Origin of the sequence: Bartonella sp. AP58NXGY, assembly GCF_042195785.1 — a bacterium.
Lineage (GTDB): Bacteria > Pseudomonadota > Alphaproteobacteria > Rhizobiales > Rhizobiaceae > Bartonella.
In genome coordinates this window covers 1-57,671 of sequence record NZ_JBHIOY010000010.1, presented here as the reverse complement: position 1 = coordinate 57,671, position 57,671 = coordinate 1, and the positions used below count along the sequence as shown (strand labels likewise).

Genomic DNA, 57,671 nt, shown 5'->3' with positions numbered 1-57,671 from the left:
CATCCCACACTATCTTCATATATTTTATGTACACGAAAAATAAAACCTTGTCAATAATTAAAGTGTACAATAATTCGTATATACCATTCAAAATGGAGCAACTATGACCAAGAAAGTTCGTGAGGGGATATCGCTTCGTGCGTTTGCCAAAAAGATGCGTGTTTCTCCTAATGCAGTGGTTTCTCGATTTAAGACAGGGAAATTTGATAAAGCTCTTTTTGAAGATGGTTCTGTCAATGAAGCGCTTGCAACAGCTATCTGGAATGAGAATCCAACAAAACGCCCTGCTCCATTTTTAGCACCGGATGGTCAACCGCGAACAAAGATCAAACAAGTCTCTACAGAGGGTGCCAATGAATACAAGATTAAACTGGAGCGAATGCAAGTTGCCCTTGAAAGCGAGAAGATTGCCCTTGAACGCTTACGCGAAACAACCGTTGACCGTGAAGAAGTCAAGAGAGCAGCGCGTGAGTTTGGAAGAGCACACCGTGACGCTATGTTGAATTTTCCTCATCGATTTGGTGCAAGCATTGCCGCACAGGTTGGATGTGATGCTGCAAGCCTAATCGGTGCCATTGATTATTACATACGAAAGGCTTTGCTTGAAGCTGTTCATATTCCAGTTCCTTATCATGATCCTCAACCTCCAGAATGAGAGAGTTTTTGGGGCGAGCAAAGAATGAATAATGGATGACAATGCAGTCGAAGAATTTTTCGCCCATGCCAATAATGCAAGACAACCGGACCCACCGTATACGGTTTCGCAATGGGCGGACAAGAATAGATACCTTAGCACGGTAGCCAGTGCTGAACCTGGACTGTGGAGAACAAAACGGACCCCCTATCTGCGCGAAATCATGGATAATCTTTCTTCTTACGTGCCAATTGAAACAACCATTGTCATGAAAGGGGCGCAGGTTGGCATGTCAGAGGCAGGATTAAATTTCTGCGGTTATGCTATTCATTATAGTCCAGGACCTGCCCTTTATGTCATGCCAACCGTTGAGACGGCCAAAAAGCTTTCAAAGACGCGGCTTGATCCCATGATTATGGCAAGTCCAGTTTTAAGTGAACGCATAGCCCCAGCACGAGCACGTGACAGTGGGAATACCATGTTTTCGAAAGAGTTTGATGGTGGAGCACTGATGCTTACAGGAGCAAACAGTGCGGCTGGTCTGCGTTCTATGCCCATTCGTTATCTGATTTTGGATGAAGTGGATGGTTATCCTCTCAGTGTCGATAACGAAGGTGATCCAGTGATGATTGCGGAAAAGCGCACATCAACCTTTGTACAACGAAAGATCTTTAAATTGTCCACACCCACCCATCGTGACACAAGCCGTATTGCCAAGGATTTTGTACTAGGAGACCAGCGATATTACAACGTGCCTTGTGATGCATGTGGTACACTCCAGCCGATTGTTTGGTCACAAATCAAATGGCCGAAAGGGGCTCCCGAAAAAGCTGTTTTTGTTTGTGCGCATTGTGGTCATGAACATGCCGAGCACCGAAAAACAGATCTCATGTGTGAAGAAAGAGGCGCATGCTGGGTCCCAACCAGTGAGTCAAGCAGACCCAATTTGCGTTCTTATCATATTTCGGCACTCTATTCTCCTTGGCTTACATGGGGGGAATGTGCAAGAGAGTTTTTAAATGCCAAAGATGATCCAGCTCTTCTACAGCCTTTTGTCAATACAGTGCTTGGAGAGCCATGGGAGGACAGAACAGGCGAAGTTATTGATCCAGACAGCCTCTATGCAAAACGCGAAGATTATCCCCTTGCACCAGAACAAGCCGTGTTGTTAACAGCTGGTATTGATGTGCAAAATGACCGCTTAGAACTTGAAGTGGTTGGATGGGGACGCAGTGAAGAAAGTTGGCATATTGATTATCAAGTTATCCTTGGTGATCCCTCTTCTTTTGAAGTATGGGACCAGCTAGATGAATACCTTACAAAACGCTGGCCACATACAGGCTATAAAGAGGGAATTAGGATAACAGCTGCTTGTATTGATACCGGTGGTGGACACACACAAGCGGTTTATAATTACGTGCGCCCCCGTGAGGGACGACGTATCTGGGGAATTAAGGGGCAAGCGGGATGGCGTGCGGTATGGCCACGCCGTCCAAGTAGAAACAACAAAGGACAGATTAATCTCTATATTGTTGGGGTTGATGCAGCAAAAGATATTATCACGGCACGGTTTAAAAAATCCGGTCCTGAAGCATCGGGTGCTGGTGCAACACACTTTCACAAAAGCCTTGATCGAGAATATTTTGACCAACTGACCGCTGAAAGAAAAGTCATCAAATATTTTAAAGGCTTCAAGCGTATTGAATGGCAAAAAAGCGAAAAGGCAAGAAATGAAGCCTTGGACTGTAGGGTCTATGCTTATGCTGCTTTACAAGGTCTGATTTCGGCAGGAATAAACCTTAATCGAGAAGTCGATATCTTAGAAGAGCGTCTGGAAAAACTTAAAATTGAAGGCTCTTTAGAGCAGCCAACATCAGAACATGTGCCCTCTCCTTCTCCAAGAAGATCTCAGACAGCACAGCCTCAAAAGAAGCCATTCAGAACAATGATGAATCCTTATATGCGAGGGGATTGGAGGTAATTTGTGGGTGAAACTTTAGAACCAATTAACAGCAAAATTGAGAGACTTGAAAACTTAAAAAGGCGGCGTGAACAAATTGAAGAAGCTCTTTATTCGGGAGCACAATCGGTACGCCATGGCGATAAGCAAGTCAGCAACCGCTCTGTTGAGGAACTGCGCAGAGCGCTTGAGATGCTGAACACACAAATAGCCAACCTTGAAGGGCGCAAGCGTTCACGCGTTTTCTATTTTAATATATCACGAGGCTATTAATGGCTGGTTTTTTCAATAAACTCACAGGCTTTTTTAAAATTTCTCGTCAACACAATCCTCATTTTGAAGCGGCAAGCAAAAGCCGCCGTATGGGTGGTTTTGACCCCGCAAAAAAACATATCAATAAAGCCATTGAGGAATGCGGTGATACCATTGTTGCCCGTTCAAGATGGCTTTATGACAATGAATCTCTTTATGGGTCTGCAACAGAAGAATGGGTCTCCGCGGCTGTAAGTGATGGGATTAAACCTTATCCTCGCATTGAAGGCTTTCAAGAAGAAAAGAAAAAGCTTTTAGACTTATGGTGGCAATGGGTTGATGAAGCAGACTATGATGAAGATGCCAACTTTTATGGGCTGCAAGCAACCATTGCACGAGAGGTCTTTTTAACCGGAGAGTGCTTTGTAAGACTACACTATGTCGACCTTTATGGACGCTCTGGTGTGCCGCTTCAATTACAAGTTTATCCAACCGAAATGCTGGATTTAACTTACAATGGACCTGCTGAGATTGAAGGCAATTACATTCGTATGGGAATTGAATTTAATGCCAGTGGTAAGCGCGTTGCTTATCATTTCTGGGAACATCACCCCTATGATGATGTCCCTGCAAATATAGCATTTGAGAGCCAAGAGCGCGTGCGCGTCCCTGCTGAAATGGTCCTTCACATCAAAGAGCGCCGTATCGCCGGACAATTGCGCGGTTCTCCCAAAATAACGCGCGCTATGACAAAGATCTTTCAACTCGAATCCTATGATGATGCAGAGCTCGATAGAAAAAGGACGGCGGCTCTTTTTGCGGTGTTTATTACAGGGAAGGAATCTCATGATGCGGCATTAGAGGAAAATCGTGAACAAACGACGCCCCCAAAGAAGACTGAAGAGGCACCTGACGTGGATAAAATTTATCCTGGATCGGTCAACATGGTGGATGGCGAAAAACAAATTACATTTTCAACCCCTGTTGAAGTTGGTGGTTCTTACGAGGCTTTTCAGTATCGTAATATTTTAAAGATTTGTTCTGCTCTTAATATGCCTTATGCCGTTGTGACTGGAGACGTTACGCGCGGCAATTTTTCCAATGTGCGTACCTCTATCATTCAGTTTAGACGGCACGTCAAACAATGGCGTGAACATATCATTGCCTTTCAGTTTAACCGCATTGTTTGGGAGCGTTTTGTTGAAATGGCCGTACTTTCTGGATGCGTGAATTTACCAGGATGGGAAGAAAATCCTTTGCCATGGCTTCAATGTGAAAGCTTTGCGCCCCCGCTTGAAATGATTGATCCAAACAAGGATATTTCGGCAGAAAAAGAAGAAATTCGTGCAGGCTTGAAAACGCGACGCATGGCACTTGCCGAGCGCGGCTTTGATATCGACAGCATTCATGCCGAACTTGAGGAAGAGCACACAGACGCTCGCGCGCGCGGCTTATCTTTTGATACGGATATGGCAGCGCCCTCTGGTGAAAATCAAGCGATTGATGATGAAGCTTCAGACCCTTCTGAGACTTATGAAAGTAACCAAGGTAGTGAGGCACATAAAAATGGTGAATAATCTCGACATGCCATTCTTGGCATCACGGCTTTTTGGGGTTCCACACATGCTTGCCCCCACAAAGCTTGACATTATCCTTAATGCTCTTGCTCTACGCCTTTTTGCAGGCGAAAAGTTTGCCCCTAAAGCTTTTGCGCAAGAAAATACAGAAGCTTTCAGACCACCAGAAACCTATGTAGTACAAAACAACGTTGCTATAATACCGGTTCATGGCACGCTTGTACGCCGCGGTGCATGGCTTGGAGCTTTATCGGGATTGACCTCTTATGAAGGGTTAAGGGCTTCTTTTCGTGAAGCCATTGCACAACCTGATGTTCATGCCGTCTTACTCGATATTGACAGTGGTGGGGGAGAAGCCGGTGGCATCTTTGATTTGGTTGAAGAGTTTCAAACCCTCTCAAAACAATACAATAAACCCATTTGGGCGCATGCTAATGAATTTGCTTGTTCTGCAGCTTATGCCATTGCTTGTGCAGCTTCTCAAATATGGGTTGCACGCACGGGTGTTGTGGGCTCGATTGGGGTTGTTTGCGCCCATCTTGACCAATCCCGTGCGGATGAGAAACACGGGCTTAAATGGACCTTCGTTTTTGAAGGTGATCACAAAACTCATGGCAATTCTCACGAACCCTTGAGCGATACAGCACAGATAAAAATGCAAGCCGATTGCGCCCTGCTCTACGAAATGTTTGTCGATTGGGTTGCAAAAAACAGACCTCTGAGTACGGACGCAATTCGCGACACCAAAGCAGAAACTTTTATAGGCACCCAAGCTTTAGAGCTTGGATTAGCAGATGCGCAGGGCACCCTTGCGCAAACTTTGGAAGCCTTAACGGCTTCTATATCACAAACCCCAATAGCAACAAAAGAAGGAAAAAACACATGGCACGCACACAATACCGCGCCCAAGAAGAGGATGATGAAAAAATTGTCGACATCATCAACAAAGATGAAGAGGACGAGAACGACATTGACGAAGATACCGAAGTCTTTGACGATGAAGAAGAAAACGAAGACGAAGATGAGGACGAAGATAAACAAGAAAGCATAAAAGCTGCTCTTGAAAAGGAAAGAAAACGAGGCAAGGCACTGATAAACCTTGAAAGGCAAGCAAAGCACTTAGGCGTTTCTTTTGATGCCGCAAAAGCCATTAAAAGCGGCATGATTGTTGAGAAAGCAAAAAATGTTGTTTTAACTGCTGCTGTCTTGAAAAGTTCATCTTTAAAATTATCACCCACGGTTCCTCATAGTGATGGAACGAGTAAGGCAAAGATTCATACAAAATGGGAAGCAGCTTGGAGGGCAGTGAAATGAATAATATTATTTATGAAGACGTACGCAATGGCGCTTATCTTGGACCCTACGATACGGATATGTCAAACGAAGAAGTGGTTTTTGCATCAGGAGCCTTCATTGAAGCAGGAACTGTCATGGGGAAAATTACAGCATCAGAAAAATATGCCCCCCTTAATCCAGCAGCATCAGATGGCAGTCAAACACCGGCAGGGATTTCTTTTGCCACTGTTGACGCAACAGGCGCAGATCAACGCGCCGTGATTACAGCACGCTTATGCACTGTAAAAGCTTCTGAATTGCTATGGCCAGATGCCATTACAGATGAACAAAAAAAGTGCTGCCATTCAATCTTTAGAAGACAATAACCAAAATTATGTTACAATGTGGTAGGAGATTATACATATGGATATAAATTTTTTTAAACACGACGCTTTCTCAGCTTCCAGCATGATGAAAGCGATTGAGAACTATGAGTTTCAACCAGGTCTTATCGGTTCTCTCAATCTTTTTGAAAAAATCGAGACAAATACAGCAATAGTTAGTATTGAAAGGAGAGATATATCACTTATTCAAACGAGTGAACGTGGTATGTCTTGTGCAAATGATGACAAAACTGATTGCCTTCGGTTTTTTAAAACAACACGGATTGCCAAAAGTGATGCTATTAAAATAGAAGAAATCTACGGTTGGAATGAATTGAAATTAGAAGATCAGTTAGAGATGGCAATGCAATATATTGCCAGAAAACAAAAGAAACTGATTTCTGAAATCGAATTGACATGGGAAAACATGCAACTTGGCGCTGTTCAAGGTGTTGTCCTTGATGCCGATGGTGCGGTGATTGTTGATTGGTACAAGGAATGGGAAATTACTCCACCAGAGCCGATTGACTTTAAACTGAATGTTGAGACAACCAACGTTGCGGACCATGTTGATCAAGTCATTATGAAAATGATTGAAGCTTCAAAGGGTGCATTCACTGATCGTTCACGCATTATTGGGCTTTGTGGAAATGAGTTTTTCTCCAAATTGAAAAACCATAAAACAATTCGTGAGACCTATCTCAACACAGCTCTTGCACAAGCTTTGAATAGCGCTGGAGGTATTGCAACACCAAGTGCAATTGGTTCAGGGAGCTTCGGCAGTTTTGACTTTGCTGGTGTAACCTTTATCAATTACCGGAGTATTCATAACTATAATCTGAATGCAAAAGCTGGAACAAAACGCGCTATAGGCATTAAGCCGGATGAATGTCAATTCTTTCCCGCTAATGCACCTGGCGTTTTCCAGAAAGCTTTTGCACCAGCAGAAATTGAGAATTTTTCTCATACGATTGGAAAAACTCTTTATACTGTTCTTATTCCAGATTCTGGTTACAACACATGGGCCAAACTTGTTGTGTGCAGCTATCCGCTTTATATTTGCACGCGTCCAGAAATGCTCTTTAAAGCGTTCAGTGGAGGAAAATAACATACGATGGCATGGGCTGCTAAACCAAATGATTAAAGATGTCGTAACATCTTTGGGCAGCCCGTCATCTACACCTGAAAAGACAATCAACAATCGTTTCGGATTACAGCTATTTATGGTATTAAACATTCGGAATCGGAGGCTGGTGGCAGAATCCCCACGACAATCGCAAAAAAGGAACTTGACCTTTTTATTAATGATATCGGGGGAATACCACCAAAACCTCAAGATAGTATTGTGATCATCTCTCCTGAAAACAGCAAAGCCCCCTCTTCTCAAGAGCACTTCGTGATCACAGATGTCCAAGCCTCTGAATCCGGTATGTATAAGCTTATCTTGCGGGAGATAAAACAATGAGGCATCTTTATCTTGTGTATTTAAAAATCAATAAAACTGTCCCAGAACTCGATTACTGCTGTAAACCTTGGACTTGAAAAGGCAGTGAATTGGTAATTCCGTGGTATGCCGGTACGGAGACTGATTTGGCATTCATGGTATGTTATAGTGACTGATGCAATTCGTGTCCAAGTAGTTCTTTCATTCTTTTCAGGACTTTCAAATACAATGGCTTGATCGGTTACCAAAAGACGTCCTCTAAGTGTGATCTTTTTATTAATATCAAAGAAAACGCGTTCTTGAACTCCCAACAATTTTTCATTGTGTGCTAAACGATATTCATATTCGCTTGCGTCAAGTTCTTGAAACATTTTACACGCTTCAGAAAAACTAGACACTTTAATATCCGGTAGCAACATTGCAACTTGTTCTTCAAAAAGTTTTACTTTTTTCTTTTCAGAGTAGTGAGCGATCACCAAAAGTAAAATAATAAGAATGGCTACTAATAACCATGGTGAAATACTTATTATTACCACAATGCCTCCAATCAATAGAGCACAATGGAGAAAGATCCTGATCCATTTTTCCAGTTGTTCATTTTTAAGTGCTGGAGATGTTTTATTAACGACTGAGAAATCAGAAGAAGGATGTGCAGGAGGGAGCGACATTGAAACCTGTTCTGGAACTTTTTCTTCAAAACGTTTTTTGCGTTTATCTTGCCAATAAGCGAAAATGGAAAACGCAAAAAACGCAAAGAAAATTAACCAAAACCATCCCCAAAAGCCTAATCCATCATCTTTGTCTGGTTTGTTAACTTGAGTGGGGGTAATTTGCTTATCAGTATCCTCAGCTGGTACCTGAGTCACGCTTTCGTTTTGAGTAGCAACATCTATTGACGAAGTCGAGGAGGAGGTAACAATTTCATTGAGGAGGAGGTAACAATTTCATTATTGTGTGTAATTTGATTTGGTTTGTCTTTGTGTACAGAAGCACCTACTATCGCAGAGCCGATAAATAATAAAGCTCCAATACCAAGAGTTTTCAGTCCGTTTTTCCGCCATTTCTTTATACATACTAAAACGAGTCCGACAATCATCATTGGCAATGATAACAAGCACACGATCATTGCAATTATATCAAGGGTATCCAGCATTACCTCCCCCTCCGCTATAAATAAAAAAGTAAAGTGGAGATTTAAAGTGAGTCGACAAATAAAGTAAAGACGTACTTATATAAGTTAGAAAAATGTAATTTTACTTATTGACATTGTGACAGGAGTATGAATAATCGAATCAGGTGCCTAAGAAACACCTTGGAAAATACCAAGCGGACAAACTACCGAGATAGTTTATTTTCCGCACATTAAAGGCTTTGACTCATTGTATGTTACACGCATATAATGATCTTGTCGGGTGTGGTTATGCCATAAAATACCCTTTGAGGAAAAGCATAACGACGGACTTGGTACCGTGTTTCTTAGCACCCGGCACTCTTTTTGAGTGTCATTAAGAAACCTCTATTACCAAGGAGTTCTTTATGAACACACTTATAGAAATATCAGAACAGATTATTGATCAAGAAACTGTTCAAACTGTGAGTGCGCATGAGTTGCACGCATTTTTAGGGATTACATCAAAGTTTGCAGACTGGATTAAAAATCGCATTAAAGAATGTAAATTTCTGGAAAATATAAACTTTATAACGCTTTCTAAAAATTTAGAAAACGGTGGAAAGGTAAAAGAATACCACATTACATTAGACATGGCTAAACATCTTTCGATGATAGAGCGTAATGATAAAGGGCATGAAGCACGTCAATACTTTATCAAATGTGAACGACTTTTGAAACAAGTAGCAACACCACAGATAGCTGCATCACAAGTTGACTACTCTAAACCCGAGGCATTACTTGGTGTCTTGAACCATTTACAAAGTCAAATTGAGCAGAAAGATCATGTTATTGCAGAATTAGCACCAAAAGCAGAGGCACTTGAGGGTCTAAAACGTTCTGATGGTCTGTTTGGTCTTATCGAAGCAGCAAAGATGTTGGAGGTACGACCAAAGGATTTAACGGATTACTTGCGTAAACATGATTGGGTCTATCGACGGGCTCCAGGGGCGCCTCTGTTACCTTATCAGGACAAGATCAAGAAAGGATTCATGGATTGCCCTGCTATTACCATTCAAAGACCGGATGGTACGGAAAAGGTGCTGCCTTCAACGAAAATCACATCGAGAGGATTAGCATGTTTGAGAGAGCAAATTCATGGAGGTGTGCAATGAAGATAGATACCAACTTCCTATGCGATTTGTGGATGGCATTGTTTCAGTTTTCTAATCATCAAAGCATTGGAGATGAGGATTGCACTGCCATAATTGAGATTATGGGCATGGTGGAAAAAGCTTTGATTTTAAAACTTCAAAATGAGGTTCCAAATATTACGAAGATTTTAGCAATTCTTACAGATTTTGGAGATTCAGAGTTACCGCATAGCATGGATTCTTTGTTACGCGCTTATGAACCAAATTTCGAGAGCCCCATTAAAAAGGTTGCTTAACTTAAAAACAAAACTCCCCTCCCTATCGTTAAAGGTGGGGAGGTAGTCAAGACTTCTTTAGGTAAGAACTCAAAATGAACGGATTTAAAATCAGTTAAGTCATAATCTGTAAGATCGGCAGTATCAACAAAGTTTTCTGCTTCTTCATCCGTCTTGAAAACGGGTATTTGTTTTAATTTAGAGGTTTTCATAAGAATTAGTTTTCTTTTAGTACGTATAGACTTTTAAAAGATTCAAAGTTTAGAAGAAATATATCTATTTAAACTCACACCATTTTCAGCGGCTTGTATTGCAAGTTTTCTATGGAGCTCTGGTGGTATTCTTAATTGAAACTTACCACTATATTTACCATGTGACAAAGGCACAGGAACTTCTTCTCCATTATGTTGCATGTCCTCAACAACTTCTGAAACAAGGTCCATAATACCTTTTAAAGCTTTCTCTGCTTGAGCATCTAACCATGAAAGGGATGGGAATTCTGCACATAATCCGACATATTCCTCATCTTCTTGCGACCACAAAACACGATATGTATAATGATTATTGTTCATGTTTCATCCTTTCTATCGCTTGTAAGACTTGTTTGACTTGATAAGCTTTTGCTTTGTTACCAGAATCTTTTTGAATATTCACACGAGGATCACCAAGCCACGGTGTTTTAAAAACAAAGTGGCTTGTACCATTGTTCCGTGGTTCTCCAAAGAAATAGACACATACAGCCAACAAATCTGAAAACTTAATGTTCTTTGGTGATGCTTTCATCAAGCTGATTATTTTTTCAACTTTATTACTCATAACCAATGATAGTATCATTATTAATCCTAGTCAATCATTTTATGCACTTAATTGAACAGGAGCCCCCATGCCCCCCCGTGAGACGATAAGAGAAACATTTGTTGCGTTGATAAAGGCAGCAAAAACAGTGGCTGGTGATAATGTTTTCAATATGCGCGATTTCAATTTATTTATTGAAACAATGCCAGCTATTAATATCTCAACGCAAAGTGAAATCATCGAAGATGGACATGATTTTGGCTTAAGGCGGCGTGTTTTAACAGTAGATGTTGAATGCTATGCAACATGTGAAGATGGCGCACGTTTTGTTGACCAATTAGCATGGGAAGTTGAAGAGATTTTCCATGCCAACCCCAATCTTAACAACACCGTTGAGACATGCCGCCTGCAAAATATTGCTTTTGCCTTTGGTGATAATGGCGCTCTAGCACTCCACGGTGCAATTTTAACCTTTGACGTGACTTACGTCACCAATATCCCCTGCCCTTATGAAGGAAAGGCAATCGCAAGAGTTGTTGAACCACTTGTCGGTTTTAAACCAGAAACAGGTGTGGGAAACCAAGACAAATACCATAAAATTGAAGGTGGACATGTTAGAGCAGCGCGATAAAGAAATCACAGATCTAAAGAGACGTGTGGCAAATATGGTTGTGGTGGGTAAGATTAGCCATGTCGACCATAAAAACGCACGCTATCGGATAAAAAGTGGCAATCTTGTCAGTGACTGGATTCCAGACACACAAGCCCGCGCCGGTAAAACACGCTCTTATGAAGGGCGCGATGTTGGAGAGCAAGTAGTTGTTATCTCGTCATCAGGGGATTTATCACAAGGGGTGATTGTTGATTCACTTCATACCGATGCTAATCAAGCAGCCGATAAAGGCAGCATTCACCGAACGATATACCCTGATGGAACCAGCCTTGAATATGATGATGAACAAAATACTTATGGAATTCATATCAAATCAGGTGGAAAATTTCTTCTCACGATTGCTGATGGTGTGTCACTAAAAGGTGATGGTGGCAAGCTAGAGCTTACCGCACCGGAAGGCATAAAGATTGTTTCAGAAAGCGATATAAATTTAAACGCAAAAGGCAACATCTCTTTGAAAGCAGGTGGTGGCGTTTCACTGAATTCAAATGATAGTCTCTCTCTTTATTCTGGGAATAATGTTTCCTTTCATTCAAGTGGACTAAAGCATAACGGCACCAATGTAGGAGCAACCCATGTTCATGGCGGTGTTTATTCTGGTGGCGCGATGACTGGAGGTCCCAATTGAACAGTGGAATGGACCGTACAACGGGAAAGCCATTAACCGGCATTGATCATTTACGCCAATCAATTCTTGATATTTTGTCAACACGGATTGGTTCGCGTGTAATGCGTCGTGATTATGGTTCACGCGTTGCAGAACTCATTGATGCACCAGTGAATAATGCTTTTGCCGTTGCCCTTTATGCCGCCGTTGCTGAGGCTTTAGACAAATGGGAACCGCGTTTTAAAGTGAAAAAAATCGATTTTAAAAGGAGTGAGAATGGACACATTTCTTTATCCTTTGAAGGCATTTATTTGCCATCCGGTAAGCCCATTACCATGGAAGGATTATTGATAAAATGAGTCAAGCGCTTGCAAAACCGGAAATTATTACAGAACTTTCTTTTGAGGAAATCCGCGCAGCGGCTCTTACCCATTTAAAAGAACTTTTACCCGAATATACATTTTTGGAAAGTGATCCAGCCGTAAAAGTCATAGAGGCTTTTAGCTATCGAGAATTGCTTTTAAGACAGCGTATTAATGAGGCAGCACGCAACAACATTCTTGATTTTGCAATCGGTGAATCTCTTGATGCTTTGGGAAACTGGCATGGTATTGCCCGCATGGAAGGGGAAAGTGACGAGAGATATCGTGAACGCATACAGCTTCATGCCCGTGGAGGAAACGGAAGTGGAACAGAACCCTATTACAAGCTTATCGCCTTAACAGCCGATAGTCGAGTGAAAGATGCCATTATCTATCGTAAAGGCAAAGACCCAACCATCTATGTTGCTCTTTTTGGTAATAATGAAGAAGGAACAGCCTCTGAAGATCTCTTACAAACAGTTTCACAAGCTCTTCACAGAAAAAATATCATCATGACCAATGATACGATTATTGTGCATGCTGCTGTCAAAAAAGTGCTAGACTTAGAAGCAGATGTTTGGCTGTTACCGGAAACATCTTTGAAAATTCTCACGACAATGGAGGCAAATTTAAGAGCAGCGTGGAGACAAGAACAAGCCATTGGTCGTGAATTAAGCCTCTCGTGGTGGGTTTCAAAACTGATGATCCCTGGTGTTCAGAAAGTGATTGCCCTTACACCCACAAAGGACAGTGCAGTTTGTGATGAAGAAATCTTATCGATTGGCAAAATCACCTTAAACTTTAAAGGGCGTGCACGCTAATGGTTGGCTCGCTCCTCCCCTCACATGCAACAGAATTTGAAAAGCGCCTTGCCGATGCTTGCGACTTTCACCAAGATATTGATGGGTCTGTTTTGGGGATTTCGCGTGCTAAATTGATCACGCGCCCTCCCCGCTTTTTGCCATGGTTGATTGAAGAATATGGACTTGGGGAACTGACACCTTATGTTCCAAACCTCTATGATTTGATTGACCAAGGGCTTGCATGGCAGCGGATACGCGGGTCTGTTATGGCAATAGAGATGGGGCTTCAATGGTTAGAGATGACAGCCCGCTTTATACCCGCTTGGTCTGGGCGTGCATGGTGGAATTCCTTTCAACTTTACTTTGACAGCCTCCCTAAACAAAACAGCCTTGAAGCCATTGAAGCAATCGTGAGACTTTCCAAAAGTTTGCGCTCCGATTTTCGCCGTGGTGTTGCGGGGTATGATGTGCAAGCTTTGGAAGCCAATATGTCACGCCTTGATGACAGCATGTTGGATTTCGAGAGCGGTATCCATCTCACAGCTGGGGGAACTTTGTTTTCCTTTGGACGCACAACAGAAATCAAGCACACGCTGGGAGAAGAAGAAGGCAAGCTTATTGGCAATTGGATAGATGACTTTGACGAGGAGTTAAGCTGGAACCAAATTGATTACCCTTGGGATTTGGCAAATTTTCCTTGGTGTTCGGTCAAAAAACATGAACGCGATATACTCATGGCAGAGTGGTTCCAAAATCGTCCCCTTTATTTGGCTTTAAGAGACGCAAACAATACTCTGATTGGGTATCGCCGATGCAACATTGTCCAGCCTGTAGAGCAGGTTTTAGAGGGTGTTTACAACCATTGTGGCAACAGATTTAACCCTTCCCCAACCGGCACTCTGTTGTTTCTTGCAGCTCGCACAGATTTTGAAGATGTTGAGGACAAACAAGCCGCCGCTGTTTCCCTTCTCGTTCATGGCTCTCTTGCACAACAAACCCCTCCTGGCAAGCTTTGGCTTGGAGCTCATGAACTGCGTGGTGGTGTAGAGATACTCAAAACACCGGTCAATATTCTTTTGCGTGCTGATGTTCGCGAACAATTCAAAATTTTATTGAGGTTTTAACATGAAGCATGAAAGTGGTTTACCCTTTGCAATTGACAGATCGGTAGGCAAAGATGAACAACAAAGCGTGGTGTTTTATGGCAGGCGCCCTTTTCTTCAAGCGGGTGAACTCAATGAGGTTCAAACCATCATCAGGGGGCGTCATGACCGTTTGGGACGCCTTGTGGCAAAAGAAGGAGACCGCGTTGAACGCGCTGATGCTTTTGTCAACAAAGAGACAAGGACTGTCACGTTAACAGAGGGCAAAATTTATATCGCAGGCGACATCTTTCCTGTCTCAAATGCTGTCTTGGAGAATATTTCCATGATTGGGCGCGTGGAAATTGGTGTAAAGCTACAAAAGAAATGGGTGACATATGAGGATGATCCAGAGCTGTTGGGGCAAGTTGCCGGCAGTTTGGCAGAAGGAGAGCCCGGAGCGGCACGCGAAGTAGCAAAACTTGTCTGGGCTCTCAAAGATGATGAGCAGCAAGGAGCTTTCTTTCCGGTCTATATCTTACAAGATGGCGTTTTGATTGATCAAAAATCGCCCTCACTCCTTGAACCGGCCATGCAAGCCATTGCGACGTACGACCGCGCCCATGGGCATTATATCGTGGGGGGATGCCGTGTAAGTGCATTGGGAGCAAATAACGGTTGCCAAGTCTTTAGTATTCAAGAAGGAGAAGCCAATATCAATGGCTTTAAACGCAAACGCCTTGCCGCCTTGCGCCATGAAGAGATGCAAGATTTTTCGACAAGCGTTGTTCCTAGCGAAACGCACATTTTTTCGCCCCCAAAAGGGAAAACAAGTTTTACCTTTAAACCCTATTATTTTCCTATTGCCGATATTCAGTCTCTTTTGTTGACAAAAGAAAAAACCGTTAACGTCACCCGTGGTGCCGTTGCCGCTGGGCGTGATGGCGTGCCGGATAAAAGCATCACCGCGTTTATTAAAGTCGTTCAAGGAAGCAAGGAATTTAAAGAAGGAACGGATTTTAAAAAAACCGGAGACACCATTGATTGGGCACCGGTGGGAGACGAACCTTTAGCAGGGAGCAGCTATAAGGTGACTTATCGCTATCGTGCAAAAATCACGGCTGATAAGGTAACAGCGCAGGAAATTACAGTATCAGGTGGTGCTGAGAATGGTGATATCATTGTCAGTTACACTTACAAACTCCCCCGCATTGACCGTATTGGTCTCAACACAGGGGGCAATGTCGTCTATATCAAAGGGATTTCTTCAGACCAACCCATGGCACCTAGTGTCCCTGATGAGGTGTTGTCGCTCGCAACCATTACCAACAATTGGCTTAGTACCCCCCTTGTGGTTAATGATGGCACCCGTGTTGCCCCCTATGATGAGATGTGGCGCTATTTTCAACGGGTGCTTTCCCTTGACCGGTTGATGCAGTTAGAGCGCATTAAAAGCAATGTAGACTCTAAAGAGCCTGTTGCCAAAAAAGGCATGTTTGCCGACCCTTTTCTCGATGATAGTTACAGAGATGAAGGCTTTCAACAAACAGGGGCAGTAGGCAATGGCATTTTGCAGCTTGCTATTGACCCAACATTCTATACTGCTCCTTTAAAAGCGCCTGTCACCCTTGACTGGACAAATGAAGTGATCATTGCGCAAGAGTTGACAACGGCTTGCGAAAAGATCAATCCTTATCAAAATTTTGCACCCCTGCCTGGTACAGTAACCCTTGAACCCGCAACAGACTTTTGGCATGAACAGCGCACCGATTGGCTCTCGGGTATCACCAATCAAATCATTATGGGCTGGAACCGTGGCAGTACCATACGTAGAACAGAAGTAAGCGATAATTTCATCAACACACTCCAAGAACAAATCGACTTTTTAAGACAAATTACCCTTCACTTTAAAATTGAAGGTTTTGGCAGTAGCGAAATCTTGGAAAGTCTTACCTTTGATGGTGTGGATATCTTGCCAGCGAGCCGCCTTGTTGCCGATAGACAAGGCGCCCTTGAGGGAACTTTCACGATTCCACAAAATATTACGGCTGGCACAAAAAACGTTGTGGCACGGGGAAAAGGTGGAACCATTGCAACGGGGCTTTTTACCGGTCAAGGTCTGATTGATGTGAAAGTGATGCGGCGCACCACCACGGTGAAGATATGGACGCAATTTGACCCACAAGCGCAAGTCTTTACCCCCGATGAAACACGGCAAATCACAGGAATTGACTTTCATCTTTGCAAAATCGGCAATCAGAACCATGATCTGGTGATTGATTTGGTGACAACCGAAAACGGCTATCCTACCGCCGATATTCAAGCACAAAGCTTTTATTCTATGAAGGGCGCAAAGCTAGGTTGGGCAGAAGCACGCTATGATGTCCCCTTGTTAGTCCCTAATGACCGTCTCACTGCTTTTGTCATTAAAACCGATGATGCTGATCATGCCGTCTCACTAGCAAAGCTTGGAGATTTTGATGCAGAACACCAGAGATATGTCTCAAGTCACCCTTACGTGACCGGTCCACGCTTTTCTTCTGTTAACGCACAAAGTTGGACAGCCCATCAAGATGAAGCCTTAGCCTTTCGAGTGCTGGCGGCACGCTATAGGCAAACAGAAAAAACCATTGATCTTGGCACCTTTGACCTTGTGGACTGCTCTGATTTGCAAGTACGCGCAGCCATTGAGTTGCCTTCAAGTGAGTGTTCTGTCATCTTTGAAATTGAACGAAACAACGGCACAATTTATCAACTGCTGCCTTTTCAATTGCTCAGTCTTACTGAATATATCAGTGAAAAGGTCAAGCTTCGCGCTATTCTCAAAGGCACCGAAAAGCTCTCACCCGTCTTGTTTGCGCCTGTTCAATTGATTGCGGGGAAGATCCATAAGGAAGCGACCTATGTCACGCGTGCTTTTGCCTTTGGTGAAAAAGCACGATTGACCAGCTATATCAAAACCTTTTTACCAGGTGGTGCAACCTTTTCACTGGAGATGCAACTGGATGATGGTGGTTTCACCCCTTTGAAACTTGACGAAACAGAACAACTCGCTGAACCACTTTGGACAGAACGAAAATTTGTGAGCAGTGACAAAACAGCCAAACAAGCGCGCTTGAAATTGACCCTTACCGGTGGACCTGCTGCGCGGTCCATGGTGAGTGATTTTGGCGCTGGCATATTATAATGGGAAAATGAGAGATGACAAAAACCAAAAAACTCGACATGGAATTGCCTAAAGAGGGGCGTTTTATCAGTTCTGAATTCCCCATCTTGCGCGAAAACTTGACCAAAATTGATCAAGCCATTGTTGATATTGAGGAAAAGGTAAACGAAAAAGCACCTTCAAAACACACGCACACAATAAGTGATGTTGCAGATCTAGAAAGCGCTCTCAAAGCCAAGATGGCAGCGGATAAAACCTTCACTTTTGCCGATTTAAGTGATATCGAGGGGGCAAAAGATGCGGCTAACAATTATGTTCTCTATAAATCAAGCAATAATAATTTTACCTTTGGCAGTGCTGTCTCCCTGTTAGGTGCGCACCAACATAAAACCGAAGATATCGTGGGGCTTGATGATTTTAGAGCTAAGATTAATCAAGATATGACCAGCTATGGGCGCCTCACAAGCCCAAATGAATGGAAAAATTACAATAAATTTACCAGCAAAGTCACCATGAGTGGTGGCTTAGAACTTTTGGGTAATTCATCACTAAACCTTATGCATAACAATGAAGTGGTCACCAGTTTAAGCGCAAGCGGAAGCTTTCTTAAAGGACCTTTGAGGGTCGATGGAGATCTTGTTTATACGAAATCAGACATAGATATTCTCAAGCAGGAAATTAAAAACATCAAAAAAGATTTGATTAATAAACTCATTATTGCCGATGCTGAATTGCTCTATACGCAAGATGGGAAAATTGAATGGCCCGATTGGGTAACAGACCAAACTAGGTTAGAAATCCAAGCATGGGGTGGCGGTGGTAGTGGTGGCGGAGCGGATACGCCATATTTGGGAGGAGGAGGTGGTGGTGCCGGTTGTTCAGTCTGGTATGGCTATAAAGCCAGTTTAAAGGATCATGAAGATATCACAATTGGTAAGGGTGGAACTTCTGTTGCATCACTCCGTGCAACAGGTAATTCTGGAGGAACAACGACCGTTGGTAAAAATTTTATTACCGCTACAGGAGGACATGGTGGTGGGGGTGCTTATTATAATCAGAAAACGTATTCACATTACTCAGGAGCTGGTGGTGTTGGGGGCATTGGTGGAAATTTTGGTTTAGCAACAGATGGACATCTAGGATTAGCCAAAGGGGGAAATGGTTATGCTGGAACGAGTGGAATTACGAGTCAAACAAGCGGCAATGGCGGCGATGCTGGAGGTGATACATCAAGAGGTGGCTCTGGAGGAGTCGGCAAAGGTTACTATAGTTCAGGAAAAGCAGGGCGTGGTTTTGGCGGCGGCGGTGCTGGTGCTCACTCTGATTCTTCTTCAAGTGGCGCTGGAGCTGATGGCGCTGTCCTTATAAGATTATGGAAAGATTAATTACATAACCAAAGGTAGCACAAGTCAAATGGATAGCTGTTGTATAAGCTGGCTTGTATGATTTTAAGCCCTTTTAAAGCCCTTTAAAGAGCTTTTTGACTGACAGTGTCAGTCTTATGAAAGGCAGCTCTTGTTGTTATTGTTTCTCTATTGATTTGGAGAGCAAAATGGCAACAAAAGTAAATACTCTCTATCGCACTATAGCAAAATCATTCTTTATCTTTAGAAGAAGCCCCGAAATCACGGCGTTCCCCCTCTTCTATTCCAAAAGTTTTGTAAAGAGATTAACGGCTCTTGGCAAGCCGCTCTAATAACCTATCGCTATGAGAAATCAAGCAGATATATCACAGGAATTATCCTAGAAACACCAAACCAAAGAAAGAAACAAAAAATAGAGGCTGGGCTGGTAGTCCAGCCAACGGGAACAGTTTTGCGAACAACCCCGTCCGATGCAACTCAACTCAACATCGCAGCCACTTCTTATCACTTGGAAACAGTGAGAAGATGGCTAATATAGATGGAAGAGTGTTAAAAAATGATGGATATACTTTGTAAAGAAAAATTAAAATCTGTTGATCCTATCGCACCAGCTGCTGCTTATATTGGAGGCAAAAGAAGATTAGCCAAAACCATTGTCAAAATTATCGAGGACATCCCTCATAGCATTTATGCCGAGCCTTTTGTTGGAATGGGAGGAATATTCTTTAGGCGAAAGTTAATTCCACCTACTGAAGTCATCAATGATCGTTTAGGAGATGTAGTGAATTTTTTTAGGGTGTTACAACGCCATTATCACCCTTTTATGGAATTGCTAGAATTTCAGATCAGTAGCCGTGAGGAATTTCAACGCTTGCGCATGCAAGACCCAAACACTCTCACGGATTTAGAGCGCGCTTCAAGGTTTTTATATCTGCAGAAGTTAAGCTTTAGCGGTCAAGTCGCCAATCGCACGTTTGGAGTTGAAACAGACCGCGGTGCACGTTTTAATCGTTTTAAACTTGAAGCCTCATTAAAGCTTATTTACCGCCGTTTAGCAGGTGTTACCATTGAACATTTAGATTGGTCTGAGTTTATCAGGCGCTATGATCGACCAAACACCTTATTTTATCTTGACCCACCCTATTGGGGTGTTGAGGATTATTATGGCAAAGATTTGTTTAAGCGGGAGGATTATCAGAGGATGGCTATGCTGCTGGCACAATTAAAAGGAAAGTTTCTTTTGTCTCTCAATGATGTGCCAGAAGTTCGAAAAACCTTCAGTCAATTTACCTTTAAAAAGGTAAACACATTGTATTCGTGTAACGCCTTAAATAATGCAGTTCCCGCTAAGGAACTTATCATCACCAATTGTGATTTCTAAAACGAGACATAATACATATTAAAGGGTCTTTAAATAACCCTTGAAGACCTTTTAAACACCTTAAAAATCTTTCAAAAAAAATAAATTAGTAAAAACCCTAAGTTATTAGACTTTCCAGTGGGATATTAAACTGTTGGTGCAAATTTTTAATCATGCGCAGTGTTAATTTTCTTTTGCCATTCAATATTTCATAAACACGATTTAAATGACCAATCGCAGGAACAAGATCTTTAGCGGTTAAGTTCATTTGTTCCATTCTAAATTTAATAGCCTCAATTGGATGAGGAGGAGAAACAGGATAGTGCTCTGCTTCATACGCTTCAATCAACAATACAAGAACCTCCATTTGATCAAATTCAGGAGTTCCCTCTTGAGGTTGATTATCGAACATTGCAGACACAATTTCTAAGGCTTCTTGATAATCTTGTTCAGTGCGAATAGGTTTGATGTTCATTTCTTACATTCCTTCAGTTCTACAGTATTGGCATCAACCGCATCATACTGTTTGTGCGTTCCTATAAATTTTATGTAAAGCCAACCTGCCGGATAAAAGATTGAAACAATTAAACGATAGTCATTACCTCTAATATTAAAAACAGCACGATTATTTTTTAATATGCTTGCATTTTTATACTTCTTCTTAATGTCATGAGGAGAACGCCATTGCGCATTTTTAGCTTCATCTACCCATGCTTTTAACGGTTGTTCTGCATCAGGATATCGAGCCCAAAAATTTTTAAGTGTGGAGATTTTAATAATTTTCATAAGTATATCCTGACTTCCATTGAAGTTAGTACCATTTTGGGATCAAGTCAAGATATTTATAACAAAATACTCTTGAGAATAAAACTTTCTCAAGAACGGCTTTCGCTTCTCATTTTTCCCATTCATTTTCATTCACCCCTCATTTAAAGGAGCATAAAGTATGGCAACAGGTTTTTTACACGGTGTTGAAGTCGTTGAAGTTGACGACGGCACCCGCCCTTTTCGCGCGGTTCAATCGGCAGTTATCGGAATTGTTGGCACAGCACCCGATGCCGATGAACAAGCATTCCCTCTCAACACACCGGTTTTGGTAGCAGGCTCTCTTTCACAAGCCGCAAAACTCGATAAAACGGGGAAGCGTCAAGGAACCTTACCCAATGCCCTTGATCTTATTTTCAAGCAAGTGGGGGCTATTGTCGTTGTCGTACGCGTGCAAGAAGGTGACAACGAAAATGCGACACTCACCAATATTCTAGGGGGTGTAAACGCAAATGGTGCTTATGAAGGTGTTCATGCTTTCATTGGAGCACAATCCATTGTAGGACAAACACCACGCATTCTGATTGCTCCAGGCTTTACACATCAGCGCCCTTCCAGTGTGGGTATTGAAGAGAATGGAACGGGTGCGACTGCCAACCCCGTCGCCGCAGAATTGATTGGCATTGCCGAGCGTTTGCGCGCCATTGTGGTGCTTGATGCACCCAACACAACAGATGAAGCAGCTCTTAGCACAGCAAAGGATTTTGATTCAAAACGCGCCATTCTCATTGACCCGTTTGTAAAGATAAATCGTGATGGAAAGATCATAGAACAGCCAGCAAGTGCAGCGGTTGCTGGTGTCATTGCCAAAACGGATTTTACCCATGGCTTTTGGCATTCCCCTTCCAATAAAGTGATTAATGGCATTGTGGGAACTGCGCGCCCTATTGATTTTTTCATTGGGGACAGATCAAGCCGTGCCAACCTTCTCAATGAACAAAACATCACAACCATTATTCGCGAAAATGGCTATCGTCTCTGGGGCAATCGCACACTCTCAAGCGATACAAAATTTGCTTTCTTATCCGTGGTACGCACCGCAGATATGATCAATGATGCCATTTTGCGCGGACATCTATGGGCTGTCGACCGCAATATCAAAAAAACCTACATGCATGACGTAAGCGAAAGCGTTAATGCCTATTTGCGTGATTTGAAAGCACAAGGCGCCATTCTTGGTGGGCGCTGTACGCCTGATCTAGAGCTTAATACAGCAAGCGCTATTGAAAGCGGTAGAGTCTATTTCAATGTCGAATTCACCCCCACAACACCCGCAGAACATATCACGTTCCGTTCACGCATTGTGAATGATTACTTAGAGGAGATCTTTTAATGACCGTACCTGTTTTACCAAGAGTTTTGAAATATTTTAACATTTTTGTCGACGGCATTCCCTATCAGGCAAAATGTGAAAGTGTCACCCTACCGAATTTGAGTTTGGTTGTTGAAAGTTATCGCGGCGGTGGCATGGATAGCTCCATTGAAGTTGACCTTGGTCTTGAAACCCTCACGCTTAGCATGACCATTTCTGATTGCTCTCCAGAGTTGATGGCACTCTTAGGGCGCACCGATGTCAACATTTCATTGCGCAGTTCAATGCAAGCTCAAGGCACACCCGCAGAAGGTGTTGTCATTACCATGAGAGGGCTTTGCAAAGGCTTTGAAATGGCAGAATGGCAACCGGGAGGCAAAGCAACTTCTACAGCAACATTCACATTGCAGTATTTCAAATATGTCCAGAAGGACGTTGAAATCGTTGAGATAGATGTCCTCAACTTGGTGAGAAAATTCAATGGCGTCAATCAACTCGCAGAACATAGAGAAAATATAGGATTATAAAAATGACAGTCCAAACAAGCATTACACATAAATTATTGATACCTGTTACTTTTGAAGGAAAAGAGCACACCACAATTACTTTACGGCGCCCCAAAACAAAAGATTTGCAAGCAATCGACAAAAAAGAAGGTATAGAGCAGACAATCGCTATGATCGCACGCCTTTCTGAATGGCCGCATGAGGTTATCAGCGAACTCGACATCAATGATTTGGCAAGCATTGGAGAGATCTTGGAGTCTTTTATCAAACGGCGGGATACCTCGACTGGGAAACCGCCGCTAAACTCATAGCCGATATTACCATTGTGTTCTATTGGTCCCTTTCAGACATGATGGAAATGGAACCACAAGAACTCATATTCTGGCGAAAACAAGCAGCAGAAAGGTATAAGACAAAATGAGTGAAAAAGTCGCCGATGCAAAGGTGAAATTGTCTCTTGAAGACGAACTCACCACACCTCTTAAACGTGTACAAAAACAATTTGATACATTGTCTAAAACACTCTCACATAGATTGGGTATTCCGCGTTTTTCTGCTGCTGTCAAAAACATGACAAAAAGCCTCCATGGCGTTCAAAATGCTCTTGGTGTAGCCGCAAGTCGTGCTTCGGTCTTTACCGGTGCTTTAGGGCTTGCCGGTGGTGGTCTTGTGGCAAGTGTGACCGCCCTCACCATGAAAACCATGCATCTGGGAGATAGTCTTTATCACGCATCACACCACTTAAATATGAGTGTTACGGCACTTCAATTATGGGGTGATGCAGCCGATAATTCAGGCACTTCTGCCGAACTTTTTCAACAATCCTTAGCGGTTTTAAATAGGCGTTCGGCACAAGCCTATGCTGGACAAAAAAGAGGCATGATGGGCTTTGAAGCACTTGGCATTTCTGTCAAAAACACTTCTGGAAAACTCAAATCCACTTCTGTCTTGTTAGAAGAAATTACCGACAAGATGAGTAAGATGAAAAGCCAAGCACAAAGACAGCATATTGCCGCTCTGCTGTTTGGGGGTGATGGCAAAGAAATGGCGACCATGCTTGCACAAGGCATGGCACCTATCAAAGAACTGTTTGCAAAGGCGCGGAAAGGAAAATGGCTGATAGGTGCCGATGTCGCACGCTATGCCGCAGATTTGAGTGACAAGCTTGGTGCTTTTAAGAAAAAAATAGGCGGTATCGCGAGCTTTATTGGCGCCCGTTTCATGCCCGTGATCAATGATATGGTTGACGGTTTTTCAAAGTTGATTGATGAAAACCGTGACCTTATTCAAACAACCGTTGCGAGCTGGGCAAAAACCTTAAAAAAAGTCCTTAATGATTTGCTTAATCCTACCTCTGATTTAAGAAAAAGCATCAGTGATCTCACAGAGAGGATTAAAGGCTGGTTCCAATGGCTAGAGCCATTGATTGGTGAAATAACCCTCTTTAAGGTGGCGCTTGTAGCTCTTGGTTCGTTCATTTTTGGTCCTCTCATTGCCGCATTAGCAGCCGTAGGAACTGCTTTTGTCACGCTTGGCTATGCAATCATGACCACACCTATCGGCTGGATACTTGGTGGTATTGCAGCAGTTATTGCACTGTGTAAATACTGGGATGAAATAGATTTCCGGTTGGTTGCATCATTAGCTGTAATTGGTGCAGCGTTTGTTAAGCTTGGTATCATCATGATGTCCTCTCCTATCACTTGGGTAATTGGTGGCATTGTTGCGCTTATTGCTGTTCTATATGTGCTTTACAAATATTGGGACAAAATAAAAAGCTTGTTGGTAGCATCATTAGCTGTAATTGGTACAGCATTCGCCGCGCTTCGCATCGTCATGATGTCTACTCCCATAGGCTGGATAATAGGCGGCATTACAGTGCTTATTGCTACTGGATATCTACTCTACAAAAACTGGAATACCGTAATAAGCTTCTTAGGAAAGCTATGGAATTCTTTTTACAGCTTATGTAGTAACATTTTCAATAACCTCTTTACGCTCTTTAAAAACTTTTCACCACTCTATTGGATAGCAAAAGGAATCAATGAACTCATTAAATGGTTGCTTGGCGTTGATTTAATGGAAGCTGGTGCCAATCTCATTGGTAGCTTATGGGACGGCATCAAAAGCCAATGGAAAGCTCTGTCTGAATGGTTTAGCGGCATGGTAAGCAAATTAACCAGCTGGATGCCAAACTGCATGAAAGAAAAGCTAGGCTTTAATGTTTCAATCAACAAAACTTCAACCCAGACCATTAAAACCTTTACCGATGAAACCAATGCACGGGCAAAAAAACTGCTGGATACAGTAGTGGTTACAAATACCCCACCTGAAAAACGCAAGAGTAGTTTTAATGCAGGCATAGTCGAAACAGGACAAATGCAGACTACAAATACAAAAGTAGGCGCCTTCAAAGCTCCCAAGCCCATTACCGTTCATAAGCCGGTAGAAGTAGATGCCCGCGTGATGATTTCAAATTTAAATATTTCTGTCCCCAATGGTCTTAAAGATGAAATCAGAGACGCAGTCAATCAAGCCCTTGAACGCTATGCCAAGCAGCAATGCTTGGCTATAGCCTCTAGCCTTTCGGATTAAGCGCCATGATGTTAGCTTTGGGTGGTTTTATCTTTTCCATTGAAACAGCTGCTTATCAAACCCTTGACATGTCTTATGGTATTCCATGGGTAGAACAAGGGCGATTGGGACGCAAAGCAGCGCTTCAATTGCCTGCTGTAGCAAATGCGGAATTTTCTTTAACTGGTGTGATTTATCCAGATTTCAAAGGTGGTCATAGACAACTCGAATATTTGCAACAAATGGCACATGAAGGACCTCACATTCTTGTAACCGGCAAAGGCAAGATTTTAGGCAAGTTTGTCATTCTTTCCGTAGAGGAAAAACAAAGCGTTTTTCATCATAATGGCACCCCAAAAAAACAAGAATTTACAATAAAGTTGAGAGAATATGGTGAAGAGCTATGAGTGATCTTTACGTAACAAAAGAAGGCGATATGGTTGATGCCATTTGCTGGAGATACTATGCAAAGGGTCAACAAGCCCTTGCTGTTGAACGCGTTTATGCAGCAAATTTTGGTCTTGCAGACTATGGACCCATTTTAAAAGCAGGTATCACGATACTCTTACCAACCCTCCCCTATCCGAAAGCCACACCAGTGATCAGAATTTGGGGTAGCAAATCATGAAACCTTTTTGCATGGTTCTGGCAAATGGAGAAGACATCACCAAAACGCTCATGGATTATGTTTTATCAATTGAAATTACCGATGAAGCAGAAGACAAAAGTGACCGCATTACCATAGAGCTTGATGACCGCGCCCGTGACAGTGATAACGGCTTTCTTGATATTCCTCTCATCGGAACAATCATTTCTGTCACACTTGGCTATGAAGGCGGCAAAAACCGCGATATGGGAGCCTATCTAATTGATGAAATCTCTGTAAGCAGCCCTCCACAAAGTTTAAGCGTGACAGGGCGCGCCGCCTCTATGAATACGTCTTATAGAACACCCAAAAGCCAATCCTATCACCAACAAACCCTTGGCAGTATTGTTCAAGAGATAGCACAGCGCAATGGCTATACACCAAAAGTTGACCCTGCTCTTGCTAAAATTGTTGTGCGTCACATTGATCAAACTTCTGAAAGCGATATGGCTTTTGCCGCACGCCTTGCAGGAGGATATGATGCGGTAGCAAAACCCGTTGATGGCAAACTTGTGCTCGCCAAACGGGGTGAAGGCAAAGCTATCACTGGTGAAACACTCCCCGTTATTATTATCCATGAGAAACATTGCACCTCTTGGGATTTTAAATACAGTGCGCGTGATGAAGCAGGAGCAGCAAACGGCTTAGCAACAGAGGCAGGAGATGATCAAAAAGCCGCCGCTGATGCACGAGAGCCAGAGGAAATTGAAGAAGGCAAAGATGTTATCCATATGGATGAAAGTGATGCCCCCAATTTGCCTAAAGCAGAGACAGCAGCCGATACATCTGAAGAACAAGAAGAAGAGAAAAAAGGCGGTGTTATTGCAAGCTATCATGATATTCGCACTGGTGAAAAAAAAGAAGTCAAGGTTGGTAACGCACCGTTTCATGAACTCAAATATACCTACCACAATCAATCAGAAGCTGTTGCAGCCATTGCGGCTTATCGCAATAAATCATCGCGTGGGAAATCTTCTTTCTCATGTGATCTTGGTGGTGATCCTTTTGTGCAAGCAGAAGCAAAACTTGTTCAAGAGCCCCCTTTCCGCCCCTATATTCCAGCAGAATGGCGTATCAAAAGTGTTAAGCACAAACTTGATAAAACGGGTGGTTACACTACAAAAATAGAGTGCGAGCTTTTTGGTGAAGCCCAAGAAAACACAGCCGGAAACGTTGCAAACACCATACCAGACAAAGATGATACCCTTGACCCAAATGCCCCACCTAACGCATGTGATGAAGGCGAAGGCGTTATCCATATGGATGAGGAAGATAGATAAGCAAAACTATTTGATGATGATAAAAAGAAATACTATTTTTATTTTACTATTCCTAAAAATACTGCTAAACAGCGTTCAATTTCTACCATTTTATCTGCATGAATGGAGCCAAAAGCTGGGCTAACTTTTTCACATCTTACCGTCATAATCTTATCAATCATGACTTGCGAAGGTTTTTGCAAACCATTTTTGGTATCTGGTTGGAGAGTAATGCGGAGTAATGGCGCATCAACAAGTGTACTTGTAATTGGCAAAACCGTTACACTTGTATGTTCACTGAATTGATTAGCTTGAATGATTAACGCAGGTCTTGGTTTACCAAAATCGCCTTGCATAGCTATTGTGACGAGAGATCCACGTATCATTCTGCCCAGCCATCAACATCCATTAAAGATTGATCCATCAACAACTGTATAGATGTATCTGTTTTATCCATTTTTGCGACTAAGCGACATTGGCGTCGGCACTCTTCTGCAAAGTTCGGTTGGCGAGTATCTGGTACCCAAATTTGCATTAAACGCAAACCTGCTTTTCTTTGTGCGTTGCGATGTTTTTGAACGCGTTCATTGACGTGCATTGTAGCCATAACAAAATCTCCATTATGTTTCATGTAACGTATAACACAGAAAAAAGTTACATGAAACACTACTTTTAATAAAACGCAATAATTACAATTTTAATCTATCAATCTGCCCCACCTTTTGTGGGGCTTTTTTATAGGAGCAATACATGAGAACAATATCACCAGAAGGACTTGCACTTATCAAACAATGGGAAGGTTTGCGTTTGAACGCCTATAAAGATGCCATTGGGGTGTGGACAATCGGTTATGGACATACAAACAATGCTGGAAAACCTTTTGTTCATAAAGGTATGGCAATCACTGAAAAACAAGCAGAAGAACTTCTTTGCCAAGACTTAAGACAATTTGAAAATGCCGTTGAACAAGCTGTTCAAGTTTCTTTAACCGATGAACAATTCGCGGCTTTAGTCTCCTTTTGCTATAATGTAGGAACAACAGCCTTTTGTAACTCGACACTGTTAAAAAAGCTCAATCAAGGTGAATATGAAGCTGTCCCTGCAGAGCTACAGAAATGGACCAAAGCAGGCGGAAAGCGTCTTGAAGGTCTCGCACACCGGCGTGCAGCAGAAGCAGGCTTGTGGGCGAAAGGTGCTTTTGTTTCCTCTAACTACCAAACCGTAGAAACGCAAGCACCAACGGGACTTTTTAAAGCAGAAGCCCTTGCACCAGTTATTGGTTCTTTTTCTGGGCTTGGTGGTTTGTTAGCAGGCAATGGACCAATCCAATGGGCTTTGGCCACCATTATGATTTTAGCTGCATGTGCTGGCATTTTCTTTGTTGCTAAACGTTTTCAGGAACACCGCCTATGATCTTATGGATGAAAAGAAATCTGCTGTTAACAGGCGCGGCTCTAGCCGCTTTTTTTATGGCTTTGGCAAAAGCTTTCACTCTTGGAAAAAAGGCAGAACAGCAAAAGCAAACAGAAAAAACCTTAAAAGCAGCAACAACACGGCTGGAGGTGGAAAATGAAGTTAATCAGAAAAGTGATACTGATGTACGTACTGCTCTCTCTCGTTGGTTGCGCGACAAATAAATACGCTTCTTCTTGTGTTGGTTGGTTGCCCATTTATTTAGAGAGGCAAGATATTGACGTCATCAGTTCCAATTTAGCAAGAGAGATCTTAAAGCATAACAAGCAGGGTGAACGTGTGTGTGGGTGGAAACATGGCTAGAAAAAAAACACAAGACGATACAGAGCTTACGGAAGCAGAAAAAGAAATCCTTCAAGAAATCATCATGACCTACAAAAGTATAAAAGTGATGTCACGTTATACGAAATGGATTGTACTCATTATACTCTTATTAGCGCTTGATTTTTCACGTATTATGGATGCATTAGTAAGTATTTTTACACAAAAACCAAATATCCGACTCTAAACATACTCTGAGACGCGCGAAATTCTTTAGAAAATGGTTTCTTAATTTTGCACGTCTCATGGATGCCATAGACAATGTCTTTGCACATCTCAAACAGTGGTTTTCAAAAACTGAAAGCCTTATCCCCTCCCCGCTTTTAAAACGGGGAGATGAAATCGGTTTTAAACTTAAGCAGCTTTCGTAACAGATCTTGCTAAGACCTGCTTTGCTTCTTCAACAAGCTTTTTATAATGCCTGCTTTCTTCTGCTATCGTAAAAGCTTTAACGAGATGCATATGAAGAGGTCCATAAATGTAAACAGCTTTTTTAGTTGGAGACATTTTATCCCAATCTTTTGGGAAATTAAAGCGTGTATCATTATCATAATCACCAGATTGACTTTTTAGCTTTTTCTCACACTCAATAAAGTAACGACGAGCCTGTCTACCTTTCTCATTGCGTTCAACCATGGAGAGTTCTTTGGCCATGTCTAGAGTGAGGTGATAATCTATTGCTGTAACAGCTCTAGATTTTGCGGTCCCCAATTTTGGGGACCGCAAATCTTGTGTTTTTATAAAATCACTACCCTCTTCAAATTTATACTGATGAATGCGGTCTTTAATCCAGGTAGAAAAATCTTTCCCTATTTCCAAAAACGCGTGTAATTCGCGTGCATTTACTGTCTGAACAGTTTCCTGATCAACTGTTTGTTCCGTAATTTTTATAAGAATGTTCATAATGAACTCCTATGCAGTTAGAGGTTTTCTATTGACACTCAACAAAGAATGCCGGGTGCTAGAAAACACGGTGCATAGTCCGTCGTTACGCTTTCCCTATAAAAGGTATTGTATAGCGTAACTACACCCGACAAAGCCATTATATGCGTGTAACATACAATGAGTCAAAGCCTTTAATATGCGGAAAATAAACTGTTTCGGCAATCTATCCGCTATGCATCCAAGGTGTTTTCTAGGCACCTGATTCGAAAATAGACACATTGTTATAATCCTGTCAAGTCGCTCCTGTTATAAATGCAGCCCACTGTTCCAAGAGAGCATGGCGTTGTTCTAAAAAATCCGTTCGCATATAAGCTTTTGTCACTGAACTCCCAACTGAATGCGCAAGAACAGTTTCTGCAATCTCAAAAGGTGTTGATGTTGTCTCTGCTATCCAATCCCGAAGACTAGATCTGAAACCATGGGGTCTATAATCAAAACCTTTGTCTTTCATGAATTTAGAAAGTGTTACATCAGATATAGGCTTTCCAGAACTCCCAGCAAATAAAAAACCATTCTTTTCAAAGGGAAGGGATTTCTCAATCACTTTCAAAGCTTCATGACTTAATGGCACGCGAAAATCTGAAACTTTTCCCACAATACCTTTCATATTTTCTTTTGGTATTGTCCATATATTTTTATCTATTTGTTCAAGACGCAAATATCGCAATGGATATGACCTTACCCCCGTCAAAATAAGCAACTTCAGTGCTAAATTTGAAAGAATCTTATCATCCAAGCTTTGATAAAATGCCGGAACCTCTTGCCATGGCATAGCAGGGATATTTTGAACATTTTGAATAAACTTTCCTAATAAAGCTTTTGCTTTTGGGACCAATTGCATATCCACATCTATGCCACGCGCTGCCGCATGTTTTATAGCAATATTCAAACGTGATAAAGCCTTGCTCGCTGTTTCATTTTTTATTTTCCAAATAGGCAACAAACACTCTTTTATATCAAATTGCGTCAATTCAGTAATTGCTATATCCCCAAGTTTAGGAAAAACATGCAATGTAAGAGGTGCTAACCACCTTGCTGCTTTACCTTCATTTTTCAATTCGCTTTTTTTAGCTTCAAAAGCACTTAAAACTATTTTTTGTAAAGAAATACTATCAACTGCCTGCCGTAATTTTTCATTTTTCCTTTTACGAATCGGGTCAATACCTTGGTGCAAAAGGTCACGGCAAGCTGTAGCTTTAAGCCTCGCTTCTTTCAAAGATACAACGCTACAAGAGCCTAATCCCATTTCACGACGTTTTTTATTGAAATCAAATCGAAAAACCCAACGCCCTTGATTTTGGGCTGTTTTGATAAGCCATAGCCCAGCTCCATCAGCGTATTTTCCTTTAGATAGATTTTTTACAGATAAGACAGATAGTCTATCACGTGTCCTTGTTCTGCTAACCACCTTCTAAACCACCTTTTAAAAACCACCTTCTAAACCACCTTCTAAACCACCTTCTAAACCACCTTCTAAACCACCTTCTAAACCACCTTCTAAACCACCTTTTGAATCGCACTTGGAGCGATTTCATTTGATAGCAAGATTATATACAAAAGGCAATTTTATAAATAAAATCAAATAAAAACAGTTAGTTATAAATATATAAAAAAGTAAAACGCGCAATCAGGTGATAGCGTAGAAAATTCTAAGAAAGAAAAAATAGGTGCACGCCGTCCGCACCAATTCATGAAAATTCTCTTTATTTTCTAATGTTTAGAAAACTATCTTTAAGTTTATTATTTGTAACTCTATAACAATATTATCAGATGATAACTGTAATGATATAAAAGACGAATCATTCCTTCTTTGCAAACAAATATTTCAACCATACTTTATAAACTAAAGAGTTACATTCTAAACAATAAAGAATCTGAATAATTCTTTAGAATCATTCAAAGTTAAAGATTTCTTTCCCACTATAATAAAGGCCCTACCAAAGATAGGACCTCTTAAACTCCTAAGCCGAATTTATTCCTACAAAAACTAGAATTTGTAAGCTATTCCTGCACGAAAATCATTCGTCTTATACTTAACTTCAATCTCGTCTTTAAATTTCTTTTTACCAAAATCTGAGTAACGATATTCCGCACGTAAAACAAGATTATCTGTCATTGCAAAATCAACACCACCACCCAGAGTGTAACCAATCATCATTTTTGTAGCATCCGATGTCCTATTAAAAGGTTCAGATCCCGTCATGACTGTCGACAAAACATCTTGAAATTGTCCATAAGCGATACCGCCAGCAATATAAGGCATCACTCGATGAGCAGAAAACCCAACACGCACCCTTGTGGCTCCAGTCCATTTTTGTTTAAAAGTATGATTAAAAGTTAAGCTATCCTTTTCTTCTGTAGTCTCTGTACCAGAGCGAGAAAAGCTAGGCCCCTGCTCTTTGTCAAACAGTGCCCTTTTATGACTTTCTTTCTTTTTACCATTTTCTTCAGTACCAGTATCAGTTCCCGTACCACTATCAGTTCCTTCAGGACTCGAACCACCAGCACTGGATTCATCAGCATGAAATTTTGTTTTTGTATCCTTTTTTTCCGTTAAAAGGATATCCGTATCAATCCCCACGATAAAATTATTACCAAGATCAAAATTAACACCCGCATAAAGGCCACCTACGAAGCCAGAAAGCTCAGGCATATACTGCTTCTCGATGGGTACCCATGGTTTACTTTTACTCTCCTCATCAGGATAGAGAGGAATATTAACATCACGCGTTATTGCAGAAGTTTTACTTGAAAAGCCACCACCTTGCCCCCCAAAATAAAAACCTGACCAAGAAAAAAGTGAAGAAGAAGCAACTTCTGAAGCAACATGTACTGACTCTTCAGGAACTATGACATCTGCAGCCTGTACTATAGAAGATGAAACCAAAGAAAAAACAGATGCTGTTATAAATTTTGTATTCATAAAATTATACCCCATTGCTAAATTTAAATATAATTAAAAATCACATTTAGAAAAACAAAGTTTTATAAAATTTTATACCAAAAAACCGCATGAACTCCTTTACATTTACATTTAAATCTATCACTACTAAATACATCATTACATCAAAATTGAATTTTATCAAATAAATTTTAACAACTATTAAAATATTATAATAATGAATACTTTAAATGATAAATCTTTAATAAAAATATCTATTATATTTTTAAAAATGAGAAAATGTAATACCTTTTTTATCCAAATTACCGCATAAAAATCATAAAATAGAATATTTCAAAGCATTTTTTCATGAAAAAAAATTCTGAAATGATGTAATTATTTTTAGCATATTGATATTTATTAAAAATATTATAACTATAAAATAGTATAAAAATACCTCTATATGCTTATATATAAAATGAATAATGTATATTCTACGTATATAAAAAATACATCTATCTTACACTGAAATCATACTACCACTTTTAAAGTATGAGATTATTAATACGCGCAATATCGTTATCTTTCTAGAGATTATCTCAAAAAAGTCCTCAACCACTTTATTTAAAAATTGCTCTTCCCCTACTGATTTCTATATTATCATCTGCTTTTATTGCAAAACGGTCTTTATTAGGAAAAGTTATAAAACATCCTTTCATACAAATTGTAATTGTTTGATGCGTATTTAAAGAAATTTTTAAAGGTACACTTCCTTCAACAACAATGAAAGAGTGTATCTTTAAATCAGTATTTTTCACTGTTGCGGCAAAAGCTGTTATGGTAAAAATATTCAACAAAATAACGGTAATAAAAGCATAAATACATTTCAGCATTCTAAGATTCCTTCCTCAGCAAAACGCTTATATAAGTCAAATCGAAGAGCATTGGTTATATGAGAAGATGAGGTAATATTAGGCACATAAATAGCCAAATTAAAGGAAAAATTCTTACAATCAAATGCAGTAAAACTCACCTGTGGGATAGGATTTTTTAAAACTCCTTCTGTCGCAAAAGCAATCTCTAATAAAATTTCAGCAACATGCTCTGGCGCAACCTTAGATGATACAGTAACTGGAATATCAATTCGTCCTACTTTATTACGTCTAGTCCAATTACTCACATTATTATTAATAAGGCTTGAATTGGGGATAATAATCGTCTTACGCTGAATTGTCTCAAGCTCCGTTGCACGCACACTAATACGCTTAACAACACCACCTACTGATCCAGATTCTATATAGTCTCCTATTTTAAATGGTCTTCCAACTAAAATAATAAGTCCAGAGACAAAGTTTTGGACAATATTCTGCAAACCAAAACCGATGCCAAGTGAAAGTCCTCCAGCAATAAGAGCAAAATTTCTAAGATCCAAACCTGCCATTGACAATCCTATCAAAGCAGACACCACAACGCCACCATAACTTATAACTGTTTTAATAGAATTACGTACACCAGAATCAAATTCTCCATGGTCCAACACCACATTATCTAACCAACCAATAAATCGGCGAATAAGAAACCAGCAGACACAAAAAGAAATAATTCCTGTTACAAGAGAAACCAAAGAAAGAGTAATATTTCCAATCTGAAAACCGGTAACCAATTGCCACAACACTACTTTCAAATCAGAATAGGAAAATCCAAACCGTACAGCAATGGGCATTGCACAAAATACCACAACAAACAAATTGAGAAAAACGCTCACAACAATTCCCAATTGATTCATCGTTTTTTCTTCTAAATGAAACCTCTGCATCAAAAGATGACCAACTGTTGTTTTCATAAATTGACCTTTAGTTCCAAGTGCTTGAGCGCTTTGTATTCCTAAATACATGAGAACTAAAAATGCTCCACCAATCATAATCTGCTGCATAATAAAACGTGCGAGACCAACATAACCTAAAAAATTCAACACAAGCAGCAATAATCCCAAACCAATAAGAGGAATGCGTATATAAAATGGCCAAAAATACGGTTCTTTTTTTTCTTCTTGAAAATTCCTACGTCTAAACCGCGCAGGTACAAATGATATTATAAACAGTAATATCGCTACAAGAAAAACAGCAATAAAACTTTTAGCAATTGTCAAAGATATAGGAGCTGAAATGATTTGATAAATACTATCAAGAACAGCATCAAATGCCAAAACACCCCCTAAAGAAGTGAGCAAAATCACCAATTGAGAAGCAGACGATGGTGCAATATTGAGAAGGCGCACATGGGGCCTATTCGATGAGAAAAGAACAACCGCTAATCGATTAATTAAAAACACTAAAATAATTTGACAACCGATCATATCAAAAACTGTCGTAAGCTTACCTGGATCTAAGTTAAAACTACGAAATAAAAACAACACAAGATAAACACAAAAAATACAGATAAGTGAAGGTAAGAGAACTGAAATAAAGGCGATTAATAAGCGCTGTAAATACGATATTTCCTCATTAGACTTCGTAAAGTGGCAATACACATGAACAAGAACTTTATGAGAAAAATATGAGAGACCAAACGTAATAAAAAGTGGAATTAAAAAGGAAAGAAATAGTTCTAATAACTTGAAATAAAATATAAAATTACACCAAGAATCTAACAACAACAGAAAATCTGATGAAGCCTCTTTTGTTTTTTGGGCAAGATGCTTAACCATCGGGATCGAAAACTCAAGCTTGTAGGTAAGTGTATGTTTAAAAAGCTCACGAGATTGAGAGATAGAAAGTTCAGCTATTCTATTCGTCGCCAAAAAAAACGCTTCAAATTGAAGCATGATACTATTAATTTTAGCTTTTTGCTCTATCAAGTAAGAGTATTCCTTCACTGAACTTTTCAGTTTTTTTACGTCATGATAGAGCTCGGTTAATTGATCAAGAAGTGCATTAATCTCATTAAGAGGAGAACGCAAAACAAATGCTGCCTCAAAAGCACGCTTACTGATATCTTGGGCCCGTAATCGCAGTTCTTCCAAAGCACGTTCATCTTCTGATTTTCTGTCAAAGTCCCTTTTTAAAGCTTTAGTATCTTCTTCAAGAGTCTTAATAATCAATTGTTGCTGTTGAATAATTTCATCAACTGAATAAGAAGCTATTGTTTGTTCGACAATTGTATTTTGGTCCTCCTTATTTCCCCATGCACCAGAATTTAAAGCAACAATAATCGCTAAAAGAAGGAAAAGTTTGTGGATATTTTTTTTACAAAACGAATACATATATACCTTAGATGCACAAAAAGGATTTTATCTTCTCCTTTAGATATAGTACAAGGAAGATATTTTCAACTTTTATAGAATAATCTTATAAAAGCTTTCCCTTATCCTATAATACTGATAATAAGATAAAAGAATGATAAATAAGCTGAGCTTAATAAGATTAAAGAAGGCACTCTAGTATGTTTTTTTTGCACCTTTATTGCAAAAAAGAAGATTTTTTTCCTTTGACAACCTGGATTTTTCTATCCAGTTTAGGTGTATTCTTGACGAGCAACCTAGAAACGCGCGCTTATTTAATCAAACAATCACACACCAATAATGTCATTAAAACGAATAGATTTGATTTACATCATAAGTGTGATCAGGTGAATGTTACCACAACTGAAAACAAAAAAACTGCACCACTCCATACAGAATCTATTTTTATTAGGACCTTTCAAACAATCCTAACACTGGATTTCTTTTTAATAAAGATTCCAGCTATTGTCACACAACCTTGTAACTTTCAAACACAATATTTCTCAAATAAACGCGCTCCTCCCAATGAACACACCTAATCCTCTTCCTTGAATTATAAAAAGATTACCTTATTTTATTTGTGCTTTTAACTTTGAATAACTGTTAGATTGCCTATTAGCGGAATATATCATGCGTACACCTGGTTGGTTAACTACCCTTTATTGCTTTATCCTTTTAAGCAGCATTTATGTTGCCTTACCCAATTTATTTTCACACGAACAAGTTAACAACTCGAAATTTTTACCCAATACCCGTGTGGCACTTGGTCTTGATCTTCAAGGAGGCTCTTCTCTTCTGCTCGAGGTTGATAGCAAAACGTTAAAACGCGATCAATTACACATCGTTTTAAGCAATGTGCGCAATGTATTGCGTGAAAAACAAATCCGTACATCAAATGTGCGTATCGTTGAAGATAGCGTTGTCGCGCTTATTTCTGATCCCTCACAAACTGAAAAAGCACTCTCTGCTTTGAAAACATTAATAACCCCCATACACAGTAGCTTTGGTACGACGGAACATAACATCACGATCAGTGCTCAAAATGAAATGTTTCGTATCACATTAACGGAAGCTGGTATAAAAGACCGTATAAGCAATGCTATTGAACAAAGCTTAGAAATCATCCGGCGCCGTATAGATCAAGTTGGTGTTTCAGAACCAGCCATCCAAAAGGTCGGAAATGACCGTATTATGGTCCAATTGCCTGGTTTACAAGATCCAAAACAATTACGTGATCTTTTAGGAACAACTGCCAAAATGAGTTTTCATCTTGTTCCTTCTAATGTGGATCCCAATAATCCACCGATAGGTGTTTCGATTCTTCCTGGATATACTGATGAAACGCAACGCTATGCAATTTATGATCAAATTGCTTTAGATGGAAATGTCCTGAAAGATGCCCGTGCTGGCTTTGACCCACAATTGCCAGGACGTTCTATGATTTCATTTACTCTAGATTCGGTTGGTGCAAAAATATTTGCCGATATAACACGACAAAATATTAACCGTCCTTTTGCCATTGTTCTTGATAATAAGGTTTTAACCGCTCCTACCATCAATAGTGTTATTCCCAATGGACAAGGTCAAATTACAGGAAACTTTGACCCCAAAGAAGCCTCAACTCTGGCTGCTCTGCTCCGCGCTGGTTCCCTCCCCGCACCACTCACCGTCATTGAAGAAAGAACCGTAGGTCCAAATCTTGGCGCTGATGCCATCCAAATGGGACTTTATACCGGCATAATTGGCTTTATTCTCGTTGCAATTTTTATTTTTCTTCTCTACCGCATTTGGGGACTTATTGCGAATATAGCACTAGCCCTCCATACGATTTTAACATTTGCTGCACTAAGCCTCCTTGGAGCTACGCTTACGCTGCCCGGTATTGCTGGTATTATCTTAGGCATCGGTATTGCCGTTGATGCCAATATTCTCATCAATGAACGTATTCGTGAAGAAAGTCGAAAAGGCGTGAGTGCTTTTGCAGCTCTAGATCGTGGATTTAAACAAGCTTTTGCAACCATTGTTGATGCAAATGTTACAGCCATTATAGCCACTGTTTTACTATTTTGGTTTGGCACAGGTCCAGTTCGTGGTTTTGCTGTAACAATGTTGCTTGGTATTATTATCTCCATGTTTACAAATATCACCATTGTCCGCATCATCATGATTTGGATTGTTCGTAAATGGAAAATTAAAAAACTGCATATTCATTCTGCTTTCAACATTCTCCCACAAAACACAACTTTCCACTTTATGAAAGCGCGCTTCATTGGTATTGGCGTCTCAATTGTTTTATCAATGGCTTCAGTTTTTCTCTTTTTTAAGCCTGGCTTAAATTTCGGAATTGATTTCATTGGCGGAAGCCAAATGAGTATTACCACGAAAACACCAGCAGACTTAGCCACTCTGCGTTCTAAGCTTTCTACTCTTAATATTGGTGAAATTACCTTGCAAAATATTGATAACGAAAACAGCGTATTAATTCGCATGCAGAAACAAAGTGGTAGCGAAGCACAACAAACCATCGCCATTGATAAGGTCAAAACAGTTGTACAAAATATCTACCCCGATACCATATTCGATCAAATAGAAGTTGTTGGCCCCAAAATTTCAGGTGAGCTTGCCACAGCTGCTTTTACTGCCGTTATTCTTGCGGCTATTGCCATGTCTTTCTACATATGGTTCCGCTTCGAATGGTTCTTTGCCATTGGAGCCATTGTCACACTCATTCTAGACACCACAAAAATGATTGGCTTTTTTGCTTTATTTCAATTTGATTTTAATTTAACAGCCATTGCTGCGCTCTTAACAATTGTTGGATATTCCATAAATGATAAGGTTGTCGTCTATGATAGGATGCGTGAAAATATGCGTCTTTATAAAAAAATGCCTTTGCGCGAACTGATTGATATGTCAATTAATCAGGTTCTTGTACGGTGTCTTTTTACATCAACTACAACGATTCTTGCTATGCTTCCCATGGCGATATGGGGTGGAAATGCTGTTCATAATTTTGCCTTACCCATGGTCTTTGGAATTATTATTGCAACATCATCCTCTATTTTTATTGCTGCTCCTATTTTACTCCTGCTAGGAAATTGGTGGCATAAACGAAATAATCGTGCCAATATTAAAGTGAAATGAGAATGCCTTTAATACATATGATACATCACACTTCTCTTCTCATAGAAATATAGTCATTTTCATTCATTCGCTTTTTGATCAAGAATAGTAAATAATTCATGCTCCACGACACACCACTTATCACAACTATTGTTGCAGGCTTATGTTTAGCATTTCTCTTGGGAATGATTGCTAACCGTTTGCGTATTTCACCACTTGTAGGCTATTTATTAGCGGGTGTTATTGTGGGGCCCAATACAGGTGGATTTAAAATAGATTCCGTCATCATTAATCAACTGGCTGAAATTGGTATTATTTTGCTAATGTTTGGTGTTGGGCTACACTTTTCATTAAAAGACCTTTTATCTGTCAAAGCTATTGCTGTCCCCGCTGCTATTGCACAAATGGCATTTTCTACTTTTCTAGGTTTGTGCCTTGGTCTGATCATGGGATGGGGCTTTAGTGGTAGTTTGATCTTTGGTCTAGCTTTATCCATAGCAAGTACGGTTATCCTTCTACGTGCTTTGCAAGAGCGTCATCTTATTGAAACAGAAAAAGGACGCATTGCCGTTGGATGGTTAATTATTGAGGATTTAGCAATGGTCCTTATACTTGTTCTCATACCTTCCTTGGCAAGTGCCCTCAGCAATACAAAAAAAGAAGCGTTGGATCCTCTTGTTCAATGGTTAGATTTAAGTATTTGGGGTATTTTTGGTCTCACCATCCTGAAAGTAATTGTATTTATCGCACTTATGCTTGTCATTGGACGACGCGTTATCCCATGGCTTCTAAAAATGAGCGCACAATCGGGATCACGTGAATTATTTCGTCTTAGCGTCTTTGCTATTGCATTAGGAGTAGCTTTTGGAGCCGCTCATTTATTTGGTGTTTCTCTTTCTCTTGGTGCTTTTTTTGCTGGTATGGTTATGAGCGAATCAGATTTAAGTCACCGTGCTGCTGAAGAATCTTTACCACTGCGCGATGCTTTTTCTGTTCTCTTTTTTGTTTCTGTAGGTATGTTATTTGACCCAGAGAAACTCTTGACTCATTTTTTTCCACTCTTAGCAACCTTATTCATTATTGTAATCGGAAAATCTGCCGTTACCTTTTTCATCGTTAAAGCTTTTCGCTATTCTAATGCAACGGCTTTGACTATTTCTGCAAGCCTTGCCCAAATCGGAGAATTTTCCTTTATCCTTGCTGGTTTAAGTTTAAGCTTAGGACTTTTAAACAATGACGCCCATGATTTAATTCTTGGAGGAGCAATTTTTTCTATTTTGCTCAATCCTCTTGTTTTCATGGTCTGTAACAAAATTAAAAAGCATCTAGAAAAATTGTCTGCAACTTCACAAAATACCCAAACAATTATTGATATTGATCCAAAAGATCCTGACCAAGATTTTTTACCGATAACCTTAAAAAACAACCATATCGTAATTATTGGCTATAGTCGTATCGGTAAGTGTGTTGCATTATCTTTAATAAACAGAGGGAAACCTATAGTGATCGTAGAAGAATCAAAACGCCTCTCTGATAAAGCAATTGCAGATGGCTTTGAGGCTATTTGTGGCAATATCATTCAACAAGAAACAATGACCGCAGCAAATATAAATAGCGCACAAAAAGTTGTTATTACAATGCGAAGTACCATTGAAGTAGGAGAATGTATAGTGAATATACGTGATATGAAGAAGGATATCCAGATAATTACGCATGCATTATCCGATACAGAAACAGCTTATCTCGTTGATTTAGGTGCTGATGTTGTAGTAACGGATGATGAAGAAATTGCAAATGGCATTATAGAGCATATAACGGAACAAAGCTCTGTACAGAATATGCTCAATCATGAAAATTTATAAAACACAGAAAATGGATAAAGACGCGTGAAAATAAAGCAATTTATATGGCCATTAATTGGTATCTTAGCAATGCTGATATCTATTCGGATTCTTTATATAAAGCTCTCTGCCATTTCGTTTGGAGATGTATTGGAACGCTTGAGCAATTTAAATGCACAGCACTGGTTATTAGCCTGTTTATGTTCTCTCCTAGCTTATGCTGCTCTTGCTGGATATGATCGGATTGCCTTACAACATCTGGGCCATAAAATTTCTTGGATTTTTATCGCTATATGTTCATTTACGACCTATGCACTTTCACATAATATTGGCGCTTCAGTTTTTTCTGGTGCTGTCGTGCGCTATCGTGCCTATAAAATGAAAGGATTAAATGGAACAGAAATCGCAATATTAGTAGGTTTTTGCTCTTTTACTTTTGTCATCGGCACAATCTTACTTTTGGGAATCGTTTTAGTTTTGCAACCCGAAATTATCACCCTTATTCATGAAGAACTTCCTGAATGGTTGGGAACGACGGTTGGAGCAATTTTACTCAGCTGTATAGCACTTTATACGTTTGGCAGCTGGCTTCAGTTAAAACCCTTACGCTTGGGTAAAAAAATTCAACTCTCCTATCCACAGCTGAAAATTGTTATTCAACAGCTTCTCATTAGCCCTCTAGAGCTTTTAGGAGCAGCAGGAATTATATATGCTGTTCTCCCACATAACGCAGATATTCATTTTATATCTGTTCTTGGTGTTTTCCTAGCGTCTTTTACGATCACTCTTCTCTCCAATGCTCCTGCAGGAGGAGTAGGCGTTCTTGAAGCTCTCTTCATAACAGGCATGCCCAATATAAATCCAACCGATGTTATCGCAGCCCTTATTGTCTTTAGAATACTTTATTTGATCATACCACTCATCATTTCATTATTTGTGGTTGCCATTTTTGAAGTGCAACAATACTGGAAAAGTCCCCCTAAAAACACCACCTGAATAAATAAAAATATCAATGATTTTTTTGCTGTGCATATTAATGATATAGTCATGCTAAGTTCAATTGTATATATGGATTAAGCAGTCATTATTTGTATTTATCTTTTTTACATTGAAATTTTGAGCGCATTCTTTATAAGAATCTTGCTCTACGAAAAACATAGAAATATTTTTCTTCAAAAAAGCTCTCATAAACTTTAAAATATATATCCGTATAGAAAAACAATCGTTGCTATAACCTTTAATTAACATTTAATCTTGAATATTAAAGCAGCTATTTCATCATGTAATCGATTTTTATGTTGGATAAAGCACATGATTGCAAAACTTTTTGCAGAAAACAAATGCGCAAAATTAAAAACCTTTATCTGAAAATAACTTCATTTTATTGTTTGAAAAAGAGAAAGCATGATAGAGCAAGAACACTTCAATAACCCTCAATAAATTCCCCTAAATGATCATACAAAAATCTAGAAATATAATGTGTACACATATCGTATCACACTTTGTATTCATCGCGTTTTTTAATAGAATCACGCCTCTCACAGAGAACAAGATACCATCTTGTTGCCAATTCACACGCTTTTTTTAAGAAACCTCTCTCAGCGCTCATCACCACTATTACATGATCCCCCCGTAAATGGCACGATAGTAAAGCCATTATGCACCACCATCTTTATGCTCAATAAAAGAGCAAGCCAGCACAATTATACTATTTTTCACTTCCAATTTTATGGTACCTTTTAACACTTGAGAACCTTAATAAAAGACATTTACATTCTTTTCTTCAATAGTCTTTATCCCCACCCTTATCCCACTTATGAAGTACAAAAAATGAATGATTTTAATTGATTGACTATAAAGAGACTGAAATAAAATAAGCCTACGATATTAAAGTATCTTATTCAAAAGAAGAACAATTAATTATTATAAATCAATGTATTATATAATTTTAGCGGATTTTTCAATATCTATATTTTTAACAATTAAGCTTTAACGGGAGTAACTGAACAGTTTAATATTTTAAAACTTAAAGCCTCATGAAAGCTTATTTTCTGTCGTTTAGCAGATATTACTGTTGATCCGTTAAACTGACCTGATTTTATTCTTGTACTGAACCGCTAAACACTTTGTTGACCTTGATCCGACTATTAGAGTACCAATGATTATTACAGAAATTTTTTGTTTAAGTGCGAGAATTATCAGACAATATCTACGTTACCTACTTGCACAACTAAAAGAGAAAGATTGTTCTGTTTTTAAACAATAGGCCAGAACTCCAAAAAACTTTTAGTCACTTTATATTAAAAGAAATAAGAACAGTTTTCTTATAATTCTTTAAATAATACAATTGTTGATAGGAAACTTCTCCTCACCAATTGCGATTTCTAAAAAGACAAGACACATCAAAGGATTTTTAAGCTCTCTTAAAAAAAATAAATTGGTCCAAAAGCGAATGTTAAAATATAAAATGATGACAAGCTATATCAACAAACTACCCTTAAACAACTGCATATGGGGAAATCCTACTCTTCAATTTTATTGAATATCCTAAAAAAATACGCAATCAATAAGTTATTTATGGTATAAAACCAAATGGTGGGTGATGAGGGGATCGAACCCACGACCCGCTGATTAAGAGTCAGCTGCTCTACCGACTGAGCTAATCACCCATAAGTTTCTCAAAAAATGAGAATGAGCGTTTCTATAACGCTCCTAAGAGTGGATGTCTAGATATTTTGTTGTTTTTTATATAGCCTCATTGTCCGCAAGATTAAAAATATGATATTCACCACTTGATCTTATATAAAAATAAACCCATTATAAGAAGCTCTATAATAAATGTTCTGATTGTTATACAAAACCTATAGTTGGAGGATCATCGAGCATAATGCCCGAGCAAAATTTAGAGGAACCTTCTTGTGGTTGTAGGCGAGTTGGAGCATCATTTTGTTTTATCAATACTCATATGCATTTAAGCAATAGTTTGCTATTTTTTTCTTTGAGTATCAGTTTTTTTACATTCAATGTTCATGATTCAATACACAAATAAAAGCCCATGGATTTTTTTTGTCAATCGCGTGCTTTTAAGCTTTTAAAAGGTAAGAAATGATGGAATGGATCACTGATCCGCATGCGTGGTTTGGTTTGATCACGTTGGTTTTTCTCGAAATTGTTTTAGGAATAGATAACCTTATCTTTATTGCAATTTTAGCTGAAAAATTGCCTCTGCATTTGCGTGACCGTGCACGCTTTATAGGTCTTACTTTAGCATTAATGATGCGGCTTTTCCTTCTTACAGTTATTGGATGGGTTATGAGGCTGGACACGGTAATTCTTTCACTTTCATCTTTTGTCTTTAGTTGGCATAGCTTTATTTTAATCGGTGGTGGAGCCTTTTTGCTAGCAAAGGGAACCTTAGAACTCCATGAAAGATTAGAAGGAGTATCACATGAAAGAAAAACAGGCGTTGCTTATGCTGTTTTTTGGCAAGTAATTATTCAAATAGTGGTGCTGGATGCTGTTTTTTCACTAGATAGTATTATTACAGCAACAGGTATGATTGCAAAAGAGCAGGCAGCAGTTATGTATATCGCAGTGATTGCTGCTATGGCAGTAATGATGTGCGGATCTGGCCCTCTTATGCGTTTTATTAATCGTCATCCCACTATTGTCATCCTTTGCCTTGGTTTTTTGATGATGATTGGTTTTACGCTTATTGTTGAAGGATTCGGTTTTCATATTCCAAAAGGGTATTTGTATGCTGCTATTGGTTTTTCTGTTCTCATCGAAGCTTTTAATCAAATTGGACGTCGTAACCGTGAAAAAATGATTAAAACGAATGATCTACGTAGTAGAACAGCTGATGCTGTTTTGAGGCTCTTAGGAGGAGGAAGCAAAGATAGTAATCTTGCTGAGACTGTAGATGTTATTGCTGAACAGTCCGCAGCTTCTGAGTTATTTAGACCAGAAGAAAAAGAGATGATTCGTGGCGTTCTCGATTTAGCTGATCGTCCTGTTCGCTCTATTATGTCGCCACGTAATGAGATTGAGTGGTTAGATTTAAATGCTGATGAAAATGAAATGCGTGAAGAATTACAAAAAGTTAAACATAGCCGTTTAATTCTCGCGCGTGAAAAAGTGGATGAATTTGTTGGCGTTGCATTGACAAAAGATCTTCTTTTGAATTTGGCTGAGGGAAAAAAGATTAATTGGAAAAAAGCGATGCGAGAGCCCCTTGTTGTTCATGAAAATACAAGTGTTTTACGATTGATGGAGCAATTACGTCATTCTTCGATTCAGCTTGCAATTATTGTTGATGAGCACGGATCTTTTGAAGGGATTGCAACACCAACTGATATTCTTGAAGCTATTGCAGGTGACTTTCCTGATGACGATGAAGAACTCATGATCGCAGAACAACTTGAAAATGGAAGTCTTCTTGTAGAGGGGTATGCTGATATCCGACGTTTAAGTGGTTATCTTGGGCGTAATCTTGTTGATGAAGCAGATCGTTATACGACTCTGGCAGGCTTTATGCTTTGGCAATTTGGTCATTTACCGAATGAGGGGGAAAATTTTGAAACGGATGGTTTACGCTTTAAAGTTATCGAAATGGAACGTCGGAACATATCTAAAGTCCTTATTTCTCCACTTGCGTTACCAGAAAAAAACGAATTTTAATTCTTTTAATAAATAAAGTAAATAAAAGGATTTTTCTTATAATTAGAAAGTAAAAAAATAGGCAGTTGATGACTTAATTGTATTGTCATATTTTTTTAAGCGTGAAATAATGAATGTACAAAAGTTAAGTTATCAACGAATTTTCAGTGCAAAAAAGTTTTCATTGATAATTTGGAATGAGAGCTTCTTAAACTATTCAAGATTCTTATTCAGTATGAATAATGCCAAATTATTATTGAAATCAATCTGTTGTATATACAAAGAAAAATGAAAAACTGGGGGCTCTGCTATGATAAATGACATTTACTGTGTTGGACTCAATTATGTTGAACATGCTCATGAAATGGGCAATCTTGTTGAAGATAAACCTGTTATCTTTAGCAAACCAAATAGTTCTCTCATTTTAGGTAATGAAATTTATCTTCCTAACTTTTCTAAAGAAATCCATTTTGAAACTGAAATTGTTCTCAGAATCTCAAAGGACACTTTCATGGTCACAGAGAAAGAAGCAGAAGAATGCTATGATGCCGTAGCAATAGGTCTTGATATTACCGCAAGAGACTTGCAAACAAAACTGAAAGAAAAAAAGCTTCCTTGGCTTTTATCTAAAGGATTTAAAGGAGCGGCATACGTCTCTGACTTCATAAACAAAGAAAAAATAAACAACCCAATAACCTTTACAATGAAGTTAAATGGCGAAACGAAGCAAATTGGCAATACGAAAAATATGATCTTTAGCTTTGAGAAAATAATATCATTTTTAAGTCACTACATTCAGCTAAGGCGTGGTGATATCATATACACAGGCACTCCACAGGGCGTAGGAAAACTCTCTAAATTTGACAGAATAGAATTATATCTTGAAGCTCAATTAATCTCAGAGCTAAAAGTAGAATGAGTCATCAAATACTAACCTTTTTCATTGTTTCATTTTTTTAGTCATCTCACCGGGACCGAACATGGCCCTTATCATCGATAAGGCAACGAGATTGGGGAAAAAGAACGCATTTATGAACGTTTTAGGATTATGTACAGCAACATATGCGCATGGCGCATTTTCCATATTAGGTGTATCAGCACTCATTCTCAACAACAAAACGCTCTTTCTTTTAGTAAAACTCATGGGAAGCTGCTATTTATTGTATATGGGCTTTAAATCGATTAAATCTGGAATATACAGCTTAAATTCAAAAGAAAAAATATCAACGAATGAAAAAAGCATTGTCGGTACAACAAAGCTTTTTACCAGCTATATGGATGGTTTTTTGACACAAATACTAAATCCCAAAGTATCAATATTTTATATAGCAGCCTTTCCAAAATTCTTAGCTTCTGGCGGTAGCGTTAAAAAAGGCTTTGAACTTGTAACGATACATTCCTTCAACATCTTTACATGGTTTACTTTAATGACCATTTTTATATCATTCGCAAGCGCCACTTTAAAAAAGAAAAAAATAAAAGGATGCATTAATATTGCGACAGGAATAGTTTTATCTCTATTTTCTTTTTTCATTTTTTTTGGATAATGTTATTTTGATAACAAATTGCAAAGCTAACAGATCAATCTTTTTATGATTCTCTTTATCGCTATTAATATTCCAATCTCTAACAGAACTTATAAAACCACCAGTTCTTTCTCATTTTCTCTGAAGAATTGAATTACGCTGCATTCCAGTATCATAGCATAAAGACGTTTTGTATAAAGAATGCGAATTTCTCGCAACATTTTATCAAGTGTTATCAATATCTAAAGGAACATCTTATTCACCACTTTAAAAGAAAGAACTATGATATTCTTCTTTTCTTTTGTAAAACAAAAGTAATTCCTTCTCACTTATAATAGCATCATAAAAATAGAAAAATGATTTTAGAAATCATTTAAATTTTCTATTATTAAAGACTTTTTCCTAAACTCAAATGACAACTGTCTAGCGCTATTTGAGCAAAAATTAAAACTCCCCTTATCCCAATAAAAACAAATAACATACTGATTAAAAATAATAAATTTTAGAAAACCATAAAAACTTCTGATAACTTTCTGAAATAATTTTAAAAATCATCTATAATTTGTTATCAAAATAACAAAAAACTCCATATTCAAATATCCGTTACTTTATTTAAGATGAAAACATTCTCTTTTTTCAAAACTATATTCTTTTCTTTATCCACACAAAATCATAAAAAACGTTTTTTTCCTTTACACCTCATTTATATCATGCTTCGATACAAAATAATGTTTTTTCAGTGTAATTTAATCTCAAAATAATTAAAGGGAACCCCCAAAAAATGGACTACAAACAAAATTTAAAAGATAATTCTCACGATGGATTGCAGCGTGGGCTACACAACCGACATGTACAACTTATAGCCATTGGAGGTGCTATTGGAACAGGTCTCTTCATGGGATCAGGAAAAACAATTAGTGTAGCAGGTCCTTCCATCATACTCGTTTATGCTATTATCGGTTTTGCTCTATACTTTGTCATGCGCGCTATGGGAGAATTGTTGCTTTCTAATTCTCAATACCGATCTCTTATTGATTTTTCAACCGATATGCTAGGACCGGGAATCGCTTTCTTTGTTGGCTGGAGCTATTGGTTAAGCTGGGTTGTAACGGGAGCTGCTGATATTATTGCCATCATCACTTATATGAACTTTTGGTGGCCAACACTCAATCCATGGTTTACTGTTTTTGCTTGTATTAGTGTCTTTTTAATCTTTAACCTCTTTGCCGTAAAACTATTTGGTGAGCTTGAATTTTGGTTTGGTCTTATTAAAGTCGTAGCAATTTTAGCATTAATTATTGTGGGATTTTATATGATTGTTACAGGCTTTACCACTCCAAATGGCACAGTTGCTTCTCTCAATCACGTATGGAACGATGGAAATATCTTCCCGAGAGGAATGACAGGATTTTTTGCTGGATTTCAAATTGCCATTTTTTCTTTTGTTGGCATAGAAATTGCTGGAACAACCGCTGCTGAAGTCAAAGAACCTAGAAAAGTTCTCCCCAAAGCAATTAATGCAATACCAGTCCGTATTGTACTCTTTTACATTTTTTCTCTCGCTGTAATTATGTCTGTCACACCTTGGGATCAAATTGTTCCAGATAAAAGCCCCTTTGTCTCGATGTTTTGGCTTGCAGGCATTCCAATAGCTGCTGGCTTGGTAAATTTTGTTGTTCTCACCTCAGCTGCCTCTTCAGCAAATAGTGGTATTTTTTCTACCAGCCGTATGATATATGGACTTGCAACACAAAAAGGTGCCCCTCCAATTTTAGGTAAACTTTCTAGATACCATGTTCCAGCCAACGCTCTATTCTTTTCCTGCTTATGTATTTTAATAGGATATACAATTGCCTCACTCTCTCCAAGCCTTATAAGTGCTTTTACAATTGTAACGAGCATTTCGGCTATTGCATTTTTATTTGTATGGTCTGTCATTTTGATTAGCTATATTGTGTATCGTCGCAATCGCCCTCATCTACACGCTGAATCCATCTATAAGATGCCAGGAGGTGTTATCATGTGTGGGATCATTTTAGTTTTCTTTGCTTTCATGCTCTATTTATTGACATTAGAACCTGATACTCTAATAGCCTTTAAATATAGTATAGTCTGGTTTATTTTCTTAGGTATAATGTATTTCATGTTCGTAAGAAAATACGCATCTCAAAATAATAAATAAAATCTGTACATAAAAAACATCTCAAAAAAGGGTAACTAAATTTACCCTTTTTCCGCTTGACCTCCTCCCCACACCTCAAAGGAAGGAGATTCCTACCAGCCACTGGTCTGTCAACAGTCTAGCTTCTCTCGGGCAGCGTTCCACCTGATAACCACTCATGCAGTTTACTTCATAGGATCCACGGGCAAACCCTACCCTGAATACGGGTCACAATATCTAAAAACACTTAATATCTAAAGCTTATCATGCCTTATATCACCACTCTAAACAACGGTGTTTTACGGCATAATAGGATAAGACGTAAGCGATTTGCAAAGAATTCTCTATAAACTTCACTTACATTGTTTATTCCTCAAGCATTTAGATTTTATCTAAAACATCAGAAAAACAAAGTTTGCATTCAACTTTTTCTCAAAATTAAAAATACAGCTCTAAATAGAATATATCCCAACAATTATCTACAATAAAAAAGATTATATGAAAATATTTTTTATGTAGAATAACTTTTAATTATTATTTTTAAATTTTATTATACAGATATATTTAATTTTATTAAAATAAGTTAAAGTATTTTAAAATAACTATATTTTTATATAAAATAAAAATTTTATAAATAATTAATTTAAATATAAAATACATAAATTATTAATATATTATTTAATATAAATGTAAATATTTCATAATATATTGTAATATATAATATCGTTTAATATGTATAAATCATCAAAAATTAAAATTTTATACTAAATTTATATTATGTTAATAGTTTTACAAAATAATTATATCATTAATTTGTAATATTTTTTCTTTATTCACATGGAATTGCAAAAAATATTCCTTTACTCCCTAGCTATATCATGTTTCGATAGAAGAGATTACCTTTTTTAGGGTAATTTTATCTTAAAATAACTAAAGGGAACCTCCCAAAAATGAATAAACAAAATTTAGAAAAAAAGTCTAAGAAGAAATTGCAACGTGGACTACATAACCGCCACATACAACTTATAGCCCTTGGTGGAGCGATTGGAACAGGTCTCTTCATGGGATCAGGAAAAACAATCAGTGTAGCAGGTCCCTCAATCCTATTCGTTTATGCGATTATTGGCTGTGCTCTATACTTTGTCATGCGTGCTATGGGAGAATTATTACTTTCTAATACACAATACCGATCTTTTATTGACTTCTCGACCGATCTTCTAGGGCCATGTACTGGATTCTTTATCGGCTGGACATATTGGTTGTGTTGGATTGTCACTGGAACTGCTGAAATTATTGCTATTGTCACTTATACACACTTTTGGTGGCCTGAGCTCAATCCGTGGATTCCCGTTATAATAAGTCTTATGTTTTTTTTAATCCTTAATCTTGTCGCCGTAAAACTATTTGGCGAACTTGAGTTTTGGTTTGGTTTTATCAAAATCGTAGCAATTTTAGTCTTAATTGTTGTGGGATTTTATATGATCTTTACAGGTTTTGTTTCTCCAAATGGTACGGTCGCTTCTCTTAGCCATATATGGAACGGTGGGAATATTTTTCCGCGAGGAATTACAGGCTTTTTTGCTGGATTTCAAATTGTTATTTTTGCTTTTGTTGGCATTGAACTCGCTGGAACAGCTGCTGCTGAAGTCAAAGAGCCTCAAAAAGTCTTACCACAAGCTGTCAATTCAATACCAGTCCGCATTGTATTCTTTTATATTTTCTCTCTTCTTGTAATTATGTCTGTGACACCTTGGAATCAAATCAGCCCAGAAAAAAGTCCGTTTGTAACAATGTACGAACTTATTGGCATTTCCACTGCTGCTGGTTTGATGAATTTTGTTGTCCTCACAGCTGCTGCATCTTCAGCAAATAGTGGAATTTTTTCTACCAGCCGTATGGTATATGGGCTAGCAACACAAAAAGGTGCGCCTAAATTTTTAGGAAAACTTTCTCGTAACCACGTTCCAGCCAACGCATTATTCTTTTCATGTATATGCATCTTATTAGGTTATGCAGCTGTATCGTTATCTCAAACCCTCATAGCTGCTTTTACAATTGTTACGACAATTGCTGCAATTTTGTTTATATTTGTATGGTCTATCATTTTGATCAGCTATATCGTCTATCGTCGCAATCGTCCTCTCCAGCATACTGTTTCTCCTTATAAAATGCCAGGAGGTATTTTTATGTGTTGGGGAATTCTCATTTTCTTTGCATTCATTATTTATTTATTATCATTAGAAGCTGATACTGCCATAGCTTTAAAATATACTCCAGCATGGTTTATATTTTTAGGGATTGTATACTTTCTTTTTGGAAGAAAGAATTATGCGAAAACTTAAAAAAACATAGCCCTAAAAAATAAATCCTCTGTGCAAGAAAACATATAAAAAAGGGTAACTTTAGTTACCCTTTTTTGATATTTATCTATAAAATTATAAAAGCTGTTTACAAAATATCTCTGTAGAAGCTTCAATTACGCTCTTTGTCAACCAAAGCATTCGATTTTATCCAAGGCATCATAGAACGAAGTTTTTTACCCACTTCTTCAATAGGATGATTATCATTCAAACGCCGCATACTTTTAAAATGAGCAGCACCAGCCTTATATTCTTGAATCCAATTCGATGTAAATTTACCCGTTTGAATATCTTTCAATATACGTTTCATTTCTGCTCTGGTTTTATCCGTAATCACACGAGGACCAGAGACATATTCGCCCCATTCAGCTGTATTAGAGATTGAATAATTCATATTTGCAATGCCCCCTTCATACATAAGATCAACAATCAATTTAACCTCATGTAAACACTCAAAATAAGCCATTTCTGATGCATAACCAGCTTCAGTTAGTGTTTCATAACCTGCTCGAATCAGTTCAACAAGACCACCACAAAGAACCGCTTGTTCACCGAAAAGATCAGTTTCACATTCTTCTTTAAAAGTTGTTTCAATGACCCCAGCACGTCCACCACCAAGACCACATGCATAAGATAATGCTACATTATGAGCATGCCCTGAAGCATCTTGCGCCACCGCTATTAAGCAAGGAACACCACAACCACGTTGGTATTCATTACGAACTGTATGACCTGGACCTTTAGGAGCAATCATCACAATATCAACAGTCTTTTTAGGTTCAATCAAACCAAAATGAATACTCAAACCATGCGCAAAAGCAATCGCCGCCCCATCACGTAAATGGTCATGAATATGCTCTTTATAAATATCAGCTTGTAATTCATCTGGTGTTGCCATCATGATGAGATCTGCCCATTTTGCAGCTTCAGCAACACTCACCACTTCAAAACCATCAGCTGTGGCCTTTTTAACTGTTTGCGACCCTGAACGCAAAGCTATTTGCACATTTTGGACACCGGAATCTTTCAAATTTAAAGCGTGCGCACGCCCTTGAGACCCATAACCAACAATAGCTACTTTTTTCCCTTTTATGAGATTAACATCCGCATCACGATCATAATAAACACGCATAAAAACACTTCCTTCTTTCTCTATTCAAACTGGATTTCAGATTATTTGTATTAAATAAGAAACATTATCTTCCGTGCATCACACACTATAAAGACAAAAAACGCCGCTTATAAGAACAGAGCAATTGAATAATCTTTTAAAATTTACATATTGCGTAGAAAAAACTGTGGTCCCCAAACATATACGGATTTCCAAATAAACTTCAACTGCTGCTCTATAAAAACAATATATTACACAAAACAAGATTTCTAAATAAAATATATCTACTAATATTCTATTTTTCCACCGCGCAACAAAATGTTATATCCTAAAAATAAAAATACAACATACAATTTTAACATGAACCAAATCAATATGGATAGCAAGAAAAATTATAAAATAACAAGTATTGTTTTAGTATAGCCTTCAAAAGCATGTACAGCAATATTTTTAGAATAATGGAGAAAACATTTTTACTTTTTACATTCTTTAATAGCCACGCCTCACACGCGAAACAGAATGCCATTGTGTTATTCATTCATGTGCTTATTAAAAAACGCCTAATGTGCTCGAGCTCTTTTCAAGAGGACCCTGTAAGAGTCTAAACTTTACCCCTTTTTACTTCATAAAGCGACAAGTTGATATCATCATTCTATTTTCTCGCTCCCAATATTGTAACCATTCTTATTGCAGTAAGCTTATTCATAAAAAGCATCATTTTCCCTTGCACATCATAAGCAAAATTGCATATGAAGATGTCTCATGGCAAAAGCTGTTGCAATATTAAACTAGAAAAAAATGATAGCGCTAATTTATATCTTTATGACGTAAATGGTGATGCATAAGAGACTTTATATCATTCATGGAAATTTTACATTATACTATTTACAAGTAGCGCTGTAAAATGAATTCAAACATATTGAAAGATATCTTTAAAACACCTTATTAAACTCAAAAAATTTTGTGCACTGATCCATTAAGAATTCTACGCCAATCCCTTATAAGAAAAATTCTTATAAACCCCTATATTCCTTCGAAAAAATTATAGTAAAAAAATTTGATAAAACTTCTTCATAATGAACGGTACGAATAAAAAAGCATCTCATGCCCTAAAAAACACAAAAAATAGAATTCTCCCAATAAACAGAACAGCAATAGAATATTTATAATGCATGCTAATAGTGTTATTTATTCTATTACGCCGTAAAACACCGTTGTTTAGAGCAATGATATAAGGCATGAAAACTTTACATATTAAGTGTTCTTAGATATCGTGGCCAGTATTCAGAGTAGGACTTATCTGTCGCTCCTATAAAGTGGACCGCGTGAGTGGTTAGCAGGATGAGCCCGCCCGTGAGAGAAGCTAGACTATTGACAGTCCAGTGGCTGGTGGAAATCTCCATCCTTTGAGGTGTGGGGAGGAGGTCAACTAAACATATATAAAATTGTTTTTTTTAGATAAACTGGCAAAGCTTTATAAAGATTTTTTTCCAATTTTATAGAGAAAAAAAGATCACGATAATAACCGAATAAAACGCTGAACAGTATCATGCATTCCATACTCTAATGCATCAGCAATAAGCCCATGGCCAATAGAAACCTCATCAAGCCAAGGAATATTTTTAACCAGAGCAGGAAGATTCATAATTGTTAGATCATGCCCTGCATTCATCCCTAATTGCAACTCTTTCGCTCTTCTGGCTGCTAAAACAAGTTTACTGAGCTCTTGCTCTTGTTTTGTTTTATCCTGAAATGCAGCACCATAAGGTCCAGTGTAAAATTCCACACGATCAGCGCCCACTGCCTTAGCAATATCAAGACCATCAACAGTAGGATTAGCAAAAAGTGAGACACGAATCTTTCTTTTTTTTAAATGCTGAATGATAGGTGCTAAAAATTCTGCATTACGAGCAAAATTCCACCCATGATCAGATGTTGACTGATCTGGATCATCAGGAACAAGGGTAATCTGGTCCGCATAGTTTTCAGCGATATCCAAAAATTGATCACTTGGATAACCTTCAATATTAAACTCAGCCGTAGGAAAATTGTTCTTTATTAAACAGTATATATCTGGCAAATCTGCAAAACGAATATGCCTTTCATCGGGGCGCGGATGAACCGTCAAACCTGCTGCTCCAGCAGCAAGCGCTATATGCCCAATATTCTCGATACTTGGCCACGGAAGATTACGTCGATTGCGCAAAACAGCAACAGCATTAAGATTAACCGAAAGTTTCACCGCCATGCCCATTTCCATTTTTTACAGTGTGTAACAAGATAGAAAAAGGCATTTTCCATCTGAAATTCGGATGATACACATATTTTCTCTATCGAACAATCGTTAAATGCTCTGCTGCGCGGGTAATTCCCGTATAAAGCCAGCGTGCATACATATCACGAAATGCAAAACTTTCATCAAACAAAACGACGTTATCCCATTGAGAACCCTGCGCTTTATGAACCGTCAATGCATACCCATAATCAAAATCATCATATCGCTTTTTTAATTGCCATGAAATTTCCTGATCAGGGTTTTCAAACGCTGCTTTTAAAAGTTTAATCTTTGCTACCCCACGTTCACTTTCTTCTGGTTTCACAAGAAGATTAATACTTGGTTTAACTGTTTCCTTCTGTGAAGTCATCACCTTCCATAAAGAGCCATTTAACAAACCTTTGGGAGGATCATTTCGCAAACACACAAGCTTATCCCCCGCTTGCGGATAATCTGCTGTAAATCCCTTTAACATACGTAAACGTTGATTATAAAGGTGGCGTGTACGATTAATCCCTACCAAAACCTGATCAGCATCCAAAACCAATTGTTGATTGACCTCTTTACGTGTAACAACGCGCGCTTCTCCATAATCACCATAAGCAATATCGCGTCCCTCACGTACATCCATAGCAAGACGTATAATCGGATTATCTCGCGCTTGCCGATGAATTTCTGAGAGAAGAAAATCTGGTTCCCCATTCGAAAAAAAACCTCCACCTGATATAGGAGGCAATTGGCCTGGATCACCAAGAACAAGAATTGGCGTCCGAAAGCTCATTAAATCACGTGCCAATTGTTCATCGACCATCGAGCACTCATCAACAATAATGAGTTTAGCTTGTGCAGCAGCACTTCTTCGATTTAACGTAAATGTTGGAGCAATAGACTTTTTTCCCGTAATTTCATCGGAAACTTCCTCTTCTCCACGCGGACAATAAATCAATGAATGAATCGTACAAGCATTGCTTGCACCTTTAGAACGTAAAACCTGCGCCGCCTTCCCTGTAAAAGCAGCAAACTGTACAGAACCATCAACTGTTTCTGCAAAATAGCGCGCAAGCGTCGTCTTACCCGTTCCCGCATAGCCAAAAAGGCGAAAAAGAGGAGAACGCCCTTCCCTCAACCACGCAGCAACAGCCTTCAATGCATTATCCTGTTCCCGTGAAAACTGCATAGCTTACCAATATAAGATTTGCATAAAAAAAGCAGTATTTTGAAAAAAAACGACTATCAAAAAAAACTTTTTTATTAAGAATTGCTGATACACGCCCATCTAACAACCTTTGTAGCACAATTATCAATTATTGACCCATTACTTTTTCAAGATAGTGTAACAATCTAAATTTTATCTATACATCGATCTTCTTGGTAACACTTTATATTTATCGAATAAAATATCATTTTTTACAAAAGTAACACCAACAATGGAATATGCATATCTTAAATTTAAAATAACACCTAGTATACCTTTTTATAACCAAAATTTAGAATAAGAAAAAGAATATTGCATTTGCAAAACTCTCGCTAAAAAAAATGTCCTTAACAGGATAAGAATAATGTCATTTTATGAATACTATTTTACACAATCAATCAGCTTTCTTGCACATAAAAATAAAGTACATCCACTATTACGAAATAATAATTAAATATATCGAAAACCTCTTGGCAGAAATAGAAATAGCTCTCAACAAAACGACTTAATCCTATGATGATACACCTATAAAGTTCCTATCGTCCTCTTATCATGATTTTAATAAATTTACTCTTCATGCTACAAATTAAGTGATATCTCAACGAATAAAGAGAGATATCACACTTATATGCAGCACGCTTTATCTCGCACAAATATGTAGCTTTTTCTGTTTCAACAATAAAATCTGGTTCGTAAGTATGTCCTTCTTGGTAGTCTATTATAAGAAAACTGGGACATGGTTAGTCCAGCGTAGCACTTCAGGTTCGTCCTCTAGAATATGAGAAAAGCGCAATTCTCCATCTACTGAGTCAAACTTTTTCTTTTTGTCGCAATGTTTTAAAGTTTATAAAAACTAACTGATTAATGCTATTCTTATTGCTAGAAATAAAAAGCCCCCCTTTTATCTATATAGATAATTGATTTGATTTATATTTTTGTAAAGTTAGGGACGATATAATAAAGTTCGGGAATAGGATTTTTAACATGCCTCTCTAATTATTGCGAATCAAGAGTTCTTGTCGGAGGGGTTTTTTTAGTAAATCCTGCTGTCCAAAGGGTCTCTAATTCTAACTTTTTGTTATCCATTTTTTGAGGTGTGATAAGATATTATCGAGTGCGTCCAT

55 protein-coding genes, 1 tRNA gene and 2 pseudogenes (1 of these 58 running past the window's edge) are annotated in these 57,671 nt (G+C 38.8%); 39 read left to right on the top strand and 19 right to left on the bottom strand.

All coding sequences use genetic code 11. The features are described 5' to 3' along the window. On the bottom strand, nucleotides 1-19 hold the 5' end (the start) of the coding sequence (locus ACFINC_RS07255; RefSeq protein WP_375613975.1) for a BrnT family toxin. Its footprint begins 248 nt before the window's first position; only the first 19 of its 267 coding nucleotides appear in the window; it begins with the start codon at nucleotides 17-19; its stop codon lies beyond the left edge, outside the window. An 84-nt stretch (nucleotides 20-103) separates the two neighbouring features. On the opposite strand from ACFINC_RS07255, the gene ACFINC_RS07250 reads away from it, so the two are divergent. The 9 genes and pseudogenes from ACFINC_RS07250 (at nucleotide 104) to ACFINC_RS07210 (ending at nucleotide 7,546) form a co-directional block, all read left to right on the top strand. Continuing rightward, entirely contained in the window at nucleotides 104-655 is a 552-nt protein-coding gene (locus tag ACFINC_RS07250; RefSeq protein ID WP_375616753.1) for a hypothetical protein, read from the top strand. A 31-nt stretch (nucleotides 656-686) separates the two neighbouring features. Next, on the top strand, nucleotides 687-2,615 hold the full coding sequence (locus ACFINC_RS07245; RefSeq protein WP_375616752.1) for a phage terminase large subunit family protein: 1,929 nt from the start codon (nucleotides 687-689) through the stop codon (nucleotides 2,613-2,615). Nucleotides 2,616-2,618: 3 nt separating this feature from the next. Further along, entirely contained in the window at nucleotides 2,619-2,867 is a 249-nt protein-coding gene (locus ACFINC_RS07240) for a phage head-tail joining protein (protein WP_375613951.1), read from the top strand. After that, entirely contained in the window at nucleotides 2,867-4,423 is a 1,557-nt protein-coding gene (locus ACFINC_RS07235; protein ID WP_375616751.1) for a phage portal protein, read from the top strand. Before ACFINC_RS07240 ends, ACFINC_RS07235 begins: the two co-directional genes overlap by 1 nt. After that, a complete protein-coding gene (locus ACFINC_RS07230) occupies nucleotides 4,413-5,474 on the top strand; it encodes a S49 family peptidase (protein WP_375616750.1) in 1,062 nt (353 codons plus the stop codon). The genes ACFINC_RS07235 and ACFINC_RS07230 overlap by 11 nt, the downstream gene beginning before the upstream one ends. Then, nucleotides 5,360-5,737 (top strand): hypothetical protein, encoded by a 378-nt coding sequence (locus tag ACFINC_RS07225; protein ID WP_375616767.1) that lies wholly within the window; start codon nucleotides 5,360-5,362, stop codon nucleotides 5,735-5,737. Before ACFINC_RS07230 ends, ACFINC_RS07225 begins: the two co-directional genes overlap by 115 nt. Further along, nucleotides 5,734-6,109: pseudogene (locus ACFINC_RS07220) on the top strand (head decoration protein). The gene ACFINC_RS07225 and the pseudogene ACFINC_RS07220 overlap by 4 nt, the downstream one beginning before the upstream one ends. A gap of 12 nt (nucleotides 6,110-6,121) precedes the next feature. Beyond that, nucleotides 6,122-7,189 carry a major capsid protein gene (locus tag ACFINC_RS07215; RefSeq protein ID WP_375616749.1) on the top strand — a complete coding sequence of 356 codons (1,068 nt, stop codon included), beginning with the start codon at nucleotides 6,122-6,124 and terminating at the stop codon, nucleotides 7,187-7,189. 1 nt (nucleotide 7,190) lies between these two features. Then, nucleotides 7,191-7,546, top strand: a pseudogene (locus ACFINC_RS07210) (hypothetical protein). A gap of 20 nt (nucleotides 7,547-7,566) precedes the next feature. Here the strand turns inward: ACFINC_RS07210 and ACFINC_RS07205 are convergent. Both ACFINC_RS07205 and ACFINC_RS07200 read right to left on the bottom strand, forming a co-directional pair. After that, entirely contained in the window at nucleotides 7,567-8,391 is an 825-nt protein-coding gene (locus tag ACFINC_RS07205) for a hypothetical protein (protein ID WP_375616748.1), read from the bottom strand. A 23-nt stretch (nucleotides 8,392-8,414) separates the two neighbouring features. Then, nucleotides 8,415-8,645, bottom strand: a complete 231-nt coding sequence (locus tag ACFINC_RS07200) for a hypothetical protein (protein ID WP_375616747.1) — start codon at nucleotides 8,643-8,645, stop codon at nucleotides 8,415-8,417. Nucleotides 8,646-9,061: 416 nt separating this feature from the next. On the opposite strand from ACFINC_RS07200, the gene ACFINC_RS07195 reads away from it, so the two are divergent. Both ACFINC_RS07195 and ACFINC_RS07190 read left to right on the top strand, forming a co-directional pair. Beyond that, a complete protein-coding gene (locus tag ACFINC_RS07195) occupies nucleotides 9,062-9,808 on the top strand; it encodes an antA/AntB antirepressor family protein (RefSeq protein ID WP_375616746.1) in 747 nt (248 codons plus the stop codon). Next, nucleotides 9,805-10,083 (top strand): hypothetical protein, encoded by a 279-nt coding sequence (locus tag ACFINC_RS07190; RefSeq protein ID WP_375612356.1) that lies wholly within the window; start codon nucleotides 9,805-9,807, stop codon nucleotides 10,081-10,083. Before ACFINC_RS07195 ends, ACFINC_RS07190 begins: the two co-directional genes overlap by 4 nt. Here the strand turns inward: ACFINC_RS07190 and ACFINC_RS07185 are convergent. The 3 genes from ACFINC_RS07185 to ACFINC_RS07175 are packed head-to-tail and all read right to left on the bottom strand — an operon-like array spanning nucleotide 10,080 to nucleotide 10,896. Continuing rightward, nucleotides 10,080-10,274 (bottom strand): CopG family antitoxin, encoded by a 195-nt coding sequence (locus tag ACFINC_RS07185; RefSeq protein WP_375616745.1) that lies wholly within the window; start codon nucleotides 10,272-10,274, stop codon nucleotides 10,080-10,082. The genes ACFINC_RS07190 and ACFINC_RS07185 overlap by 4 nt on opposite strands. A gap of 42 nt (nucleotides 10,275-10,316) precedes the next feature. Next, nucleotides 10,317-10,634, bottom strand: a complete 318-nt coding sequence (locus ACFINC_RS07180) for a type II toxin-antitoxin system HicB family antitoxin (protein ID WP_004856761.1) — start codon at nucleotides 10,632-10,634, stop codon at nucleotides 10,317-10,319. Next, on the bottom strand, nucleotides 10,624-10,896 hold the full coding sequence (locus tag ACFINC_RS07175) for a toxin HicA (RefSeq protein WP_273790312.1): 273 nt from the start codon (nucleotides 10,894-10,896) through the stop codon (nucleotides 10,624-10,626). The genes ACFINC_RS07180 and ACFINC_RS07175 overlap by 11 nt, the downstream gene beginning before the upstream one ends. Nucleotides 10,897-10,945: 49 nt before the next feature. Here ACFINC_RS07175 and ACFINC_RS07170 point away from each other — a divergent pair, with 49 nt between their 5' ends. The 8 genes from ACFINC_RS07170 to ACFINC_RS07135 all read left to right on the top strand — a co-directional run bounded on the left by ACFINC_RS07170 (nucleotide 10,946) and on the right by ACFINC_RS07135 (nucleotide 20,295). Next, nucleotides 10,946-11,488 carry a hypothetical protein gene (locus tag ACFINC_RS07170; RefSeq protein WP_375616744.1) on the top strand — a complete coding sequence of 181 codons (543 nt, stop codon included), beginning with the start codon at nucleotides 10,946-10,948 and terminating at the stop codon, nucleotides 11,486-11,488. Next, entirely contained in the window at nucleotides 11,469-12,158 is a 690-nt protein-coding gene (locus tag ACFINC_RS07165; RefSeq protein WP_375616743.1) for a phage baseplate assembly protein V, read from the top strand. The genes ACFINC_RS07170 and ACFINC_RS07165 overlap by 20 nt, the downstream gene beginning before the upstream one ends. Next, nucleotides 12,155-12,496, top strand: a complete 342-nt coding sequence (locus ACFINC_RS07160) for a GPW/gp25 family protein (RefSeq protein ID WP_375616742.1) — start codon at nucleotides 12,155-12,157, stop codon at nucleotides 12,494-12,496. The genes ACFINC_RS07165 and ACFINC_RS07160 overlap by 4 nt, the downstream gene beginning before the upstream one ends. Further along, complete coding sequence (locus tag ACFINC_RS07155; RefSeq protein ID WP_375616741.1) at nucleotides 12,493-13,320, top strand: baseplate J/gp47 family protein; 828 nt, start codon at nucleotides 12,493-12,495, stop codon at nucleotides 13,318-13,320. The genes ACFINC_RS07160 and ACFINC_RS07155 overlap by 4 nt, the downstream gene beginning before the upstream one ends. Beyond that, nucleotides 13,320-14,426: a phage tail protein gene (locus ACFINC_RS07150; protein WP_375616740.1), complete on the top strand. Its 1,107-nt coding sequence runs from the start codon at nucleotides 13,320-13,322 to the stop codon at nucleotides 14,424-14,426. The genes ACFINC_RS07155 and ACFINC_RS07150 overlap by 1 nt, the downstream gene beginning before the upstream one ends. Before the next feature lies 1 nt (nucleotide 14,427). Further along, nucleotides 14,428-17,571, top strand: coding sequence for a DUF4815 domain-containing protein (locus tag ACFINC_RS07145; RefSeq protein WP_375616739.1), 3,144 nt, complete (start codon nucleotides 14,428-14,430; stop codon nucleotides 17,569-17,571). Nucleotides 17,572-17,585: 14 nt separating this feature from the next. After that, nucleotides 17,586-18,935 carry a Bgr_08870 family protein gene (locus ACFINC_RS07140; RefSeq protein WP_375616738.1) on the top strand — a complete coding sequence of 450 codons (1,350 nt, stop codon included), beginning with the start codon at nucleotides 17,586-17,588 and terminating at the stop codon, nucleotides 18,933-18,935. 538 nt (nucleotides 18,936-19,473) lie between these two features. After that, nucleotides 19,474-20,295: a DNA adenine methylase gene (locus ACFINC_RS07135; protein WP_375616766.1), complete on the top strand. Its 822-nt coding sequence runs from the start codon at nucleotides 19,474-19,476 to the stop codon at nucleotides 20,293-20,295. Nucleotides 20,296-20,392: 97 nt separating this feature from the next. Here the strand turns inward: ACFINC_RS07135 and ACFINC_RS07130 are convergent, their stop codons facing one another. Together ACFINC_RS07130 and ACFINC_RS07125 are read right to left on the bottom strand one after the other, a co-directional pair. Next, entirely contained in the window at nucleotides 20,393-20,749 is a 357-nt protein-coding gene (locus tag ACFINC_RS07130; protein WP_375616737.1) for a type II toxin-antitoxin system HigA family antitoxin, read from the bottom strand. Continuing rightward, complete coding sequence (locus ACFINC_RS07125; protein ID WP_375616736.1) at nucleotides 20,746-21,060, bottom strand: type II toxin-antitoxin system HigB family toxin; 315 nt, start codon at nucleotides 21,058-21,060, stop codon at nucleotides 20,746-20,748. Before ACFINC_RS07125 ends, ACFINC_RS07130 begins: the two co-directional genes overlap by 4 nt. A 160-nt stretch (nucleotides 21,061-21,220) precedes the next feature. On the opposite strand from ACFINC_RS07125, the gene ACFINC_RS07120 reads away from it, so the two are divergent. Genes ACFINC_RS07120 through ACFINC_RS07085 form a run of 8 tightly spaced genes read left to right on the top strand, consistent with a single transcriptional unit; the run spans nucleotide 21,221 to nucleotide 27,417 of the window. After that, entirely contained in the window at nucleotides 21,221-22,432 is a 1,212-nt protein-coding gene (locus tag ACFINC_RS07120) for a phage tail sheath subtilisin-like domain-containing protein (RefSeq protein ID WP_375616735.1), read from the top strand. After that, entirely contained in the window at nucleotides 22,432-22,938 is a 507-nt protein-coding gene (locus ACFINC_RS07115; protein WP_375616734.1) for a phage major tail tube protein, read from the top strand. The genes ACFINC_RS07120 and ACFINC_RS07115 overlap by 1 nt, the downstream gene beginning before the upstream one ends. Nucleotides 22,939-22,940: 2 nt before the next feature. Beyond that, nucleotides 22,941-23,228, top strand: coding sequence for a phage tail assembly protein (locus ACFINC_RS07110; RefSeq protein ID WP_375616733.1), 288 nt, complete (start codon nucleotides 22,941-22,943; stop codon nucleotides 23,226-23,228). A gap of 38 nt (nucleotides 23,229-23,266) precedes the next feature. Next, on the top strand, nucleotides 23,267-23,338 hold the full coding sequence (locus ACFINC_RS07105; RefSeq protein ID WP_081485993.1) for a GpE family phage tail protein: 72 nt from the start codon (nucleotides 23,267-23,269) through the stop codon (nucleotides 23,336-23,338). Further along, a complete protein-coding gene (locus ACFINC_RS07100) occupies nucleotides 23,335-25,512 on the top strand; it encodes a phage tail tape measure protein (RefSeq protein ID WP_375616732.1) in 2,178 nt (725 codons plus the stop codon). The genes ACFINC_RS07105 and ACFINC_RS07100 overlap by 4 nt, the downstream gene beginning before the upstream one ends. A gap of 5 nt (nucleotides 25,513-25,517) precedes the next feature. Beyond that, nucleotides 25,518-25,898, top strand: a complete 381-nt coding sequence (locus ACFINC_RS07095) for a phage tail protein (RefSeq protein ID WP_375616731.1) — start codon at nucleotides 25,518-25,520, stop codon at nucleotides 25,896-25,898. Continuing rightward, the gene (locus ACFINC_RS07090; RefSeq protein ID WP_273789860.1) at nucleotides 25,895-26,119 is read left to right on the top strand and encodes a tail protein X; all 225 of its coding nucleotides are present in this window, start codon (nucleotides 25,895-25,897) and stop codon (nucleotides 26,117-26,119) included. The genes ACFINC_RS07095 and ACFINC_RS07090 overlap by 4 nt, the downstream gene beginning before the upstream one ends. Next, nucleotides 26,116-27,417 (top strand): phage late control D family protein, encoded by a 1,302-nt coding sequence (locus tag ACFINC_RS07085; protein ID WP_375616730.1) that lies wholly within the window; start codon nucleotides 26,116-26,118, stop codon nucleotides 27,415-27,417. Before ACFINC_RS07090 ends, ACFINC_RS07085 begins: the two co-directional genes overlap by 4 nt. Nucleotides 27,418-27,455: 38 nt before the next feature. Here ACFINC_RS07085 and ACFINC_RS07080 read toward each other — a convergent pair whose 3' ends face one another. Together ACFINC_RS07080 and ACFINC_RS07075 are read right to left on the bottom strand one after the other, a co-directional pair. After that, nucleotides 27,456-27,782: a type II toxin-antitoxin system PemK/MazF family toxin gene (locus ACFINC_RS07080; protein WP_375616729.1), complete on the bottom strand. Its 327-nt coding sequence runs from the start codon at nucleotides 27,780-27,782 to the stop codon at nucleotides 27,456-27,458. Next, nucleotides 27,779-28,003 carry an antitoxin MazE family protein gene (locus ACFINC_RS07075; protein ID WP_375616728.1) on the bottom strand — a complete coding sequence of 75 codons (225 nt, stop codon included), beginning with the start codon at nucleotides 28,001-28,003 and terminating at the stop codon, nucleotides 27,779-27,781. Before ACFINC_RS07075 ends, ACFINC_RS07080 begins: the two co-directional genes overlap by 4 nt. A 143-nt stretch (nucleotides 28,004-28,146) precedes the next feature. On the opposite strand from ACFINC_RS07075, the gene ACFINC_RS07070 reads away from it, so the two are divergent. The 3 genes from ACFINC_RS07070 (at nucleotide 28,147) to ACFINC_RS07060 (ending at nucleotide 29,377) form a co-directional block, all read left to right on the top strand. Next, nucleotides 28,147-28,809: a lysozyme gene (locus ACFINC_RS07070; RefSeq protein WP_375616727.1), complete on the top strand. Its 663-nt coding sequence runs from the start codon at nucleotides 28,147-28,149 to the stop codon at nucleotides 28,807-28,809. Continuing rightward, nucleotides 28,806-29,033 (top strand): hypothetical protein, encoded by a 228-nt coding sequence (locus tag ACFINC_RS07065; RefSeq protein ID WP_375616726.1) that lies wholly within the window; start codon nucleotides 28,806-28,808, stop codon nucleotides 29,031-29,033. The genes ACFINC_RS07070 and ACFINC_RS07065 overlap by 4 nt, the downstream gene beginning before the upstream one ends. Nucleotides 29,034-29,164: 131 nt before the next feature. Further along, complete coding sequence (locus ACFINC_RS07060) at nucleotides 29,165-29,377, top strand: hypothetical protein (RefSeq protein ID WP_375616725.1); 213 nt, start codon at nucleotides 29,165-29,167, stop codon at nucleotides 29,375-29,377. Between the two features lie 167 nt (nucleotides 29,378-29,544). On the opposite strand, the gene ACFINC_RS07055 is transcribed toward ACFINC_RS07060, so the two are convergent. The 5 genes from ACFINC_RS07055 to ACFINC_RS07035 all read right to left on the bottom strand — a co-directional run bounded on the left by ACFINC_RS07055 (nucleotide 29,545) and on the right by ACFINC_RS07035 (nucleotide 36,278). Then, entirely contained in the window at nucleotides 29,545-30,093 is a 549-nt protein-coding gene (locus ACFINC_RS07055; protein ID WP_375616724.1) for an antA/AntB antirepressor family protein, read from the bottom strand. Nucleotides 30,094-30,367: 274 nt separating this feature from the next. Next, the gene (locus ACFINC_RS07050) at nucleotides 30,368-31,543 is read right to left on the bottom strand and encodes a tyrosine-type recombinase/integrase (RefSeq protein WP_375616723.1); all 1,176 of its coding nucleotides are present in this window, start codon (nucleotides 31,541-31,543) and stop codon (nucleotides 30,368-30,370) included. A gap of 579 nt (nucleotides 31,544-32,122) precedes the next feature. Further along, nucleotides 32,123-33,058, bottom strand: coding sequence for an outer membrane protein (locus tag ACFINC_RS07045; RefSeq protein ID WP_375616722.1), 936 nt, complete (start codon nucleotides 33,056-33,058; stop codon nucleotides 32,123-32,125). A gap of 578 nt (nucleotides 33,059-33,636) precedes the next feature. Continuing rightward, nucleotides 33,637-33,909, bottom strand: a complete 273-nt coding sequence (locus ACFINC_RS07040) for a hypothetical protein (RefSeq protein WP_375616721.1) — start codon at nucleotides 33,907-33,909, stop codon at nucleotides 33,637-33,639. After that, nucleotides 33,903-36,278, bottom strand: coding sequence for a mechanosensitive ion channel family protein (locus tag ACFINC_RS07035; protein ID WP_375616720.1), 2,376 nt, complete (start codon nucleotides 36,276-36,278; stop codon nucleotides 33,903-33,905). The genes ACFINC_RS07040 and ACFINC_RS07035 overlap by 7 nt, the downstream gene beginning before the upstream one ends. A gap of 179 nt (nucleotides 36,279-36,457) precedes the next feature. Here ACFINC_RS07035 and ACFINC_RS07030 point away from each other — a divergent pair, with 179 nt between their 5' ends. From ACFINC_RS07030 to ACFINC_RS07015, 4 genes are all read left to right on the top strand, one after another. After that, nucleotides 36,458-36,835 (top strand): hypothetical protein, encoded by a 378-nt coding sequence (locus ACFINC_RS07030; protein ID WP_375616719.1) that lies wholly within the window; start codon nucleotides 36,458-36,460, stop codon nucleotides 36,833-36,835. 91 nt (nucleotides 36,836-36,926) lie between these two features. Then, nucleotides 36,927-39,440, top strand: a complete 2,514-nt coding sequence (gene secD, locus ACFINC_RS07025) for a protein translocase subunit SecD (RefSeq protein ID WP_375616718.1) — start codon at nucleotides 36,927-36,929, stop codon at nucleotides 39,438-39,440. 98 nt (nucleotides 39,441-39,538) lie between these two features. Next, nucleotides 39,539-41,281 (top strand): YbaL family putative K(+) efflux transporter, encoded by a 1,743-nt coding sequence (ybaL, locus tag ACFINC_RS07020; protein WP_375616717.1) that lies wholly within the window; start codon nucleotides 39,539-39,541, stop codon nucleotides 41,279-41,281. Nucleotides 41,282-41,305: 24 nt separating this feature from the next. Beyond that, the gene (locus ACFINC_RS07015) at nucleotides 41,306-42,256 is read left to right on the top strand and encodes a YbhN family protein (protein WP_375616716.1); all 951 of its coding nucleotides are present in this window, start codon (nucleotides 41,306-41,308) and stop codon (nucleotides 42,254-42,256) included. Nucleotides 42,257-43,853: 1,597 nt separating this feature from the next. Here the strand turns inward: ACFINC_RS07015 and ACFINC_RS07010 are convergent. Then, nucleotides 43,854-43,929, bottom strand: a tRNA-Lys gene (locus ACFINC_RS07010). 436 nt (nucleotides 43,930-44,365) lie between these two features. On the opposite strand from ACFINC_RS07010, the gene ACFINC_RS07005 reads away from it, so the two are divergent. From ACFINC_RS07005 to ACFINC_RS06985, 5 genes are all read left to right on the top strand, one after another. Further along, complete coding sequence (locus ACFINC_RS07005) at nucleotides 44,366-45,940, top strand: TerC family protein (RefSeq protein ID WP_375616715.1); 1,575 nt, start codon at nucleotides 44,366-44,368, stop codon at nucleotides 45,938-45,940. A 289-nt stretch (nucleotides 45,941-46,229) separates the two neighbouring features. Further along, nucleotides 46,230-46,838 carry a fumarylacetoacetate hydrolase family protein gene (locus tag ACFINC_RS07000; RefSeq protein WP_375616714.1) on the top strand — a complete coding sequence of 203 codons (609 nt, stop codon included), beginning with the start codon at nucleotides 46,230-46,232 and terminating at the stop codon, nucleotides 46,836-46,838. 61 nt (nucleotides 46,839-46,899) lie between these two features. Beyond that, nucleotides 46,900-47,466 carry a LysE family translocator gene (locus tag ACFINC_RS06995; RefSeq protein WP_375616713.1) on the top strand — a complete coding sequence of 189 codons (567 nt, stop codon included), beginning with the start codon at nucleotides 46,900-46,902 and terminating at the stop codon, nucleotides 47,464-47,466. 760 nt (nucleotides 47,467-48,226) lie between these two features. After that, a complete protein-coding gene (locus ACFINC_RS06990) occupies nucleotides 48,227-49,627 on the top strand; it encodes an amino acid permease (protein WP_375616712.1) in 1,401 nt (466 codons plus the stop codon). Nucleotides 49,628-50,556: 929 nt separating this feature from the next. Continuing rightward, complete coding sequence (locus ACFINC_RS06985; protein ID WP_375616711.1) at nucleotides 50,557-51,948, top strand: amino acid permease; 1,392 nt, start codon at nucleotides 50,557-50,559, stop codon at nucleotides 51,946-51,948. A 130-nt stretch (nucleotides 51,949-52,078) separates the two neighbouring features. Here ACFINC_RS06985 and ilvC read toward each other — a convergent pair whose 3' ends face one another. The 3 genes from ilvC to ACFINC_RS06970 all read right to left on the bottom strand — a co-directional run bounded on the left by ilvC (nucleotide 52,079) and on the right by ACFINC_RS06970 (nucleotide 56,529). Then, nucleotides 52,079-53,098 carry a ketol-acid reductoisomerase gene (ilvC, locus tag ACFINC_RS06980; protein WP_375616710.1) on the bottom strand — a complete coding sequence of 340 codons (1,020 nt, stop codon included), beginning with the start codon at nucleotides 53,096-53,098 and terminating at the stop codon, nucleotides 52,079-52,081. 1,492 nt (nucleotides 53,099-54,590) lie between these two features. Next, nucleotides 54,591-55,325 (bottom strand): pyridoxine 5'-phosphate synthase, encoded by a 735-nt coding sequence (locus tag ACFINC_RS06975; protein ID WP_375616709.1) that lies wholly within the window; start codon nucleotides 55,323-55,325, stop codon nucleotides 54,591-54,593. An 82-nt stretch (nucleotides 55,326-55,407) separates the two neighbouring features. Then, nucleotides 55,408-56,529, bottom strand: coding sequence for an ATP-dependent RecD-like DNA helicase (locus ACFINC_RS06970; protein WP_375616708.1), 1,122 nt, complete (start codon nucleotides 56,527-56,529; stop codon nucleotides 55,408-55,410). Between the last annotated feature and the right edge of the window lie 1,142 nt (nucleotides 56,530-57,671).

Excerpts from the sequence above, each read along its gene's own strand:
- ACFINC_RS07250 (WP_375616753.1), top strand. The coding sequence starts at position 104 with ATGACCAAGAAAGTTCGTGAGGGGATATCGCTTCGTGCGTTTGCCAAA.
- ACFINC_RS07245 (WP_375616752.1), top strand. The coding sequence starts at position 687 with ATGGATGACAATGCAGTCGAAGAATTTTTCGCCCATGCCAATAATGCA.
- ACFINC_RS07235 (WP_375616751.1), top strand. The coding sequence starts at position 2,867 with ATGGCTGGTTTTTTCAATAAACTCACAGGCTTTTTTAAAATTTCTCGT.
- ACFINC_RS07230 (WP_375616750.1), top strand. The coding sequence starts at position 4,413 with ATGGTGAATAATCTCGACATGCCATTCTTGGCATCACGGCTTTTTGGG.
- ACFINC_RS07215 (WP_375616749.1), top strand. The coding sequence starts at position 6,122 with ATGGATATAAATTTTTTTAAACACGACGCTTTCTCAGCTTCCAGCATG.
- ACFINC_RS07195 (WP_375616746.1), top strand. The coding sequence starts at position 9,062 with ATGAACACACTTATAGAAATATCAGAACAGATTATTGATCAAGAAACT.
- ACFINC_RS07190 (WP_375612356.1), top strand. The coding sequence starts at position 9,805 with ATGAAGATAGATACCAACTTCCTATGCGATTTGTGGATGGCATTGTTT.
- ACFINC_RS07185 (WP_375616745.1), bottom strand. The coding sequence starts at position 10,274 with ATGAAAACCTCTAAATTAAAACAAATACCCGTTTTCAAGACGGATGAA.
- ACFINC_RS07180 (WP_004856761.1), bottom strand. The coding sequence starts at position 10,634 with ATGAACAATAATCATTATACATATCGTGTTTTGTGGTCGCAAGAAGAT.
- ACFINC_RS07175 (WP_273790312.1), bottom strand. The coding sequence starts at position 10,896 with ATGATACTATCATTGGTTATGAGTAATAAAGTTGAAAAAATAATCAGC.
- ACFINC_RS07170 (WP_375616744.1), top strand. The coding sequence starts at position 10,946 with ATGCCCCCCCGTGAGACGATAAGAGAAACATTTGTTGCGTTGATAAAG.
- ACFINC_RS07165 (WP_375616743.1), top strand. The coding sequence starts at position 11,469 with ATGTTAGAGCAGCGCGATAAAGAAATCACAGATCTAAAGAGACGTGTG.
- ACFINC_RS07155 (WP_375616741.1), top strand. The coding sequence starts at position 12,493 with ATGAGTCAAGCGCTTGCAAAACCGGAAATTATTACAGAACTTTCTTTT.
- ACFINC_RS07150 (WP_375616740.1), top strand. The coding sequence starts at position 13,320 with ATGGTTGGCTCGCTCCTCCCCTCACATGCAACAGAATTTGAAAAGCGC.
- ACFINC_RS07145 (WP_375616739.1), top strand. The coding sequence starts at position 14,428 with ATGAAGCATGAAAGTGGTTTACCCTTTGCAATTGACAGATCGGTAGGC.
- ACFINC_RS07140 (WP_375616738.1), top strand. The coding sequence starts at position 17,586 with ATGACAAAAACCAAAAAACTCGACATGGAATTGCCTAAAGAGGGGCGT.
- ACFINC_RS07135 (WP_375616766.1), top strand. The coding sequence starts at position 19,474 with ATGGATATACTTTGTAAAGAAAAATTAAAATCTGTTGATCCTATCGCA.
- ACFINC_RS07130 (WP_375616737.1), bottom strand. The coding sequence starts at position 20,749 with ATGAACATCAAACCTATTCGCACTGAACAAGATTATCAAGAAGCCTTA.
- ACFINC_RS07125 (WP_375616736.1), bottom strand. The coding sequence starts at position 21,060 with ATGAAAATTATTAAAATCTCCACACTTAAAAATTTTTGGGCTCGATAT.
- ACFINC_RS07120 (WP_375616735.1), top strand. The coding sequence starts at position 21,221 with ATGGCAACAGGTTTTTTACACGGTGTTGAAGTCGTTGAAGTTGACGAC.
- ACFINC_RS07115 (WP_375616734.1), top strand. The coding sequence starts at position 22,432 with ATGACCGTACCTGTTTTACCAAGAGTTTTGAAATATTTTAACATTTTT.
- ACFINC_RS07110 (WP_375616733.1), top strand. The coding sequence starts at position 22,941 with ATGACAGTCCAAACAAGCATTACACATAAATTATTGATACCTGTTACT.
- ACFINC_RS07100 (WP_375616732.1), top strand. The coding sequence starts at position 23,335 with ATGAGTGAAAAAGTCGCCGATGCAAAGGTGAAATTGTCTCTTGAAGAC.
- ACFINC_RS07095 (WP_375616731.1), top strand. The coding sequence starts at position 25,518 with ATGATGTTAGCTTTGGGTGGTTTTATCTTTTCCATTGAAACAGCTGCT.
- ACFINC_RS07090 (WP_273789860.1), top strand. The coding sequence starts at position 25,895 with ATGAGTGATCTTTACGTAACAAAAGAAGGCGATATGGTTGATGCCATT.
- ACFINC_RS07085 (WP_375616730.1), top strand. The coding sequence starts at position 26,116 with ATGAAACCTTTTTGCATGGTTCTGGCAAATGGAGAAGACATCACCAAA.
- ACFINC_RS07080 (WP_375616729.1), bottom strand. The coding sequence starts at position 27,782 with ATGATACGTGGATCTCTCGTCACAATAGCTATGCAAGGCGATTTTGGT.
- ACFINC_RS07075 (WP_375616728.1), bottom strand. The coding sequence starts at position 28,003 with ATGGCTACAATGCACGTCAATGAACGCGTTCAAAAACATCGCAACGCA.
- ACFINC_RS07070 (WP_375616727.1), top strand. The coding sequence starts at position 28,147 with ATGAGAACAATATCACCAGAAGGACTTGCACTTATCAAACAATGGGAA.
- ACFINC_RS07065 (WP_375616726.1), top strand. The coding sequence starts at position 28,806 with ATGATCTTATGGATGAAAAGAAATCTGCTGTTAACAGGCGCGGCTCTA.
- ACFINC_RS07060 (WP_375616725.1), top strand. The coding sequence starts at position 29,165 with ATGGCTAGAAAAAAAACACAAGACGATACAGAGCTTACGGAAGCAGAA.
- ACFINC_RS07055 (WP_375616724.1), bottom strand. The coding sequence starts at position 30,093 with ATGAACATTCTTATAAAAATTACGGAACAAACAGTTGATCAGGAAACT.
- ACFINC_RS07045 (WP_375616722.1), bottom strand. The coding sequence starts at position 33,058 with ATGAATACAAAATTTATAACAGCATCTGTTTTTTCTTTGGTTTCATCT.
- ACFINC_RS07040 (WP_375616721.1), bottom strand. The coding sequence starts at position 33,909 with ATGCTGAAATGTATTTATGCTTTTATTACCGTTATTTTGTTGAATATT.
- ACFINC_RS07035 (WP_375616720.1), bottom strand. The coding sequence starts at position 36,278 with ATGTATTCGTTTTGTAAAAAAAATATCCACAAACTTTTCCTTCTTTTA.
- ACFINC_RS07030 (WP_375616719.1), top strand. The coding sequence starts at position 36,458 with ATGTTTTTTTTGCACCTTTATTGCAAAAAAGAAGATTTTTTTCCTTTG.
- secD (WP_375616718.1), top strand. The coding sequence starts at position 36,927 with ATGCGTACACCTGGTTGGTTAACTACCCTTTATTGCTTTATCCTTTTA.
- ybaL (WP_375616717.1), top strand. The coding sequence starts at position 39,539 with ATGCTCCACGACACACCACTTATCACAACTATTGTTGCAGGCTTATGT.
- ACFINC_RS07005 (WP_375616715.1), top strand. The coding sequence starts at position 44,366 with ATGATGGAATGGATCACTGATCCGCATGCGTGGTTTGGTTTGATCACG.
- ACFINC_RS07000 (WP_375616714.1), top strand. The coding sequence starts at position 46,230 with ATGATAAATGACATTTACTGTGTTGGACTCAATTATGTTGAACATGCT.
- ACFINC_RS06995 (WP_375616713.1), top strand. The coding sequence starts at position 46,900 with ATGGCCCTTATCATCGATAAGGCAACGAGATTGGGGAAAAAGAACGCA.
- ACFINC_RS06990 (WP_375616712.1), top strand. The coding sequence starts at position 48,227 with ATGGACTACAAACAAAATTTAAAAGATAATTCTCACGATGGATTGCAG.
- ACFINC_RS06985 (WP_375616711.1), top strand. The coding sequence starts at position 50,557 with ATGAATAAACAAAATTTAGAAAAAAAGTCTAAGAAGAAATTGCAACGT.
- ilvC (WP_375616710.1), bottom strand. The coding sequence starts at position 53,098 with ATGCGTGTTTATTATGATCGTGATGCGGATGTTAATCTCATAAAAGGG.
- ACFINC_RS06975 (WP_375616709.1), bottom strand. The coding sequence starts at position 55,325 with ATGGCGGTGAAACTTTCGGTTAATCTTAATGCTGTTGCTGTTTTGCGC.
- ACFINC_RS06970 (WP_375616708.1), bottom strand. The coding sequence starts at position 56,529 with ATGCAGTTTTCACGGGAACAGGATAATGCATTGAAGGCTGTTGCTGCG.